The organism is Magnetospirillum sp. 15-1 (assembly GCF_900184795.1).
Taxonomy (GTDB): Bacteria; Pseudomonadota; Alphaproteobacteria; order Rhodospirillales; family Magnetospirillaceae; genus Phaeospirillum.
This window is the reverse complement of record NZ_FXXN01000022.1, coordinates 77501-133031: the sequence shown is the minus strand read 5'-3', so window position 1 is coordinate 133031 and position 55531 is coordinate 77501. Positions and strand designations below refer to the sequence as shown.

The 55531-nt window shown below is 66.1% G+C and carries 53 protein-coding genes and 1 tRNA gene (2 of these 54 cut by a window edge); 30 read left to right on the top strand and 24 right to left on the bottom strand.

Annotation, left to right across the window (positions count from 1 at the left end):
* The 6 genes from CP958_RS08690 to CP958_RS08665 all read right to left on the bottom strand — a co-directional run.
* On the bottom strand, positions 1-972 hold the 5' portion of the coding sequence (locus tag CP958_RS08690) for a branched-chain amino acid ABC transporter permease (protein WP_096701569.1). Its footprint begins 99 nt before the window's first position; 972 of the gene's 1071 nt are visible here — the first part of the coding sequence; the start codon lies at positions 970-972; the stop codon falls past the left edge of the window.
* A gap of 4 nt (positions 973-976) precedes the next feature.
* Positions 977-1870, bottom strand: coding sequence for a branched-chain amino acid ABC transporter permease (locus CP958_RS08685; RefSeq protein ID WP_096701568.1), 894 nt, complete (start codon positions 1868-1870; stop codon positions 977-979).
* A 13-nt stretch (positions 1871-1883) separates the two neighbouring features.
* Positions 1884-3815 (bottom strand): long-chain fatty acid--CoA ligase, encoded by a 1932-nt coding sequence (locus CP958_RS08680; RefSeq protein ID WP_096701567.1) that lies wholly within the window; start codon positions 3813-3815, stop codon positions 1884-1886.
* Positions 3815-4630, bottom strand: coding sequence for an ABC transporter ATP-binding protein (locus tag CP958_RS08675; RefSeq protein ID WP_096701566.1), 816 nt, complete (start codon positions 4628-4630; stop codon positions 3815-3817). The genes CP958_RS08680 and CP958_RS08675 overlap by 1 nt, the downstream gene beginning before the upstream one ends.
* Positions 4631-4762: 132 nt before the next feature.
* Positions 4763-5653, bottom strand: coding sequence for a 3-hydroxyisobutyrate dehydrogenase (gene mmsB, locus CP958_RS08670; protein WP_096701565.1), 891 nt, complete (start codon positions 5651-5653; stop codon positions 4763-4765).
* 28 nt (positions 5654-5681) lie between these two features.
* Positions 5682-6818: an acyl-CoA dehydrogenase family protein gene (locus CP958_RS08665; protein WP_096701564.1), complete on the bottom strand. Its 1137-nt coding sequence runs from the start codon at positions 6816-6818 to the stop codon at positions 5682-5684.
* A gap of 221 nt (positions 6819-7039) precedes the next feature.
* On the opposite strand from CP958_RS08665, the gene CP958_RS08660 reads away from it, so the two are divergent.
* The 4 genes from CP958_RS08660 to CP958_RS08645 all read left to right on the top strand — a co-directional run bounded on the left by CP958_RS08660 (position 7040) and on the right by CP958_RS08645 (position 11250).
* Entirely contained in the window at positions 7040-7699 is a 660-nt protein-coding gene (locus CP958_RS08660) for a GntR family transcriptional regulator (protein WP_096701563.1), read from the top strand.
* A gap of 215 nt (positions 7700-7914) precedes the next feature.
* Positions 7915-9441, top strand: coding sequence for a malonyl-CoA synthase (locus CP958_RS08655; RefSeq protein WP_096701562.1), 1527 nt, complete (start codon positions 7915-7917; stop codon positions 9439-9441).
* A complete protein-coding gene (locus tag CP958_RS08650) occupies positions 9441-10475 on the top strand; it encodes an enoyl-CoA hydratase/isomerase family protein (protein ID WP_096701561.1) in 1035 nt (344 codons plus the stop codon). The genes CP958_RS08655 and CP958_RS08650 overlap by 1 nt, the downstream gene beginning before the upstream one ends.
* 13 nt (positions 10476-10488) lie before the next feature.
* Positions 10489-11250 (top strand): SDR family NAD(P)-dependent oxidoreductase, encoded by a 762-nt coding sequence (locus CP958_RS08645; RefSeq protein WP_096701560.1) that lies wholly within the window; start codon positions 10489-10491, stop codon positions 11248-11250.
* 7 nt (positions 11251-11257) lie between these two features.
* Here the strand turns inward: CP958_RS08645 and CP958_RS08640 are convergent, their stop codons facing one another.
* Positions 11258-11953 (bottom strand): HAMP domain-containing sensor histidine kinase, encoded by a 696-nt coding sequence (locus CP958_RS08640; protein WP_096701559.1) that lies wholly within the window; start codon positions 11951-11953, stop codon positions 11258-11260.
* A gap of 588 nt (positions 11954-12541) precedes the next feature.
* Here CP958_RS08640 and CP958_RS08635 point away from each other — a divergent pair.
* The 3 genes from CP958_RS08635 to CP958_RS08625 all read left to right on the top strand — a co-directional run bounded on the left by CP958_RS08635 (position 12542) and on the right by CP958_RS08625 (position 13757).
* Entirely contained in the window at positions 12542-13069 is a 528-nt protein-coding gene (locus CP958_RS08635; RefSeq protein ID WP_096701558.1) for a helix-turn-helix transcriptional regulator, read from the top strand.
* Positions 13070-13276: 207 nt separating this feature from the next.
* A complete protein-coding gene (locus CP958_RS08630) occupies positions 13277-13492 on the top strand; it encodes a hypothetical protein (protein WP_096701557.1) in 216 nt (71 codons plus the stop codon).
* 67 nt (positions 13493-13559) lie between these two features.
* Entirely contained in the window at positions 13560-13757 is a 198-nt protein-coding gene (locus CP958_RS08625) for a CCE_0567 family metalloprotein (RefSeq protein WP_096701556.1), read from the top strand.
* A gap of 10 nt (positions 13758-13767) precedes the next feature.
* On the opposite strand, the gene murI is transcribed toward CP958_RS08625, so the two are convergent.
* Positions 13768-14589 (bottom strand): glutamate racemase, encoded by an 822-nt coding sequence (gene murI, locus CP958_RS08620; protein ID WP_096701555.1) that lies wholly within the window; start codon positions 14587-14589, stop codon positions 13768-13770.
* A 147-nt stretch (positions 14590-14736) separates the two neighbouring features.
* On the opposite strand from murI, the gene CP958_RS08615 reads away from it, so the two are divergent.
* From CP958_RS08615 to CP958_RS08595, 5 genes are all read left to right on the top strand, one after another.
* A complete protein-coding gene (locus CP958_RS08615) occupies positions 14737-15435 on the top strand; it encodes a cyclic nucleotide-binding domain-containing protein (RefSeq protein ID WP_096701554.1) in 699 nt (232 codons plus the stop codon).
* A gap of 4 nt (positions 15436-15439) precedes the next feature.
* A complete protein-coding gene (locus CP958_RS08610) occupies positions 15440-16138 on the top strand; it encodes a helix-turn-helix domain-containing protein (protein ID WP_096701553.1) in 699 nt (232 codons plus the stop codon).
* Positions 16139-16277: 139 nt separating this feature from the next.
* Positions 16278-16859 (top strand): DUF2249 domain-containing protein, encoded by a 582-nt coding sequence (locus CP958_RS08605; protein ID WP_242442805.1) that lies wholly within the window; start codon positions 16278-16280, stop codon positions 16857-16859.
* Complete coding sequence (locus CP958_RS08600; protein WP_096701551.1) at positions 16859-18151, top strand: hypothetical protein; 1293 nt, start codon at positions 16859-16861, stop codon at positions 18149-18151. Before CP958_RS08605 ends, CP958_RS08600 begins: the two co-directional genes overlap by 1 nt.
* A 7-nt stretch (positions 18152-18158) precedes the next feature.
* Entirely contained in the window at positions 18159-18650 is a 492-nt protein-coding gene (locus CP958_RS08595) for a hemerythrin domain-containing protein (protein ID WP_096701550.1), read from the top strand.
* 179 nt (positions 18651-18829) lie between these two features.
* On the opposite strand, the gene CP958_RS08590 is transcribed toward CP958_RS08595, so the two are convergent.
* Positions 18830-19171 carry a hypothetical protein gene (locus CP958_RS08590; RefSeq protein WP_096701549.1) on the bottom strand — a complete coding sequence of 114 codons (342 nt, stop codon included), beginning with the start codon at positions 19169-19171 and terminating at the stop codon, positions 18830-18832.
* A gap of 130 nt (positions 19172-19301) precedes the next feature.
* On the opposite strand from CP958_RS08590, the gene purU reads away from it, so the two are divergent.
* Positions 19302-20162, top strand: coding sequence for a formyltetrahydrofolate deformylase (gene purU / locus CP958_RS08585; protein ID WP_096701548.1), 861 nt, complete (start codon positions 19302-19304; stop codon positions 20160-20162).
* A gap of 129 nt (positions 20163-20291) precedes the next feature.
* On the opposite strand, the gene CP958_RS08580 is transcribed toward purU, so the two are convergent.
* Entirely contained in the window at positions 20292-20921 is a 630-nt protein-coding gene (locus CP958_RS08580) for a FecR family protein (protein ID WP_170958904.1), read from the bottom strand.
* Positions 20922-20999: 78 nt separating this feature from the next.
* Between CP958_RS08580 and CP958_RS08575 the strand changes: the two genes are divergently transcribed.
* Entirely contained in the window at positions 21000-21368 is a 369-nt protein-coding gene (locus CP958_RS08575; RefSeq protein ID WP_096701718.1) for a DUF423 domain-containing protein, read from the top strand.
* A gap of 89 nt (positions 21369-21457) precedes the next feature.
* Positions 21458-21823 carry a response regulator gene (locus tag CP958_RS08570; RefSeq protein WP_096701546.1) on the top strand — a complete coding sequence of 122 codons (366 nt, stop codon included), beginning with the start codon at positions 21458-21460 and terminating at the stop codon, positions 21821-21823.
* 215 nt (positions 21824-22038) lie between these two features.
* Here CP958_RS08570 and rpmG read toward each other — a convergent pair whose 3' ends face one another.
* Together rpmG and CP958_RS08560 are read right to left on the bottom strand one after the other, a co-directional pair.
* Positions 22039-22206, bottom strand: coding sequence for a 50S ribosomal protein L33 (gene rpmG, locus CP958_RS08565; protein ID WP_002725389.1), 168 nt, complete (start codon positions 22204-22206; stop codon positions 22039-22041).
* 74 nt (positions 22207-22280) lie between these two features.
* Entirely contained in the window at positions 22281-23309 is a 1029-nt protein-coding gene (locus CP958_RS08560) for a GGDEF domain-containing protein (protein WP_242442804.1), read from the bottom strand.
* A 208-nt stretch (positions 23310-23517) separates the two neighbouring features.
* Here CP958_RS08560 and cysP point away from each other — a divergent pair, with 208 nt between their 5' ends.
* The 3 genes from cysP to cysW all read left to right on the top strand — a co-directional run bounded on the left by cysP (position 23518) and on the right by cysW (position 26352).
* Positions 23518-24534 (top strand): thiosulfate ABC transporter substrate-binding protein CysP, encoded by a 1017-nt coding sequence (gene cysP, locus CP958_RS08555; RefSeq protein ID WP_096701544.1) that lies wholly within the window; start codon positions 23518-23520, stop codon positions 24532-24534.
* An 87-nt stretch (positions 24535-24621) separates the two neighbouring features.
* Entirely contained in the window at positions 24622-25449 is an 828-nt protein-coding gene (gene cysT, locus CP958_RS08550) for a sulfate ABC transporter permease subunit CysT (protein ID WP_096701543.1), read from the top strand.
* A 42-nt stretch (positions 25450-25491) separates the two neighbouring features.
* A complete protein-coding gene (gene cysW, locus CP958_RS08545; RefSeq protein ID WP_096701542.1) occupies positions 25492-26352 on the top strand; it encodes a sulfate ABC transporter permease subunit CysW in 861 nt (286 codons plus the stop codon).
* Here cysW and CP958_RS08540 read toward each other — a convergent pair whose 3' ends face one another.
* Complete coding sequence (locus CP958_RS08540) at positions 26353-28065, bottom strand: ATP-binding protein (protein ID WP_141400474.1); 1713 nt, start codon at positions 28063-28065, stop codon at positions 26353-26355.
* A 76-nt stretch (positions 28066-28141) separates the two neighbouring features.
* Positions 28142-30208, bottom strand: a complete 2067-nt coding sequence (locus CP958_RS08535) for an ATP-binding protein (RefSeq protein WP_096701540.1) — start codon at positions 30206-30208, stop codon at positions 28142-28144.
* Between the two features lie 187 nt (positions 30209-30395).
* Here CP958_RS08535 and CP958_RS08530 point away from each other — a divergent pair, with 187 nt between their 5' ends.
* A complete protein-coding gene (locus tag CP958_RS08530) occupies positions 30396-32072 on the top strand; it encodes a sensor domain-containing diguanylate cyclase (RefSeq protein WP_096701539.1) in 1677 nt (558 codons plus the stop codon).
* Positions 32065-33567 carry an EAL domain-containing protein gene (locus CP958_RS08525; RefSeq protein ID WP_170958903.1) on the top strand — a complete coding sequence of 501 codons (1503 nt, stop codon included), beginning with the start codon at positions 32065-32067 and terminating at the stop codon, positions 33565-33567. Before CP958_RS08530 ends, CP958_RS08525 begins: the two co-directional genes overlap by 8 nt.
* Positions 33568-33573: 6 nt before the next feature.
* On the opposite strand, the gene CP958_RS08520 is transcribed toward CP958_RS08525, so the two are convergent.
* Together CP958_RS08520 and ndk are read right to left on the bottom strand one after the other, a co-directional pair.
* Positions 33574-34038, bottom strand: a complete 465-nt coding sequence (locus CP958_RS08520; RefSeq protein WP_242442803.1) for a helix-turn-helix transcriptional regulator — start codon at positions 34036-34038, stop codon at positions 33574-33576.
* A gap of 212 nt (positions 34039-34250) precedes the next feature.
* On the bottom strand, positions 34251-34673 hold the full coding sequence (gene ndk / locus CP958_RS08515) for a nucleoside-diphosphate kinase (protein ID WP_096701536.1): 423 nt from the start codon (positions 34671-34673) through the stop codon (positions 34251-34253).
* A 194-nt stretch (positions 34674-34867) separates the two neighbouring features.
* Between ndk and CP958_RS08510 the strand changes: the two genes are divergently transcribed.
* Together CP958_RS08510 and CP958_RS08505 are read left to right on the top strand one after the other, a co-directional pair.
* On the top strand, positions 34868-36754 hold the full coding sequence (locus tag CP958_RS08510; protein WP_096701535.1) for an ABC-F family ATP-binding cassette domain-containing protein: 1887 nt from the start codon (positions 34868-34870) through the stop codon (positions 36752-36754).
* A gap of 79 nt (positions 36755-36833) precedes the next feature.
* On the top strand, positions 36834-38594 hold the full coding sequence (locus tag CP958_RS08505) for an ATP-binding protein (RefSeq protein ID WP_096701534.1): 1761 nt from the start codon (positions 36834-36836) through the stop codon (positions 38592-38594).
* Between the two features lie 16 nt (positions 38595-38610).
* Here CP958_RS08505 and CP958_RS08500 read toward each other — a convergent pair whose 3' ends face one another.
* Positions 38611-39579, bottom strand: coding sequence for a ChaN family lipoprotein (locus CP958_RS08500; protein ID WP_096701533.1), 969 nt, complete (start codon positions 39577-39579; stop codon positions 38611-38613).
* A 75-nt stretch (positions 39580-39654) separates the two neighbouring features.
* On the opposite strand from CP958_RS08500, the gene CP958_RS08495 reads away from it, so the two are divergent.
* The 3 genes from CP958_RS08495 to CP958_RS08485 are packed head-to-tail and all read left to right on the top strand — an operon-like array spanning position 39655 to position 43034.
* Complete coding sequence (locus CP958_RS08495) at positions 39655-40593, top strand: TAXI family TRAP transporter solute-binding subunit (RefSeq protein WP_096701717.1); 939 nt, start codon at positions 39655-39657, stop codon at positions 40591-40593.
* Between the two features lie 24 nt (positions 40594-40617).
* Entirely contained in the window at positions 40618-42681 is a 2064-nt protein-coding gene (locus CP958_RS08490; RefSeq protein WP_197706382.1) for a TRAP transporter permease, read from the top strand.
* Positions 42678-43034 (top strand): DUF1850 domain-containing protein, encoded by a 357-nt coding sequence (locus tag CP958_RS08485; protein ID WP_096701532.1) that lies wholly within the window; start codon positions 42678-42680, stop codon positions 43032-43034. The genes CP958_RS08490 and CP958_RS08485 overlap by 4 nt, the downstream gene beginning before the upstream one ends.
* Before the next feature lie 22 nt (positions 43035-43056).
* Here CP958_RS08485 and CP958_RS08480 read toward each other — a convergent pair whose 3' ends face one another.
* From CP958_RS08480 to CP958_RS08470, 3 genes are all read right to left on the bottom strand, one after another.
* The gene (locus tag CP958_RS08480) at positions 43057-44340 is read right to left on the bottom strand and encodes a TRAP transporter large permease subunit (RefSeq protein ID WP_096701531.1); all 1284 of its coding nucleotides are present in this window, start codon (positions 44338-44340) and stop codon (positions 43057-43059) included.
* Complete coding sequence (locus CP958_RS08475) at positions 44337-45038, bottom strand: TRAP transporter small permease (RefSeq protein ID WP_170958902.1); 702 nt, start codon at positions 45036-45038, stop codon at positions 44337-44339. The genes CP958_RS08480 and CP958_RS08475 overlap by 4 nt, the downstream gene beginning before the upstream one ends.
* Positions 45039-45116: 78 nt before the next feature.
* Positions 45117-46130: a TRAP transporter substrate-binding protein gene (locus CP958_RS08470; RefSeq protein ID WP_096701530.1), complete on the bottom strand. Its 1014-nt coding sequence runs from the start codon at positions 46128-46130 to the stop codon at positions 45117-45119.
* 101 nt (positions 46131-46231) lie between these two features.
* On the opposite strand from CP958_RS08470, the gene CP958_RS08465 reads away from it, so the two are divergent.
* From CP958_RS08465 to CP958_RS08445, 5 genes are all read left to right on the top strand, one after another.
* Entirely contained in the window at positions 46232-48187 is a 1956-nt protein-coding gene (locus tag CP958_RS08465; RefSeq protein ID WP_096701529.1) for a PAS domain S-box protein, read from the top strand.
* Positions 48184-48786 carry a response regulator gene (locus tag CP958_RS08460; protein WP_096701528.1) on the top strand — a complete coding sequence of 201 codons (603 nt, stop codon included), beginning with the start codon at positions 48184-48186 and terminating at the stop codon, positions 48784-48786. The genes CP958_RS08465 and CP958_RS08460 overlap by 4 nt, the downstream gene beginning before the upstream one ends.
* A gap of 103 nt (positions 48787-48889) precedes the next feature.
* On the top strand, positions 48890-49540 hold the full coding sequence (locus CP958_RS08455) for a response regulator (protein WP_096701527.1): 651 nt from the start codon (positions 48890-48892) through the stop codon (positions 49538-49540).
* Positions 49541-50055: 515 nt separating this feature from the next.
* Entirely contained in the window at positions 50056-50538 is a 483-nt protein-coding gene (locus CP958_RS08450; RefSeq protein ID WP_170958901.1) for a DUF192 domain-containing protein, read from the top strand.
* A 43-nt stretch (positions 50539-50581) separates the two neighbouring features.
* A tRNA-Pro gene (locus tag CP958_RS08445) sits at positions 50582-50658 on the top strand.
* A gap of 3 nt (positions 50659-50661) precedes the next feature.
* Here the strand turns inward: CP958_RS08445 and CP958_RS08440 are convergent.
* From CP958_RS08440 to CP958_RS08425, 4 genes are all read right to left on the bottom strand, one after another.
* Positions 50662-52467: an alpha/beta fold hydrolase gene (locus CP958_RS08440; RefSeq protein ID WP_197706381.1), complete on the bottom strand. Its 1806-nt coding sequence runs from the start codon at positions 52465-52467 to the stop codon at positions 50662-50664.
* Positions 52468-52652: 185 nt separating this feature from the next.
* Entirely contained in the window at positions 52653-52859 is a 207-nt protein-coding gene (locus CP958_RS08435) for a hypothetical protein (protein ID WP_096701526.1), read from the bottom strand.
* Positions 52860-52980: 121 nt separating this feature from the next.
* Positions 52981-54138: a hypothetical protein gene (locus tag CP958_RS08430; RefSeq protein WP_096701525.1), complete on the bottom strand. Its 1158-nt coding sequence runs from the start codon at positions 54136-54138 to the stop codon at positions 52981-52983.
* A 158-nt stretch (positions 54139-54296) separates the two neighbouring features.
* Positions 54297-55531, bottom strand: the 3' portion of a protein-coding gene (locus tag CP958_RS08425) for a peptidoglycan DD-metalloendopeptidase family protein (RefSeq protein ID WP_096701524.1). Its footprint extends 154 nt past the window's final position; only the last 1235 of its 1389 coding nucleotides appear in the window; the start codon falls outside the window, past its right edge — the gene reads right to left on this strand; its stop codon occupies positions 54297-54299.

The window sequence follows — 55531 nt, the reverse complement described above, 5'->3', positions numbered from 1 at the left end:
GCCGATGGAGGCCTCCTTGATGTAGGCCAGTGCGCTGGTCAGTGCCGGAATGTCGCCGGCCACGTGCTTGACGGTGCTGACGGCGGCCTCGGTGGCTTCGGGCAACAGCACCATGAAGGCGGTGCCCATCAGGGTGCCCATCACCGAGCCCATGCCGCCGATGATGATCATGCCCAGGAACTGGATGGACAGTAAGATGGTGAAGCCCTCGGCCGAGACGTAGCCGAGATAGTGGCCGTACAGCGCCCCCCCGACGCCGGCATAGAACGACGAGATGCCGAACGACAGGATGCGGTACTTGGTGAGGTTGATGCCCATCACCTCGGCCGACAGGTAGTGGTCGCGCACCGCCACGAAGGCGCGGCCGTCCCTGGTGCGCAGCAGGTTGGTGCCCAACAGGTACATCACCACCACGAAGAACAGCACCACGTAGAAGAAGCCCTTGTCGCCGCCGACCTCATAGCCGAACAGGCTGATGGGGTTGGCCATGGCGCCCGACGAGCCGCCGGTGAACCAGTTGGCCCGCGCGAAGAAGTCTTCCAGGATGAACTGCGAGGCGAAGGTGGCGATGGCGAGATAAAGTCCCTTCAGCCGCCCCGCCGGAATGCCGAACAGCAGGCCCAGCAGCGTGGTCATCACGCCGGCCAGCGGAATGGCCAGCAGCACCGGCACCCCGAAGGTGTTGTTCAGCCACGCCGAGGCGAAGGCGCCGAAGCCGAAGAAGGCGGCGTGGCCCAACGAAATCTGACCGGTGCAGCCCACCAGGATGTTGAGGCCCAAGGCGGCGATGCCGTAGAACCCGATCTGGATCATCAGGGCCATCAGGTAGTTGCTGAACACCAGCGGCGCGGCGGCGGCGGCGAGGATGCCGGCGATGCACCAGGCCCGCGACGCAGGCGTCAGGAAGATGGTGGTGTCGGCGGCGTAGGTGGTCTTGAACTGGCCGCAGGGAATGAGGCTGGACGAGATCATGACCTTACACCCTCTCGATGGTCTTGGTGCCGAACAGGCCGTAGGGCTTGATCATCAAGATGATGACCAGGACGTAGAACGGCGCCACGGTGTACAGGTTGCCCACGTGCAGGAACTGGCTGTCGGCGTATTCCGCCAGATTCTCCAGCACGCCGATGATCAGGCCGCCCAGCACCGCGCCGACGATGGAATCGAGGCCGCCGACGATCACCGCCGGGAAGACCTTGATGCCGAAGAACGACAGGGCCGAGGATACGCCGTTGACCATGCCCACCACCACGCCGGCCAGGGCCGAGACCATGGCCGAGATGGCCCAGGCGGTGGCGAACACCGCCTTGACCGAGATGCCCAGGCTTTGCGCCACCTGCTGGTTGAAGGCGGTGGCCCGCATGGCGAGGCCCATGCGCGAGTACTTAAAGAACCAAGCGAAGGCGCCCATGATGACGATGGAGACCACCAGACTCATCAGATAGGCGGGCTGCACCGACAGGCCGAGGATGTCCACCGACTTGACCGGGAAGATTTCGGGGAAGGGCTGGGCCCACACGCCGAAGATGGACTTCATCACCGCCTGGAAGAAGATGGAGAGCCCGATGGTCACCATGATCACGCTGATCACCGGCTCGCCGATCAGCGGGCGCAGCACGATCATCTGCAGCGCGATGCCGAAGACCATCATGAAGGCGAAGGTCATGGGAAAGGCGATCCAGAAGGGCAGCGCCATGCTGGTGACCAGCCACCAGCAGGTCCAGGCGCCGATCAGCAGGAACTCGCCCTGGGCGAAATTGACCACCTGGGTCGACTTGTAGATCAGCACGAAGCACATGGCGACCACGCCATACAGCGTGCCGACGATCAGCCCGTTGACCAGGAGTTGGAGAAGCAGCGAGGAACCCATTTTCCGTGTTCTCCTATTCCGCGGCCATCTGTTGGGTGGGGGGCGGCAGCAATGTCACCACCTTCAGCTCGGTCTTGACCCTGGTGGTGGTGCCGTCCTGGAAGGTGATCACCGCGTCCACCGGAACCATGGCGCGATCGGCGTACATGGAATCGATGATGTCGCCGTACTTCTCGTTGATGACGCCTCTGCGCACCTTGCGGGTGCGGGTCAGCTCGCCGTCGTCGGCGTCCAGTTCCTTGTAGAGCAGCAGGAATTTGCGGATGCGCTGGGGCTCGGGCAGGGTGGAATTGACCTTCTCCACCTCGGCCTGCAGCAGGTCGTAGACCTGCGGCTGGGCCGACAGATTGGTGTAGTTGGTGAACGAGATGCCCTTGGACTCCGCCCATTTCGAGACGATGGAGAAGCGGATGCAGATCAGCGCCGAGAGATAGGGCTTGGTATCGCCCAGGATCACCGCCTCGGCGATGAACGGCGAAAACTTCAGCTTGTTCTCGATGAATTGCGGCGAGAAGCGCACGCCATTGGACGTGGTGGCCAAATCCTTGATGCGGTCGATGACCACCAGATGGCCGTTTTCCTTCTTGATGTAGCCGGCGTCGCCGGTCTTCAGCCAGTTGCCGTCCACCAGATCGGCGCCCGAGGCTTCCGGATTGCGGAAATAGCCGGTGAACATGCCGTCGGTGGTCGCCACGATCTCGCCCACCCCGTTGGCGTCGGGATTGTCGATGCGCAATTGGGCGTCGTCGAAGGGGATGCCCACCGAATCGAAGTCGATGTCGCCGGCGCGGTGCACGGTATAGGCGCCGGCCAGTTCGGTCTGGCCGTAGATCTGGCGCAGCGGCACGCCCATGGCCAGGAAGAAGCGGAAGGTGTCCGGCCCCAGCGCCGCGCCGCCGGTGGCGGCCGACTTCAGGAACGAGAAGCCGATGCGGTCCTTGAGCGCGTCGAACAAAATCCAGTCGGCCAGCCTGGAGCGCTTGCCCTGGTCCAGCGCCTTCATGCCCAGCTTCATGCCCAGGTTGAACATCGCCTGCTTGAAGGGGGTGGAATCCATCATGCGGGCCCGCACGTCGGCGGCGATGCCTTCCCACATGCGCGGCGCCAGCAGCACGAAGTTGGGGCCGATTTCCCGCATGTCGGCCATCATCGTCTCGGGTTCCTCGACGAAGTTGACGATGTTGCGGCAGATCAGCGGCTGGGCCACGGCATAGATCTGCTCCATGATCCAAGGCAGCGGCAGCACCGAGACGTAATCATCGCCCGCCGACTTGGGGTCGGCCCGCAAGTAGGCGGTGGAGTGGCGCAGGAACGGCCCAGCCTGCAGCATGGCCAGCTTGGGGTGGGACGTGGTGCCCGACGTGGTGCACAGAATGGCGACATCATCGCCCTTGCCCTTGGACACTTCCTCGTCGAAGCGTCCGGGATTGGCGGCGGCGATCTTCTGGGCCTCGACCCTCAGCTCCTCGGCCGAGATCAGGCGCGGGTCCTTGTGCTTGCGCATGCCGCGCGGGTCGAAATAGACGATATGGCGGATGGTGGGGACTTCGGCGGAAATCTCCAGCAGCTTGTCCACCTGCTCCTCGTCCTCGGCCAGCACGACCGCCGCCCCGGTATAGGACAGCAGGTAGGCCACCTCGGCGTTCATGGAATCGTGGTAGATGCCGAGGCTCATGGCGCCGACCGCATGGGCCGCCACCTCGCCCCACAGGCTCTCCGGGCGGTTCTTGCCCAGGATCGCCACCACGTCGCCGCGCTGCACGCCCAGCGCCAGCATGCCCAGCGCCAGATTTTTTACCCGGTTCAGGTAATCGGCCCAGGTGAAGGCGTTCCAGATGCCGAACTCCTTTTCCCGCATGGCGATGTCGCCCGGCCAGCGCTGGGCGTTGTGCACCAGGGCCTTGGGAAAGGTGTCGTGGATGGAGGTGTCCAAATATTCGCTCATCAGGCCACCTGCTCCCCGGTCGGAGCGGGCTCATCGTCATCGACGCCCAGATAGGCGACCTTGACCCGCTCGTTGTTCATCACCTCGTCGGGCAGGCCCTCGGCGATCTTGCGGCCGAATTCCAGCACCATCACCCGGTGGCTGATGTCCATGACCACGCCCATGTCGTGCTCGATCATGATCACCGTCATGCCCCACTCCTCGTTGAGGTCGACGATGTAGCGGGCCATGTCCTCCTTTTCCTCGAGGTTCATGCCGGCCATGGGCTCGTCCAGCAGGATGACCTTGGGCTCCACCGCCATGGCGCGGGCCAGTTCCACCCTTTTCCGCAAGCCGTAGGGCAAGGTGCCGGCCACTGCCTTCCTGATGTGGGCGATCTCCAGGAAGTCGATGATGTCTTCCACCTTGCGGCGATGGGCCAGTTCTTCCCTGCGTGCCCCGCTGCCCCAGTACAGCGCGCCGGTGACGGCGTTGTTGGAGAGCAGGTGGTGGCGGCCGACCATGATGTTGTCGAGCACGCTCATATGGCCGAACAGCGCCAGATTCTGGAAGGTGCGGCCCAGGCCCAGCGTGGCGCGCACGTTGGGCGACAGGGGGGTGACGTCGCGGCCGTCCATGAGCACCCGGCCCGAGGTCGGCCGGTAGCGCCCCGAGACGCAGTTGAGCATGGAGGTCTTGCCGGCGCCGTTGGGGCCGATGATGGAGAACAGCTCTCCCTTGTTGACCTGGAAGCTGACCTCGGTCAGCGCACGCACGCCGCCAAAGGCCAGCGACACGTCGCGCACTTCCAGAACCGGTGTATCCGATACGGACATCGTCTATCGCTCCCGAACCGGGGCGGCGCCTTCATGGCGCCTGCCCCGAACCACCCTGAGGACCCATCTTTGCGTGAGCCTTATTCACTTTGAAAACGAGCATACGTTTTTTTAATTGCCGTGCAAGCGTGTTCAGTTTTTGCCGCGCAGCATGTGGATGATTCCCGAGAAATCCAGCCCGCCCTGCCCCATTCCCGCCATCATGGCGTAGAGCTGCGCCGCCTCGGCCCCCAGCGGAATGGAGGCGCCGGCCACCTGGGCCGCCTCGACCGCCAGTTTCAAATCCTTCAGCATCATGGCCGCCGCGAAGCCCGCCTTGTACTCGCGGTTGGCGGGCGAGGTGGGCACCGGGCCGGGCACCGGGCAATAGGTGGTCATGGACCAGTTCTGCCCCGACGACTTGGACGAGATGTCGAACAGCTTCTGGGCGTCCAGGCCCAGCTTCTCGGCCAGGGCGAAGGCCTCACAGGTGCCGATCATCGAGATGCCCAGCAGCATGTTGTTGCAGATCTTGGCCGCCTGGCCGTTGCCGGGGCCGCCGGCATGCACGATGGTCTTGCCCATGACGGCCAGGAAGGGCTCGGCGCGGGCGAAGGCGGGCTCGGTGCCGCCCACCATGAAGGTCAGCGTGCCGGCCTCGGCACCGCCCACGCCGCCCGACACCGGAGCATCGATCAGGGCGTGACCGGCCTGGGCCGCCTCGTCGGACAGCAGCCGCGCGGTGGCTACGTCGATGGTCGAGGACTCGATGAACAGGGTGCCCTTGGCGGCGGCGGCGAACAGGCCGTCCTCGCCCAGCATCACCGACTTCACGTGCTGGCCGGCGGGCAGCATGCTGACCACCACCTCGGCGTCCCTGGCGGCATCGGCGGACTTGGCGCAGGGAGTGGCGCCGGCCTCGGCCGCCGCCTTCAGCGCGGCCTCGGACAGATCGAAGGCGGCGACCTTGTGCCCGGCCTTGATCAGGTTGCGCATCATCGGCGCGCCCATGTTGCCCAGACCGATGAACCCGATGCTCGCCATGTGAAGCCTCCCTATGTCGATATGTGTGTCAGCTCGTCAGCGCCCGGCCGATGATCACCCGCATGATCTCGTTGCTGCCTTCCAGGATCTGGTGGACCCTGAGGTCGCGGAAATAGCGCTCGATGGGATATTCCTTGATGTAGCCGTAGCCGCCGTGCAGTTGCAGCGCCGCGTCGGTCACGGCGAAGCCGACGTCGGTGGCCACGCGCTTGGCCATGGCGCAATGGACGGTGGCCTGGGGCAGTTTGTTGTCCAGCGAGTGGGCGGCGCGGTGGATCATCAGCCGCGCCGCCTCCAGCTCGGTGGCCATGTCGGCCAGCTTGAACTGGGTGGCCTGGAAGGCGCTGATGGCCTGGCCGAACTGCTGGCGCTGGCCGGTGTATTCGATGGCGTGCTCGAGGCAGGCCCTGGCCCCGCCCAGGGAGCAGGCGCCGATATTGATGCGGCCGCCGTCCAGGCCCTTCATGGCGATCTTGAAGCCGTCGCCCTCGGCGCCGATGCGGTTGGCGACCGGCACGCGGCAATCCTCGAAGATCACCGAGGCGGTGGGCTGGGTCTTCCAGCCCAGCTTCTTTTCCTGCTTGCCGAAGGACAGGCCGGGGGTGCCGGCCTCCACCACCAGACACGAAATGCCCTTGGGGCCGGGACCGTTGGTGCGCACCATCACCACATAGACGTCGGAGCGCCCGCCACCCGAGATGAAGGCCTTGGTGCCGTTCAGCACATAATGCTCGCCATTGCGCTCCGCCCTGGTGCGCAGGGACGCTGCGTCCGAGCCGGCATTGGGCTCGGTCAGGCAGTAGCTGGCGAAACGCTTCATGGTGCACAGATCGGGCAGGAAGCGCTTGCGCTGCGCCTCGTCGCCGAAGCTGTCGATCATCCATGCCGCCATGTTGTGGATGGAGATATAGGCGGCGGTGGACGGACAGGCGGCGGCCAGTTCCTCGAAGATCAGGGCGGCGTCCAGGCGGGACAGCGCCGAACCGCCCACGTCCTCGCCCACATAGATGCCGGCGAAGCCCAGTTCGGCGGCCTTGCGCAGGCATTCCTCGGGAAAGACCCCGTCTTCGTCCCAGTGGGCGGCAAAGGGCGCCATCTCGCCCTCGGCGAAATCGCGGGCGGCCTGACGAAAAGCCTCCTGGTCCGGTGTCAACCCGAAATCCATGCGCTTCGTATCCCTGAGCCGGGATCTATCGCCCCGGTTGTTGCCGACAAGGGTACCGGTCAACGGCCCCGATGGGTATGGAATTATCACATGGGATGCGCCGGGTCCATCTCTTGTATACGTGATACGCAGTTTTTGTGTCCGAGATGTGGATTGACCTTAGACAGCCGGTCGGGGAGATGTATACTCCATCCCGCCACGATGAGGGTTCTGGAGGCCCGATGAGCGAGCAGAAGAAGCCGGCGACCCGGGCCGACGAGATCCGGCAGGTGATCGAGAAGGAGATCTTCACCGGAGTGCTGCGCCCCGGCACCCGCCTGGACGAGGAGAGTCTGGCCGCCCGCTTCGGCCTGTCGCGCACCCCGGTGCGCGAAGCCATCCTGCAACTGGTCTATTCCGGCCTGGTGGTGAAGAAGCCGCGCCAGGGGGCCGTGGTGGCGCCCTTGGACCTGCACCGCATGGTGCAGATGTTCGAGGTGATGAGCGACGTGGAGGGCTTGTGCGCCCGCTATGCCGCACGGCGCATGTCGCCCGAGGAAAAATCCAGGCTTTCCGCCATGGTGGCCGAGGCCGGCATCCTGTGCGAGGCCCGCGACCTGGACGGTTATTACGCGCTCAACCGCGCCTTCCACGACGCGGTCTACGACGGCAGCCACAACGAGGTTTTAAAGGAGATGGCGCGCTCGCTCTATGCCCGCCTCGCGCCCTATCGCCGCTATCAGCTGAACCATCCCGGCCGCATCGACGGCTCGCTGGCCGAACATGCCGAGGTGGTGGCCGCCATTGTCGCCGCCGACCCCGAGCGCGCCCAGGCGGTGATGCGCAAGCACGTCACCATCCAGGCCGACATCTTTTCGGAATTCGTGTCCATCATGAGCTAGTCTTGTATCCGTGAAAGACGTTTATTGGATACAAAACTGTGGCGCCCCCGTACGGGCTGTGCTATCGAGCCGGGGTAGGATTCAATCAGGATCGTCATGGCCGGGCTTGGCCCGGCCATCCACGTGGTGCCGGGATTGCCCCGCCAGAGGTGCGGACCGGCGTGGATGCCCGGAACGGGTCCGGGCATGACGGCCTAGACGGGGAGAGCGCCCAAATGACCGACAATCTGTTCGAGCTGTTTCGTTCGCGCTTTCCCGCCGACCGCTCACGCACCTTCATCGAGGTGCCCGGCGGCATCACGCTGAGTTATGCCGACCTGGAGGCCGCCAGCGCCCGCTATGCCCATGCCCTGGTGGACGCCGGGGTCAAGCCGGGCGAACGGGTGGCGGTCCAGGTGGACAAGTCGGCCGAGGCGGTGGTGCTCTACCTCGCCTGCGTGCGGGCCGGGGCCATCCTGCTGCCGCTCAACACCGCCTATCAGGCCGGCGAGCTGGAGTATTTCCTGTCCGACGCGGCGCCGTCGGCCGTGGTGTGCCAGCCGCACCGTCTGGCCGAGCTGGAGGGGCTTGCCGTCACGGCGGGGATCAAGACCTGCGTCATGACGCTGGGCGCCAACGGCGACGGCACCTTGCCCGAGCGGGCCGAGGGGCGGAAGGACACCTTCGCCACCGTGCCGAGGGGCGGCGACGACATCGCCGCCATCCTTTATTCCTCGGGCACCACCGGACGGCCCAAGGGTGCCATGATGAGCCACGTCAATCTCGGCTCCAACGCCCAGACCCTGCACAAGCTGTGGGGCTTCAGGCCCGACGACGTGCTGCTGCACTGCCTGCCCATTTTCCATACCCACGGGCTGTTCGTGGCCATCAACTGCGTGCTGCTGAACGGCGGCCCGATGATCTTCTGCCCCAAGTTCGATGCGGAGCAGGCCATCGGCCTTCTGAAGCGCGCCACGGTGTTCATGGGGGTGCCCACCTTCTACACCCGTTTCCTGACCAGCCCCAATCTGACGCCCGAGGCCTGCTCCCATATGCGGCTGTTCATCTCGGGCTCGGCGCCGCTGCTGGAAGAGACCTTCAACGCCTTCAAGGACAAGACCGGCTTCACCATCCTGGAACGCTACGGCATGACCGAGGGCGGCATGTTCACCTCCAACCCGCTGGACGGCGATCGCCGGGCCGGAACGGTGGGCTTTCCGCTGCCCGACGTGGAACTGCGCATCACCGGCGAGGAGGGCCAGGTACTGCCCCAGGGAGAGGTTGGCATCATCGAGGTCAAGGGGCCCAACATCTTCAAGGGCTACTGGAACATGCCCGAGAAGACCAAGGCCGAGTTCACCGAGGACGGCTTCTTCAAGTCGGGCGACGTGGGCGTCGTCGACGGGCGGGGCTATGTCTCCATTGTCGGCCGGGCCAAGGATTTGATCATTTCGGGCGGCTACAACGTCTATCCCAAGGAGGTGGAGGACTTCATCGACCGCTTGGCCGGCGTGGTGGAATCCGCGGTGGTCGGCATGCCCCATCCCGATTTCGGCGAGGCCGGACTGGCCGTCGTCGTGGCCGAGAAGGGCGCCGCCCTGACGCCGGAGGCGGTGATCGACGCGCTGAAGGGGCGCCTCGCCAATTACAAGGTGCCCAAGCAGGCGGTGGTGGTGAGCGAACTGCCGCGCAACGCCATGGGCAAGGTGCAGAAGAACGTGTTGCGCGACAGCTACGCCGCCATGTGGAAGGCCAATCTGTGATGAGCTCCGAGATCCATTTCGACCGCACCGGCCATCTGGGCCGCATCACCCTTGACCGGCCCAAGGCGCTGAACGCCCTGACCCTCGATCAGGTCCACGCCATGCATCCCAAGCTGGATGCCTGGGCGGCCGATGCCGACGTGGCCTGCATCACCATCGAGGGAGCGGGGGAAAAAGCCTTCTGCGCCGGCGGCGACATCAAGCGGCTGTACGAGGCCTGCAAGGCCGGTGAACTGGAGTTCGTCGGAGCCTTCTACCGCGACGAATACCGCCTCAACCGCCGCATCAAGACCAGCCCCAAGCCCTACGTGGCGCTGATCGACGGCATCGTCATGGGCGGCGGGGTCGGCGTCTCGGTGCATGGGCTTTACCGCGTCGCCACCGAGCGTACCCTGTTCGCCATGCCGGAAACCGGCATCGGCTTCTTTCCCGATGTGGGCGGCTCGTACTTCCTGCCCCGTCTGCCGGGTGCCATCGGCATGTATCTCGGCCTGACCGGCGCCCGGCTGAAGGCGGCCGACGCCCTGCATGTGGGCGTCGCCACCCATTACGTGGAAAGCGGCCAATTGCCCGCCCTGATCGAGGCGCTGTCCGAAGCGCGTGACGCCGCCGAGGTCAAGTCGACCCTGGACGGCTTCGCCAGTGATCCCGGCATGGCCGCCATCGATGCCAGGCGCCAACTGATCGACCGCTGTTTCGGCAAGGCCAGTCTGGCCGAGGTGTTGGCCGCCCTGGAAGGCGAGAGCGACCCCTTCGCCGCCGAGACTCTGGCGACCTTGCGGGCCAAGTCGCCCCATCTGGTGGCGGTCAGCTTCGAGATGATCCGGCGCGGCGCGGCGCTGTCGTTCGATGAGTGCATGCGCATGGAATTCCGTCTGGCCCTGGCCCTGGCGCCCGCCCATGACTTCGTCGAGGGTGTCCGCGCCCTGCTGATCGACCGCGACAACACGCCTGCCTGGAACCCGGCGGGAAGCGCGGCCCAGGTGCTGGCGCATTTCGATGCGGTACCGGCCTGCGGCGACATCACCTTCTGACAGGGGAAAGACAATGAACGTCAACGGATTGGCCGCCATCGTCACCGGCGGCGGCTCGGGCCTGGGGCAGGCCACCGCGCGCGCTCTTGCCAAGGCCGGCGCCAAGGTCACGGTGTTCGACATCAACGGGGCCAATGCCGAGGCCACCGCCAGGGAGATCGGCGGCGCCTTCGCCCAATGCGACGTCACCGATGAGGCCTCGACCCTGGCCGCCCTGGCCAAGGCCCGCGACGCCCACGGCCCGGCCCGCATCGCCGTCAGCTGCGCCGGGGTGGTGACGCCGGGCAAGGTGGTGGGGCGCAAGGGCCCTATGCCGCTGGAGACCTTCGCCCGCGTCATCCAGGTCAATCTGGTGGGCACCTTCAACGTCATGCGTCTGGCCGCCGCCGACATGGCCGGGCTGGAGCCCCTGGAGGGCGGTGAGCGCGGCGTCATCGTCAACACCGCCTCCATCGCCGCCTGGGACGGGCAGGTGGGGCAGTGCGCCTACGCCTCATCCAAGGGCGGCGTCGCCGCCCTGTCGCTGCCCGCCGCCCGCGAACTGGCGCCGCTGGGTATCCGGGTCATGGCGGTGGCACCGGGCTACATGGAGACTCCCATGCTGGCCGGCATGCCCGACGAGGTGATGGACGGGCTGGTGGCCTCCACCCTGTTCCCCCATCGTCTGGGACGCCCGGAGGAATTCGCCAAGATGGTGCTGGCCATCTGCGACAATCCCATGCTCAACGGCAGTGCCATCCGTCTGGACGGTGCGGTCAGGATGCCGCCGCAATAGTGGGGAATCAGCCGGTGATGGGCAGGGTCACGATGAAGCGGCTGCCCTCGCCGACCTGTGATTCGACATCGATGCGGCCGCCGTGCGCCTCTGCCACCCGCGAGCAGATATAAAGGCCCAGGCCGGTGGACGGCTCGCCCGAGGTGCCGGAGGTGCCGCCGCCGAAGGGCTGGAACAACTGGCCGATCCGGCCGGGAGCGATGCCGCAGCCCTGATCCGCGACGATCAGGCGGGCCTGGCCTCTTCCGACCTCGGTGGCGACCCGGATGCTGCGGCCTTCGGTCGAGAATTTCACGGCATTGCCGATCAGGTTGTTCAGCAGTTGGGTGATCTTGAGCGGGTCGACGGAGGCGACGACCTGATCGCGGGGCGGTTCCGTCTCGATGGCGATGCCCTTGGCCTCGGCTCCCAGGCGGGCCATGGCGACGGCGGCTTCGGCCAGATCGCCGAGATCGACGGGCTGACGGTCGAGGCGGAGTCTGCCGTTCTCGATGGTCGAGAACCACAGCATGTCCTCGGTGAGGGCCATCATGAAGTGGCTGGCCTTGGCGATCTGCTCGATATAGCCGGCATCGGTCGCGCTGAGCGTCCTGCGGGTCAGCAGCAATTCGGTATAGGCATTGATCACCGACAGGGGGCCGCGCAGGTCGTGCGCCACGATTCCCACCATGGGAACGGCGTGCCGATCGAATGCCGAGGTCATGCCCGCTCTATCCCGGCATGAGGTTGTGTATGGTCGGAAGGCATCCCATTTGTCATAATGCGGATCGGTTGTGTGCGCCTTGTCATCGTCGGTCGACCTTCCGATTTTGATCGTGACCAGTTGGCTTTGGGGAGCCTATAGTCGAGGAGGGTAGGATGCTTGCCGAGGAGCATGCGGCGGAACTCATTGTCCGACGGCCTGAAATCGAGCGAGGGGACCGGTATCGCACGACGGCTCCGTTTCAGCGGCCTTGCCGGCCTCATCCGAATCGAGCGTCGTCGAGATATATCGCTATGGCGGTATCTCGGCACGGGGCTTGCGCCGGCTTCCTTCCATCAGCTTTCGATCTTCGGCATCCGGGTGGTGATCCTCAGTTCTTGCCATAGCCGACCGTGCCAGTGTCCGAGAGGGCGTGGGGTTCAATGAGTGGAAAAACCATAAGCTGCTTTTTGCCATTTGACAAGCCTCTGATCGCGGCTGGGTGCTTTCCTTATACAGCTTTGAATTTAATGGAAAAACTTGGGGGTGGGTGATGGGTTGTAGACGGCGCGAAGGCGGTTTTTGCCCTAAAATAGCGAGCCCTTCCCCATGGCCAGGGACCTGAAGCCGAAGACACCACTCGCCGAGCGTCTCGTCGCTGCACGCCTGTATCTTCAGCTTGGCAGGGACGACCTGGCCAAGGCGTTGGGGTGGAACCGGAGCACCCTGGCAAAATACGAGCAAGGGGCCAGCCAGCCTGATTTCGGCTTTCTCGATCGGTTGCAGGACGGATTCGGAATCTCTCTCGACTGGGTGATCACCGGGCGGGGAGTCATGTGCCCGGATCAGGATGCCGCGCAGCCGGCCGCGGAATCGTCTGCCGTGCCGCAGGGCATGGACGAGGGATTGCTGGCGGCGGTGATCGAGGGGGTGATCGAGGCTCACGGAGGGGAACTGTCCCGTCTGCCCTCGCCACAGCTCGGCCGGGCCATCGCCCTGATGTATGCCGATCTGGTCGCTACCTACGACAGCCACGCCGACCGCATGGTCGGGCTCAGGCTGGCCCTGCGGAACGTCTGCCGCGATTTGCTGCCGCCCAAGGCGCCGGGGCGGGGCGGGGGAAAGCGGCTGGTCTGAACGGGTCGCGGTGTCGCCACATCCGCACGACATTGACTTTAGTCATATATGACGTTAGCGTTATACGCATGATTGCGCATTGCCTTGAGCGTGCCACAATCGTGCCTAGACTGCTTGGCCGGGACCAAGCGTCACGGAACCTTCGCTTGTTCGCGAGGGGCTGTGGCCCTAGGAATCCCGCACCGAAACAAGGACGACCAGACCATCATGACCCCGACCCTCGACGAATATTGCCATTGCCCCCACTGTGGACGCCGGACCCGGCATTCCGTGGTGCGTGAGCGGGTCGTCGCCCCGGTTCTGTGGTGCCTGTCCTGCTTCCGCACGCGGGTCGAGGTGGTGGGCGGCCACGCCGACGCCATGCCGAGCCCCCGGCCGGCACGTCCCGCCGACGCGGGGCAGTCCCTCCGTCTGGCCGGTTGATGGGGCGGGTGGGGTAAGGCTACACTCGCCTTGCCGCCACGCCCCTCATACCGGAGTTTCCCGTATCATGAGCGACGTCGAAGCCCTCAAGGCCGAGGTCAGGAAGCTGAACGCCCAGGCGACCCAGGCCAAGATGGACCTGCACGACCTGTCCGAGGAACTGCCCATCGGCTGGGAGAAAATCCCCGATGTGGCGGCCTCCTGCCACGACCTCTACGCCCGTCTGGCCCAGGCCCGCGCCGCCCTGAAGGCGGCGACCGGCTGAGCGTCCGAAGTCAGCCGAGGTCGATGGCCTCGACCTCGGCTGCCTCGATAATCCAGGGCACGAAGACCCGCGACACCCGGGCGAAACGCTCCGGGGCGTCGGTGGCGAGATAGCGCACCCGCGCTTCGCCGCCCTCGCTCCGCAGATTGCGCAGCGACAGCAGGTCCTCCAGCACCATGGCGGTGGTGGAGGCGGAATCCACCACCGCCACGTCGCGGCCCAGCAGGCGGCGGAACAGCGGCGCCAGGGCGGGGAAGTGGGTGCAGCCCAACAACAGGCAGTCAGCGGCCTCGGGGCCGGTGAACAGCGGGTCCAGGTAATGCCGGGCGATCTGTTCGGCGATGGGGCCGTCCACCAGACCTTCCTCGACCATAGGGACGAACAGCGGGCAGGGAAGCTGGGTCACCTGGGCATTGGGCCGCGAATGCAGGATGGCACGCGGATAGGACCCGGCCTGCACGGCGCTTTCCGTGGCGATGACCACGATGCGGCCCCGAGCCGAGGCCGCCGCGGCGGCCGCCGCGCCCGGCTCCACCACGCCGATCACCGGCAGGCCGGGAAAGGCGGCGCGCAGCGCCTCCAGCGCGTGGGCCGACGACGTGTTGTCGGCCACCAGCAGCGCCTTGATGCCGTAGGAGGCCAGGCGTCTGGTGGCCTCCAGGGCATAGGCCGCCACGGTCTGGGCGCTCTTGGTGCCGTAGGGCAGGCGCGCCGTATCACCCAGATAGATCAGCGACTCGCCCGGCAGGCGTTCCCGCACCGCCTTCAGCACGGTCAGCCCCCCGACGCCCGAGTCGAAGATGCCGATGGGAAGATGGGGGCTGTCGGTCATGATGATCCGGATGGGAGAATTAGGTCTGCTGCATACTTAGACCTCTGCCGGACCTCCGGCAAGGGGACGTATTTAGGGGCTGGAACCGCCCGGCACTTCGTCGTACGGTGCCCTCCGATTGACCGGAGTCACACGAAGGAAGCCGTAATGACGCAGGCGCTCGACCGCGAGGTGCTGCTGCAACTGCAATTCGCGCCGCTGTTTACCGGCCTGGCCGAGAAGGACGTCCGCGAGCTTCTCGACGGCGCCGAACTGCTGGTCCTCACCCACGAGGAACTGCTCTACCGCGAGGACGGGCCGGTGGACCGCTTCTACGTGGTGCTGGACGGCCACGTGGAACTGTCGGTGGACGTGGACGGCAAGAAGAGCGTGGTCGAGGTGGCGCGCCGCGCCGCCGTGCTGGCCGATGCCGCCATGTTCGGCCCCCGGCGCTACATCATGAGCGCCCGCGTGCTGACCAGCGCCACCCTGCTGGCCATTCCCGCCGATTCGTTCCGCGCCCGCCTGGAAGAGCGCCTGGACATCATGCTGCACATGCTGACCACCATGAGCTTCCGGCTGCGCATGCTGGTCCGCCAGATCGCCGAACTGAAGCTGAAGACCACCGCCCAGCGCCTGGGGTCCTTCCTGCTGACCATGGTGGAGGCGGAGGAGGGCAAGGCCGAGTTGCGCTTTCCCTACGACAAGAAGCTGGTGGCCGACCAGTTGGGCATGAAGCCGGAAAGCCTGTCCCGCGCGCTCGGCAAGCTGGGACGCATCGGCGTCGAATCCCTGCCCGACAATCTGGTGGTCGTCGCCGACGTGGCCCGGTTGCGCGAATTCTGCGCCGAAGAAGAGATGGGATAGGCTGATGGCACTCACCCCCGCCGAACTGGATCTTGTCGCCAAGGCCCCCCTGCTGGCCGGTCTGTCCCCCGCCGATCTGGCCCTGCTGATGGACGGCGCCCATTCCGCCGCCTATCCCGAGACCGAACTGCTGTTCAGCCAGGGGGACAAGGCCGACCGCTTCTTCATCCTGCTGGAAGGCCGGGTCAACGTCTTCGCCCTGACCGAAACCGGCGACCAGTCGATCATCGAGGTGTTCGACCCCATCGTGTCGTTCGCCGAGGCCGCCATCTTCTCGTCGGGTATCTTTCCGCTCAACGCCGAGGTGATGGCCGGGTCCCGGCTGATTCACGTGCCCGCCTCGCTGTTCCTGAAGCGTCTGGCCGACAACCGCTCGCTGGGCCTGCTGCTGCTGGGCGGCCTGTCCCAGTGGCAGTTCCGTCTGGTGCACGAGATCAGCGAGTTGAAGAGCAAGTCGCCGGGTCAGCGTCTCGCCACCTTCCTGCTGGCCCTGGCGGCCAAGGCGGGGGCCGACACCGCCGGCCGCGTGCGCCTGCCGCTGACCAAGGCGGTGCTGGCCAGCCGCATCGGCATCGCGCCGGAAAGCCTGTCGCGCGCCTTGAACCGCCTCAAGGCCTTCGGGGTCGAGACCCATGGCCGCGAGGTGGAGATCACCGATATCGAGGCCCTGCGCCGCATGGTGCGCGAGGGCGGCGGCGAATAGCCGCCCCTCGGTGGGCCGAAGAGTGGCCGGCGGGTCCCAATGCATCCAATCCGCACATAAATTGGCAGCTTAACAAACGTCAAGGCGGCACCTTTGGCGTAGAGGCAGCCTTGCGTCACCCTTGCGGAAGGTGTTGAACATGGCCGGTGAAGTGGCGAGTGCGGGTATCAACGAGGCTGGCGGGCCGCCGGAATGGCTGTCCCTGGCGCTCGACGCCCCGCCGCTGGATGTCCGATCATTGCTGGCTCAGGGTGTCGATCCCTTCGCCACCGTCATGGAAGCCGCCTCGGCCATCGAATTCGGCGGTTCCCTGGTGATCGACGCCCCCTTCAATCCGTCGCCGCTGCGGCGCATCCTGGCCGGACGGGGCTTCTCGTCCTACGGCCGCAAGCTCAATGAGGGCCACTGGCGGGTGTTCTTTCACCTGGACGGCGGCGCCGACTGGGAAAGCGGCGCCGATGTGGAGGTGGGGCCCGAGGGCGCCATGAGCTGGCGCGAGGAGGACGGGCTGCACATCGACGTGCGCAAGCTGGCTCCGCCCAATCCCATGCTGGCCATCCTGCGGCTGGTCGAACGGGCCGGTCCCGGCGAGACCGTGGTTGTGCATCACGAACGCGAACCCCACTTTCTAGCTCCAGAGCTGGCCGAGCGCGGCTGGCGCATCGCGCGGGTGTCCAGCGAGGTGGTCAATGTCAGGCTGTGGCTGGAGCGGGTGATCTGATGTTTCCCGGCAGCTTCATGATGGGGGCGAAGGATCGCCTCCTGCCCCCGTCCATCCCCTACCGCTTCTTCGCGGCGGCGGCGTTCTTCCACCTGCTGGCCTGGGTGCTGCTGCTGGTGGGCAATAACGGGGTTCTCGGCTTCGTCGGCGGCCAGGGCATGACCCTGGCGGCCTTGCACCTGATCACGCTCGGTACCCTGGCCATGACCGCCATGGGGGCGGCCATCCAGCTGCTGCCGGTGGCTACCCGCCGTCCGCTGGGGCCGGTCTGGGCCATCAAGCTGATGTTCGTGCTTTACGCTCCCGGCGTGGCGCTGTTTGCCGCCGGTCTGGCCCACTCCTTCACCTGGGCCCAGCATGGCGGCGCCACCCTGTGCGTCGCCGGTCTGGCCCTGTTCGGCGGCCTGGTGGGCGCCAACCTGCGCAAGGTCGACGACCTGCCCGGCGTCACCCGTCATGCCTGGCTGGCGGTGGCGTCGCTGATCGGCCTCGCCGTCCTCGGCCTGGCCCTGGTTGTCGACTTCACCAAGGGCTTTCTGCCCGATCATACGTCGATCGCCGCCGCCCACGCGGTGTTGGCCGGCTACGGCTTCATGGGCATGCTGTCGGCGGGCTTCTCCTATGTGCTGATCCCCATGTTCGTGCTGGGCTCGGCCGTGCCCGACGCGGTGGGCAAGCGGACGGCGCAGCTGTCCGGCCTGGGGCTGGTACTCGGCGCCGGCGGCGTGCTGATCGGCATCGGCACCCTTTCCGCCCTGGGCGCCCTGCTGGGGCTGGCCGCCACGGTCGTCTATCTGCGTGGCATGCTGACCAGCCTGAAGACCCGCATGAAGAAGCGCCTCGAGCCCTTCTTCCGCCTGGTGTGGGTGGCCTGGGCGCTGTTGCCGGTCAGTCTGGTGGCCGCGCTGCTTCCGGCCCTGGGAGCCCCGCTCGATCCGTGGGCGGAACTGTGGGCCTTCCTGCTGGTGTTCGGCTGGCTCTTGTCCTTCGTCATGGCGATCCTGCAGCGGATCATGCCATTCCTGGCCTCCATGCATTCCTCCGCCCTGGGCGGCAAGCCGGCGCTGCTGTCGCATCTGTCGCCCAAGCTGCCGGTGGATATTCATCTGGGCTGCCACACGGCCGCCCTGGTCCTGGTTTCCATCGCCCTGGTCGGCGGCTGGGTCTGGCCCCTGCGGCTGGGCCTGATCGCCGGTCTGGCCGGTGCCGTCGCGTTCGGCGTCTACACCGTGGAGGTGCTGCGCCGGTATCGTTCCCACATGGCCGCCGCCGCGGCCAATCAACAAGGATGAGCGTTTCATGAATACCCAGACCGGCGCCCTGCTGCATCAGGCTCACATGACCACCATCGAGGCGTTGCAGTCGCTGGAAGAACTGCTCGGCTCCAACAAGAGGGCTCCGGCCAAGGACGACCTGCTGGCCCGCAAGCTCAAGCAGCTGGCCCGCATCCTCAAGTCCGAGGTGGAAAGCCATTTCGGCTTCGAGGAGAACCATCTGTTCAAGGTGTTCGTCGAGCAGGGCGAGACCGGCATCGTCACCATGCTGACCCACGAGCACCGCTCGATCCTGCCGCTGGCGCTGCAGGTTGCCGATCTGGCCTTGGCCGCCGCCGAGGCCGGCTTCACCGACGCCTCGTGGACCGAGTTCAAGGATGCCGGCGCCGAGCTGGTCGAGCGCGAGATCTTCCACATCCAGAAGGAAGAAATGGGCCTGCTGGCCGCCATTTCCTCGCTGGTCGATCCCGAGACCGACGAGGAACTGGCCGATATCTACCGCCGCGAAGTGGTCTGATCGCCAAAACTCGCGGCGAGTTTTGGATAGGCCCAAGGGGCGGCGCGGCTTATGCCGCGGGAGGCCAGGGCGCACAGCGCCCGCCCGCCGCTTGAGGGCGGCGTTGATCGGGATCGATCAACGCAAATATACAAAAGGCCCCCCGGTCGGCGACCGGGGGGCCTTTTTTCACGGGAGCCTTATTCCGCCTCGATACCGGCGGCGGGCAGCACGGTGACGCCGGTGCCGTCCTCGTCCTCGATCAGGACGATGTCACCCTCGATGCGGTCGCCTTCTTCAACCAGATTGTTGAAGTAGTGCCACAGGAACGAGACGGCGATGGTCTGGTCGATCTCGTCGTCCTCTTCCATCTCTTCCTCGTCCATGGCCGAGATGTCGCGCAGGATCTCCAGCGAGTCCTCGAACATCTCGTTCATGTCCGGCTTGTCCTCGAGGACGTTCTTGATGATGTAGTCGTGCTCGGAATCTTCCAGCTCGTACTTCCACTGGGCGCTGCCCGACTTGTAGTAAACGGTGATCATCAAGCCTGCTCCGTAAGGGAACGATTTGCCCGCGACCTTCGGCCATTTGCGGCGAAAAGGCAAGGGCGGGATTGCCCATCGGGGCCGGGTCGGATAAACCCTTTGATCTGTTTGAATGAGGAGTCCGATCATGGCCGAGAAAGCCGCCTGGGTGCTGACCATCACCTGCCCCGACACGGTGGGAATCGTGGCGGCGGTTTCGGGTTTTCTCAGCACGCACGACTGCTTCATCACCGAGGCCGCCCAGTACGGCGACCCGCTGTCGTCGCGCTTCTTCATGCGCATCGTGTTCGGCGCCGGCGCCATGACGCCGCCCCGCGCCGAGCTGGAGAAGCTGTTCACCGTGGTGGCCGCCCAGTTCCAGATGATCTGGAAGCTGCATGACGGCTCGCGCAAGGCGCGGGTGGTGATCCTGGTCTCCAAGTTCGGCCACTGCCTCAATGACCTGCTGCACCGCTACCATACCGGCTCGCTGCCCATCGAGATTCCGGCGGTGATCTCCAACCACCAGGAGATGCGCTCCATCGTCGAATGGCACGGCATCCCCTATCACTACCTGGCGGTGGACAAGCACGACAAGGGCACCCAGGAAAACCGGGTGATGGAGGTGATCGAGCGGGCCGACGCCGATCTGGTGGTGCTGGCCCGCTACATGCAGATCCTGTCCACCGATATGTGCGTGCGCCTGCAGGGCAAGGCCATCAACATCCACCACTCGTTCCTGCCCAGCTTCAAGGGCGCCAAGCCCTATCATCAGGCCCATTCCCGCGGTGTGAAGATCATCGGCGCCACCGCCCACTACGTCACTCCCGACCTGGACGAAGGCCCGATCATCGAGCAGGGCGTCGAGCGCGTCGACCACACCCACACGCCCGATGATCTGGTGGCCATCGGCCGTGACATCGAGAACGTGGTGCTGGCCCGCGCCGTGCGCTGGCACACCGAGCACCGGGTCCTGCTCAACGGTTCGAAGACGGTGGTGTTCCGCTAGAGTCTGTCCGACTTTAACTGGAGCATTCCATCGCCTCGTCATGGCCGGGCTTGACCCGGCCATCCATGGACCCCCGGATCAAGTCCGGGGGTGACGGCGCTTCAACCTGAACCTGACAAACTCTAGGGCTCAGTTTTCGAAGCCGACCGTGGCGAAGGCGCGCTGAATACGCTGTTCCCCCCAAAACGTCGGGGGAAGCGGCGTGGCGCCCGGCTCGGTCACCGAAGTGCCTTCCCCGGGGGTGCCCAGTTCGACGCTGCCGGTCGGGGAACTCACCACCACGCGGCCCTCGATCAGCAGCACGCTGAGCGGCGCGTCCAGCGGCCCGCCCCAGAACTGGGTGCCGCGCACTCCCACCGAGGCCAGGGGCGTCCTCACCGTCAGGGGATGGTCGGGCAGCTTGCCCACCGCGCCGGTGCGCAGCAGGAACGAGCCACGGCCCAGGGTCAGTTCCGCCTTGCCCGCCGCCTGGCGGGCATCCCAGTCGAAGGCGGCCACCGTCATCTCGGCGCCGTCGCTTAAGGTCAGTTCCATGCCGTCGGCGAACAGGACCAGCAGACGCGAGCCGGGGCCGGTGCGCAGGGTCTCTCCCGCCCGTACCGGATCGCCCGCCGCGAGGACGCGGCTGGCGTCGTCCTGGCGGGCCTCGGCGCCGCCCTGCAGGCGGACGACCTTGCCGGCCGGTTCCGCCGCGCGGACTCCGGGGGCCGGCAGGATCAGGCCCAGGAGCAGGGCGAACAGCATATTCCGAACAGGCATTCCCAAGTCCCCCCGTGACAGGCACACTCCCGTCATTATCTCGTGAGGTGGGCGTGGCCGGTCAAGGAGGACGAGGGCATGGGTGTCTGGTTGGTGCTGGCCGGGCTCAACGGAGCCATGGCCATCGGATTCGCCGCCTGGGGCTCCCACGGCGTGGAGGGCGAAGCGGCCCGCTGGGTCGGGCTGGGCAGCCAGTTCCAACTGCTGCACGCCGTCGCCCTGCTGGCCCTGGCCCGCTTTTGTGCCAAACGCCGCCGGCTGTTCCGCCCGGCCGCCGGACTGATGGTGGTCGGCGTGGCGCTGTTCTCCGGCTCGCTCTATCTGAAGGCGCTGGGAATTTCCTTGCCGATTCCGATGGTTACGCCCCTCGGTGGAATAAGCCTGATGGCGTCGTGGCTATTGCTGGCGCTGGCCGGATGGTTAGCCTGTGATCATGCTCGGGTTTGACTTGGGATCGGGAATTGCCCATGATGCCTGCTCGTGGGGGGCCTGGAATATCAGGGCCATTCGGGGCTGAGCGGGGAAACGGGAACGTCATGGCCAAGTCTGTGCTGATCGTCGAAGACAATGACTTGAACATGAAGCTGTTCAACGATTTGCTGCAGGCCAACGGCTACGAGACCATCCAGACCAAGGATGGCCGCGAGGCCATGGACATCGCCCGCAAGCACCATCCCGACCTGATCCTGATGGATATCCAGCTCCCCGAGATTTCCGGCCTGGAAATCACCAAGATGCTGAAGAACGACGCCGAGCTGAAGTCCATCCCGGTGATCGCCGTTACCGCCTTCGCCATGAAGGGTGACGAGGAAAAGATTCGCGAGGGTGGCTGCGAGGGCTATATCGCCAAGCCCATCTCGGTGGCCAACTTCCTGCAGACCGTGGCGCGCTTCCTGGAATAGGGCGCCGTCTATTTTCAGAACACCATAGAGCCCGTCATCCCGACGACCAGCGGGAGGAAGAGGCTTGCCCTGGCCCAGCCTATTGCCGGCTTGGGCTCCGCCATGCCCGGCGGAGTTTCGTTTGCGGAAATTCCGTCGCGGGTAAACGAAAAGGGCGCCCCCTTGGGGCGCCCTTTGATCTTTCCGTCGCAGCCGGCCCTTGGGCCGGCGACCGACTACTTGATCTTCGCTTCCTTGAACTGGACGTGCTTGCGCACGACCGGATCGTACTTGCGGAATTCAAGCTTCTCGGTCGTCTTACGGGGATTCTTCTTCGCCACGTAGAAGAAGCCCGTCCCCGCGGTGCTCAACAGCTTGATGAGAATGGTGGCAGGCTTGGCCATGGCAAAAATCCCGAACAGCGTTGGTGATGAAAACTCGAGGCGCGCACCATACTGATCCCAACGGCGGAGTCAAGTCAGAATAGCTTGGTCCTGGCGAGAGAGGGGCATTCGAACGGCAATTCCCCCTCGGCCACCAGTTGCTCGAACGAGCGGACCTGATCGCGGCCGTGGCCCTTGGCGTAATACAGCGCCCGGTCTGCATTGCCGATCACCACCGAGGGCAGATCGTCGCAATCGATGCGCACATAGCCGACGCTGACGGTGATGTGACCCACCTCGGGGAAGGCGAAGGCGGCCACGGTGGCGCGGAAGCGCTCGAACACTGCCTGGGCAGCCGAGAAGGTGGTGGGGGCCAGCAGCACGACGAATTCCTCGCCGCCGAAGCGGAACAGCTTGTCCTCGCTGCGGAACGCCTTACGCATCAGGGCCGAAAGCAGCAGCAGCACTTCGTCGCCGAACACGTGGCCGAAGGTGTCGTTGATGGTCTTGAAGCGGTCGATGTCGATGATGCCCAGCCAGTGGTGCTGGCCGTCCAGATGGGCTTCGCGCCGGTTGCCGTTGAACGATACGTCGATGTGGCGGCTTTCGGCGACGATGGAGCTGAAATTCTCGTCGAAGGTCTTGCGGTTCTTCAGGCCCGTCAGGGTATCGCGCGCCGCGTCCCACAAGATGGTCAGGTAATTGCGGTAGATGGCGACGAAGCCCTTGATCAGGGCGGCGGGCTCGGGCTGGCCGGGGGCCGTGCGGGTCACCAGGAAGGCGCAGACCTTGCCGCGGTCGTCCACCACCGGATGGGCGCGGCGGACGCTGCCGTCGGCAAGGCTTTCGCTGCGCTCGGTCCCCAGCGCCATGCAGTCCAGCAGCAAGGGGTCGGTACCGATCTCCTGCAATTCCTCGGACTGGCCGGCGCCCTCGGCGCTGCGGGTGGCGGCCCAGTCGATGAAGATGCCGTTGGCGGTGGGCATGGGGGTGCAGATGCCGCAGAACGGCAGGGCGGCCAGTTCCGCCAGGGTCGCGGTCAGGCAGTCTTCCAGATGCTTCTGGCTGCGCTGCTCGGTCAGGAGAACCACCGAGGATAGAATTGATTCCGGTGTGATTGACACGCGAAAGGCCTTCCCCAAAAGTATTCCTGCTAAGCTTATTCCCAAGGATATGGGGGGAGTCAATGAGCGTCTGGTGACGCCCTTCGGGCGGCACCGTTAGGTGAGAATGCCTATGTCGGGCATAACAACTCTAAAAATATGTATTTCTATTTTCAATAACACATGCTAATCGTGATTTAACCCAAGGACGACCGAACGGAGTTTTCCCATGGCTTTTCGTTTCCCCACTTTCGCCGCCCTGGCGGCCCTGGCCCTGATTCCGGCCGGCGCCCTGGCCGAGGACAAGGCGCCGGGCGAGTTGCTGAACGTGTCCTATGATATCGCCCGCGAGCTGTTCCAGCAGATCAACCCCGCCTTCCAGGCCACGCCGGCCGGCAAGGGCGCCGACGGCAAGGCCATCGAGATCAAGCAGAGCCATGCCGGTTCCTCCAAGCAGGCCCGCGCCATCCTCGAAGGCCTGCCCGCCGACGTGGTGACCTTCAATCAGGTCACCGACGTGCAGGTGCTGGCCGATCGTGGTTTCGTGCGCAAGGACTGGCAGACCGCCTATCCCCATGGCGCCTCGCCCTATTACTCGCTGCCGGCCTTCGTGGTCAGGAAGGGCAACCCCAAGAACATCAGGAACTGGGACGATCTGGTCCGCCCGGACGTGAAGGTGGTGTTCCCCAATCCCAAGACCTCGGGCAACGGCCGCTACACCTATCTGGCCGCCTATGCCTTCGCCCTGGAGGCGGCCAAGGGCGATCAGGTCCAGGCCAAGGAATTCATCCGCAAACTGGTGGCCAATGTGCCGGTGTTCGATACCGGCGGGCGCGGCGCCACCACCACCTTCGTCGAACGGGCCACCGGCGACGTGCTGGTTACCTTCGAGGCCGAGGTGGGCGGCGTGATCAAGGAATTCGGCGCCGACAAGGTCCAGTCGGTGATCCCCCCGGTCAGCATCCTGGCCGAGTTTCCGGTGGCGGTGGTGGACAAGGTGGCGGCCAAGAAGGGCTCGGCCAAGACCGCCAAGGCCTATCTCGACTTCCTGTATTCCGACGAGGCGCAGGAAATCCTGGCGAAGAACTATTACCGGGTGCGCTCGGAGACGGTGGCGGCCAGGCATGCCGCCGAGTTTCCCAAGGTGCGTCTGTACACCACCGAACTGTTCGGCGGCTGGGACAACATCCAGAAGATCCACTTCGCCGAGGGCGGCATCTTCGATCAGGTCTTCGGTAAGAAGTGATGCGCAACCGGTTGGACCCGGTTACAAGGTTGGTCATCCCGCGCCTTGGCGCGGGATGACCGGCCGATCGGCTCAACCGGAGTTCATATGATGCGCGCCCGTAGGCTGCTGCCCGGCTTTTCGCTGACCATGGGGATGACGCTGGCCTATCTCGGCCTCATCGTCCTGCTGCCGCTGGGCGCCATGCTGATCAAGGCGGCGGGCATGAGCCTGGAGGGCTTTTGGGCCGCCACCACCGGCCCGCGCGCCCTGGCCGCCTATCAGGTCACCCTGGTGTCGGCGGCCGAGGCGGTGATCTTCAACGGGCTGGCCGGGCTGCTGTTCGCCTGGGTGCTGTCCCGCTACCAGTTTTTCGGACGCAACCTGCTGGATGCGCTGATCGACCTGCCCTTCGCCATGCCCACCGCCGTGGCCGGTCTGGCGCTCGCCGCCGCCTTCGCGCCCAACGGCTGGGTGGGGCAGTATCTCGAGCCCTTGGGCTTCAAGGTGGTGCATGCCCAGCCGGGCATCGCCATCGCCATGGCCTTCACCAGCCTGCCCTTCGTTGTCCGCAGCGTGCAGCCGGTTATCGAGGAACTGGAGACCGAGACGGAGGAGGCGGCCCGCACCCTCGGTGCCTCGGAGACGCAGATCTTCCTCAAGGTGATCCTGCCCACCCTGGCGCCGTCGCTGCTGGCCGGCATGTCGCTGGCCTTCGCCCGCTGCCTGGGCGAGTTCGGGGCCATCATCTTCATCGCCGGCAACCGGCCGTTCGAGACCGAGATCGCCGCCCTGCTGATCTTCATCAAGCTGGAGGAGTACGAGTTCGGCTCCGCCACCGCCATCGCCACCGTGGTGCTGGGCTTCGCCTTCATCACCATGCTGCTGACCAACGGCATCCAAGCCTGGCAGCAGCGCTATCTGGCAAAGGGGTGAGACGATGATTCCCGCCATGGCCGTCCATCACGGATTCCCGCCATGGCCGTCCATCACGTCCCCCACCGCCAGCCGGGCGGCAAGCGCCGACTTGTCCTGATCGGGCTGGCCGTACTGCTGGCGGCGGGCTTCCTGATGGTGCCCATGGCGGTGATCTTCGCCCAGGCGCTGTCCAAGGGCTGGGCGGCGTGGTGGGCGGCGGTCAGCCATCCCGAGACCCTGCACGCCATCGGCCTGTCGCTGCTGGTGCTGGCCATCGTGGTGCCCATCAATGCCGTCTATGGGCTGGCGGTGGCCTGGACGGTAACCAAGTTCCGCTTCAGGGGAAGCAAGTGGCTGGTCGCCCTGGTGGAGGCGCCGTTCTCGGTGTCGCCCATCGTGGCCGGTGTGGCCGCCCTGATGGTCTATGGCGGAACGGGCCTGCTGGGACCCTGGCTGGAGGAGCACGACCTCAAGGTGATGTTCGCCCCGCCGGGCATCATCATCGCCACCTTGTTCGTCACCAGCCCGTTCATCGCCCGCGAGCTTCTGCCGCTGATGCAGTTGCAGGGCACCGACGACGAGGAGGCCGCCCTGACCCTGGGGGCGGGCGGGTTGTCCATCTTCCTGCGGGTCACCCTGCCCAACGTCAAATGGGCGCTCTATTACGGCATCATTCTGTGCGCCGCCCGCTCGCTGGGCGAGTTCGGCGCCGTCTCGGTGGTGTCGGGGCAGGTGCGGGGCGAGACCATGACCCTGCCGCTGCAGATCGACCTGCTCTATCACGATTACGAGCCGTCGGGGGCCTTCGCCGCCGCCTCGGTGCTGACCCTGCTGGCGCTGATCACCCTGGTGCTGAAGCTGCTGGTCGAGCGCTTCTACGACCGCGAGATCGAGGATACCCTGGCCGAGCGCAAGGGCTGATCACGCCTCGACCGGCGGGGCCGTCGCCATCGCATGCAGGGGCAGGGTGATGATGAAGGTGGAGCCTTGGCCCACCGCGCTTTCCAGCCGCACCGTGCCACCGTGCAGGTCGAGAATGTTGCGCACGATGAACAGCCCCAGGCCGGCACCATGGACCTTGGTGGCTTCCGACGTCCGAAAATACTTCTCGAAGATCCGCTCGCGGTCCTTTGGGGCGATGCCGGTGCCGGAATCGCTGATCACCACCTCGGCCGAGGATGGCCTGCCCCACAGAGCCACCGAGACGGGCTGGTCGGGAGGCGAGAATTTCAGCGCGTTGCCGATCAGGTTGTCGAACATGATGCGCAGCAGGTCCGGGTCGCCGACCATGGGCAAGGGGCCGGCCGAACTGAGGTGAATGGCCCGACCGCCGCTCAGGCGGGCCTGGCTTCGGCAGGTGGAGGCCAGCAGGTCGTGCAGGTCCATCTCCACCGGGCGGAAGGGCAGCCCCGACGTGGTCAGGCGGTCCTCGGACAGATAGGTGTCGATCAACCGGCTCATGCGCTGGACGGCACGCCGGATCTTGGCCATCTCCTCCTCGGCCTCGGGCTTGTGGTCGCCGATGATGTCCAGCAATTGCGAGGCGCCGTCGATGATGGCCAGGGGAACCCGGAATTCGTGGGAGATCATCCCCAGGAAGTTGCGTTGCTCCTGCAAAGCCTGGCGTTCGGTCTCGATGGCTGATTCGGCCACGTCGCGGGCCTCGTTGACCTCTGCGGCCTTGAGCGCCACCGCGCTTTCCAACTGGGCCGAGCGGTGGGCCAGGCGCGAATGTCGCCGCCGCAGGACGAGCCCCGCCGCCACCAGGGTCAGCAGGGCCAGGGTGGCGATGGCCCATTGCGCCATGCTGGTGGTTCGCCAGATGCCCAGCGGCCGGTCCAGCGACGCCACCGTCAGAACCCGCAGGCCATTGCGCTGCTCCAGTTCGGTGACGCCGACCAGATCGTCGCCGATGCGATGAAGGCCGGGAGTCAGCGGCAGCCGCCCGGCCAGCCGCCCGCCCGCCATGATCGAGCCGGCGTCGCGGGTCGCCGCGTCGGGGTGGGAGCAGGCGGCGATCACGATGCCCTCGCCGTTGACCAGCGCCGCATCGAGCAGGGGGGCGGTGCGGCCGGGACTGCAGATGCGGGCGAAATAGTTGGGCTCGAACGATGCCATCATGACGCCGTCGAAACGGCCCTGGCGGTCGGTGATGCGCCGGGTGATGGCGAAGGTGACGGTGCCGGTGTTGCGCCCCAGATAGGGGCCGAAATGATAGCTTTCCGCACCCTCGCGGTGGGCCTTGAAGTAGGGGCGGTCGGCCACGTTGATCCGGGGGATCGGCCATATGCCCATCATGAAGCGCTGGTTGCCGTCGGTGTCGAAGACCAGGAAGTCGCGCAATTGCGGAATATGGCGCTGGGTCCGGTATTCCCTGAGGAAGGCGACACCCCGCTCGGGGGACCAGCCGTGCCAGTCCTGCTCCGCCAGCGAGCCGACAACGATGTCGAGGACCACGTCGGCCGTCTCGATGGCCCGCGAGGCGCTTTCCGCCATCACCTTGCCCAGGTGTCCCACGTCCCTCTCGGTGCGTTCGATCAGATCGTCACGGACGCGTAGGGTATAGAGGATGGTCGCCGCCAGCAGCAGGACCAGCAAGGCCACTCCAAAGACGGCCAGGGCCGCCACGGGCACGGGAAGACTGCTTCGGGACCCAGATTTCATCAAAGGTCACGCCGTCAAGTTCGCAATCCATCACTTATGGCATATATTAGGGCGCAGTCACAGTCGATTGAACTGGCCGATCGGCCAGGGTGAACCGGAAACGCGAGCCTTGCCCCGGTTCCGACTCGACCCAGATATGCCCACCATGATGCTCGACGATCTTGCGGCACAGGGCCAGCCCGATTCCGGTGCCTTCGTATTCGTTGCGGGTGTGCAGACGCTGGAAGATGTCGAAGATGCGGTCGAAATATTCAGGCGCGATGCCGATGCCGTTGTCGGCCACCGTGCACGTCCAGCCCGAGCCGGAGCGTTCAGCCGTCACCGTGACCATGAGGGGGCGGTCGGGCTGGCGATACTTCACCGCGTTGCCGATCAGGTTCTGGAACAGGCGGACCAGTTCACTGGCTGATCCGGTGACCACCGGCAGGTCGGCGGGGATGGAAAGGGTCGTGCCGCTCTCCTCGATGGGCAGTCTGAGGTTCTCGGCCGCGGCGGCGACCGTTTCGGCCAGGGCGACCTGGGCGAGGGGGGTGCGGACCCGGCCGACCCGGGAGAATTCCAGCAGGTCGAGGACCATCAGGTCCATGCGTCTGGCTCCGTCACGGGCGAAGTCCAGGAACTGCCGGCCGTCCTCGTCCAGCAGGGCCGCGTAACGCCGCTCGATCAGGCCGATATAGCTGGTGATCATGCGCAACGGCTCGCGCAGGTCGTGCGAGGCCACGTAGGCGAACTGCTCCAGTTCCCGGTTGGATGAGTCCAGGTCGCGCAGCAAGGTGGTCTGGCGCTCGCGCTGCTCCACCCATTCGGTGATGTCGCGGCCCACCGCCTGGACCTCGACGATGCGGCCGGCCATATCGCGGATGGCGGCGCCTTCCCACGAGATCCAGCGCAGGCCGGTCACCGTCTCCATGCGGTTCTCCACCGAGGCCCGGAAGGCGGGCGGACGCAGGACGTCGGTGATGGCCTGGGCGGTGGCGGCGTGGTCGTCCTGGTGGACGAAGGCGCGCCAGGACTGGCCGACGATGGCCGCCGAGGCCTGTCCGTGGGCGCGGGCGAAGGCCTCGTTGACGAACACCAGATGCTCGTCGAGGGTCAGGCGGACCACCAGATCGTTCTGGGTCTCGATCAGGCCGCGATAGCGCTCCTCGCTGGCCTTCAGCGCGATCAGGCGGCGCCCGGCCAGACCGGTCAGCCCGAAAATGGCCAGGGCCAGCGCTCCCACCACCGCCGCCATGGTCAGCGCCTCGGTGCGCCAGGGGGCCAGCACGCCTTCGAGCGGCCGTCCGACGATCACCACCAGCGGCGGCATGGCGGGGTCGGTCAGGGTGCGGACCGCCGAAAGCTTCTCCTTGCCATCGGTCGCCGTGACGTGAACGAAGGTGTTGGCGGCGTTCCCCGCCTGACGGTGCATGGCGAAGGCGCCGCCCTTGGCGATGTTCTTGCCCACGTAAAGTTCGGGCTCGGGGTCGCGGCCGACGATGTCGCCCTCGGGCGTCACCAGCAGGGCGCCGGCCCCCGGTTCCCCGGTGTGTACCGATTGCAGCAGGGTCTGGAAGTAGCCCAGCTCCAGCGACACCGCCGCGACCCCGTCGAATTGGCCGTCGGGGCCGCTCAGCGGCATGGACACCATGATGACCAGACTGCCGTCCGCACCGAGGGGCAGGGGCTTGGCGACATAGATGTCGTGGCCGGGCGGCAGGTTGCGGGCCTCGGCGAAGAAGGGGCGGTCGGCGGTGTTGCGGCCTTCCACCTGGGGAAGGGTGGCGATGGTGACGACGCCATCGGCATTGACGATGAAGGCCTGACGGATTTCGGGGACCACCTTGGCGCGGGTGGCCATGAACCGTCTGAAGGCGTTGGGATCGTTGCGCGGCGCTTCGGCGATGGCGCGCAGCATCAGACGCACCACCCGCAGACTGCCGTGGACCTGTTCCTCGGTGATGCGGGCGGTGTCGGCGATATTGGCGCTCGCCACCCGAATGGTCCGGAGATAGCCGGCATGAAGCTGGACGGCAGTCAGCCCCACCAGCAGGAGGACCAGTCCAAGGGAAAAGCCCCAGATACCCCGCGGCGACATGCCGGTCAGCAGCGATCGGTCAGGCGCTCTCGTCATTCATCCCCCAAGGAACGTCTTGGGGATATTGTACCCCAGGAGCCGGAGCGCGCCTATGTAAACTGCTAGTAACCGGAGCGTGTTTTCCGTTTCCACCCTCTCGCAAAATGCGTAGATTCAATAATACTCTACGTATCCATCTTCAACTCGGGGATGGCCCCGCTTATTAAGGTGTGAGCAGTCGATCATGGAGACGGAGACTCCGTTCGCCATCGCTCGGGATATCAATCGGGGTGGTGAGCGTCCCGATGCCGCCCAACTGACGGCTTTTACCTCGGAGCCCGGACTGGCGCGCTATTTCGTCGCGCTTGGTGCCGCGGTGGTGGCGGTGTGGCTTGGGCTCTGCTGGCTGGCGGCGGGGGAATATACCGCCTGGCGGGCCGCGGAATCCCTGGCCCACGCCGAGCACGACCTGCGGCAGGGCGTCGACGACATGACGCTGGGCATCCAGCGGACCCTGTCGGTCTTCCACGGCATTCCGGCGGCCTTGGGCCGTGATCGCGCGGTGGTCGAGGCCCTGAAGCTGTTCGGCGATCGTCCCGATCTGAGCCGGGTCTCCCTCGAGCGGCGACAGGCCGTGCTGGCCTCCGATCCGCGTCTGGCCGAACTCGACCGTTCGCTGGCCGGATCGGTGGCGGATCTGGCCGTCACCAGCGTCATCTGGCTGATCAATCCGGCCGGCGACGCCATTGCCGCCAGTAACAGCGGCAAGCCGGACAGCTTCGTGGGGACCAATTACAGCGACCGGACCTATTTCACCGAAGCCATGGCCGGGCGGTTCGGTCATCAGTTCGCCCTGGGCCGCGTTTCCAACATCCCCGGCCTGTTCTTCTCGGCTCCGGTACGCGACGGCGACCGTGTCCTGGGGGTCGTGGCCATCAAGATCGACCTTCCTTACCTGTCGTCCTGGGTCAATCAGGCCAACGCCTTTCTCAGCGACAATTACGGCGTGGTGATCCTGGCCCAGGACAAGGGGCTGGAGATGCGGACCCTGCCGGGAGCGGCGGTGGTCGGGCTCTCCTTCGCCGAGCGGGTCGGCCGTTACAAGCGTTCCGAATTCACTGAATTGCCTCTGGTGCCCTGGGGCTCGGCCGAGCATCCCTCCCTGCATCGCTGGGGCAGCGACGGGGTGCCCTATGTGCGCATGTCCACCGTCCTGCCCGAGGACGATCTGGCGCTGACCATCCTGGAGCCGGTGCCGCGCATCGCCACCATGGACGCCGACCGGATGGGGCTGTTCGGCCTTGCCGGGGCGGTGGGGGTGCTGATCATTATCCTGGCCGGAGCCCTGGTCCATCATTGGCTGGACCGCGAGCGGAGCCGGCGCAACCGTGTCACCCGCGAGCGGATCGAGTATCTGGCCACCCATGACGTTCTCACCGGCCTGTTCAGCCGCAGCGTCGTCGATCAGTTCATCGCCCACGGTATCGCGGGGGCCACGCGGTCGGCGCGGGGGCTGGCGGTGCTGTTCATCGACCTCGACCAGTTCAAGGAGGTCAACGACGACCTGGGCCACGACGTGGGCGATCTGGTCCTGAAGGAGGCGGCCCGCCGGCTGCGTCAGGCGGTTCGCGGCGCCGACGTGGTTATCCGCCAGGGCGGCGACGAGTTCATCGTGCTGCTGTTCGACCTGCCCCAGCCCGGCGACGCCGCCAATGTGGCGGGAAAGATTCTGAGCGTGTTGAATCAGCCCTACACCATCACCGATCCGCCGCAGAATCTGTCGGCCAGTATCGGCATCGCCACCTTCCCCGAGCATGGCGAGACCCCGTCGTTGCTGCTGCGCCACGCCGACATGGCCATGTATCGCGCCAAGGCCGCCGGACGGGGAACCTACCGGTTCTACGGGGCTGGGGATGAGTGACGATCAGGCCGGCGGCCCGGCCCTTCATCCACTGCTGCTGCGGCAGTTGCGCAAGGCCGGGCTGACCCAGTCCCTGCCCGAGGAGGTGGAGCGGTTGGTCCGGTTGGTGGACGGCGCCTATCGCGAACAGGATCTGGAGCGGCGGCGCAATACCCGGGCCACCAACCTGATGGCCGAGGAAATGACGGCGCTGGCCGAGCGGATTCGCGTACAGGCCGGGCAGGACCCCCTGACCGGGGCGGCCAACCGGACTCTGTTCCTGCGGCGCCTGGGCGAGGCGGTCGAGGGGCTGGGGGAAGGCGGCCACCTGGCGGTGCTGCTGCTTGACCTCGACGGCTTCAAGCTGGTCAATGATTCCCTGGGGCACGGTTTCGGCGACCGCATGCTGTGCGAGGTCTGCGAGCGTCTGCGGAACGTGGCCCCGGCCGATGCCACCCTGGCGCGGCACGGCGGTGACGAGTTCACCCTGCTGCTGCCATCGGTCGGGCGTTCGTCCGAGGCCGCCGACGTGGCCACCCGGGCCATCGCCGCGCTGGAGCAGCCCTTCACCATCGATGGCAACGAGGTGCTGATCTCCGCCTCGGCGGGCATTGCGCTGTATCCCGGTGATGCTCCCGACATGGGCGCCCTGCTGGTGGCCGCCGATACCGCCATGTATCAGGCCAAGGACCGGGGGCGCGGCCAGTACGTCTTCTTCTCGGCCGCCATGAACGTGCGCCTCCACCAGCGGTTGCTGATGAAGAGCCGCCTGTCCAAGGCTCTGGAACGCGGCGATTTTCACCTGGTCTACCAGCCTAAGACCTGCATGCGGACCATGGGCATCTGCGGCGCCGAGGCCTTGCTGCGCTGGCACGATGCCCGCCTGGGCGATATTCCTCCCGGCCAGTTCATTCCCGTGCTCGAGGAGATGGGGCTGATCGGTGAGGTGGGATTGTGGGTGGTGGGGCAGGCCTGCCGTCAGATGCGGAACTGGCGTGACCAGGGACTGGCCCCCGGCCGCATGGCGGTCAACGTCTCGGCCCGCCAGTTGCGCCGCCCCGGTCTGGCGGGGGAGGTGGCGGACATCGTCCGCCGGGCCGGCATCAGCTCCGCCGATCTGGAGTTCGAGATCACCGAAAGCACCATCATCCAGGATACCGATCTGGCGATCCCGCTGCTCAACGAGCTTCGGGCCATGGGCATCCATATCGCCCTGGATGATTTCGGCACCGGATTCTCGTCGCTGGGCTATTTGCGCCGCTTTCCCTTCGATACCATCAAGATCGACAAGGCCTTCGTCGACGAGATCATGGTCCGCCCGGACGACGTGGCCATCATCCGGGCGATCATCGCCATGGGGCACGCCCTGGATCGGCGGATCGTCGCCGAGGGGGTGGAAACCGCCGCCCAGTTCAAACTGCTGAAGGAACTGGCCGTGGACGAGATCCAGGGGTATTTCGTGGGGCGGCCCATGACCGCCGATTCCCTGACACTCCTGTTGCCCCGGTCTTCCTGAGGCGGATCACTCCTCCCGCCGCTTCCCGGTATGGGCCGCCAGGGCGCGGGCCAGTTCGTAGACCCGCTTGCGCACGTTGGGATCGCCGATCTTGTAGTACGTGCGGACCAGATCGAGGGTTTCGCGCTTGCTCATGGGGTCGATCCGCTGGGGCGGCGGCTCCTCGGTGGCGGACGCCATGTGCCGGGGGCTGGCCGCCATGACGTCGGGCGACATCTCGTCGTAGAAATATTCCACCGGCACTTCCAGGGCGCGGGCCAGATCGAACAGGCGCGAGGCTCCGATGCGGTTGGCGCCGCGCTCGTATTTCTGGATCTGCTGAAAGGTCAGCCCCAGGGCCTCGCCCAGGGATTCCTGGCTGAGGCCCAGCAGGGTGCGGCGCAGCCGCAGCCGACCGCCAACATGCACATCGATGGGGTTGGGGCGTCCACCCGGCGTCCGTCCCCGGCTGGCTTGACGTGTGGCTTGCATGGCATATATCCGCTGAGGTTGTGCAGGCCCTATTTGGTACCGTGCATACAAGCCATGCAAGTAGCAAAATGCCATCACAGACGCCATAGGGGCGATGTAACTGAAGTTTATCTCGTAATTGTATACAATTCAGTCATTGAACGGCAAAAATAAACCCCCGGGAGTTTCCTCCCGGGGGTTTGCGAACCGGATACGCGGTGTCGGCCGATGGGTCAGCCGACGATCTCGCAGCCCGAGAAGAAGTAGGCGATCTCGATGGCGGCGTTCTCGGCCGAGTCGGACCCGTGCACCGAGTTGGCTTCCACCGATTCGGCGAAATCGGCGCGGATGGTGCCGGGGGCGGCGTTGGCCGGGTTGGTGGCGCCCATGATCTCGCGGTTGCGGGCGACGGCGCCTTCACCTTCCAGGACCTGGACAACCACCGGGCCGGAAATCATGAAGTCGACCAGCTCGCCGAAGAACGAGCGCTCGGCGTGCACCGAGTAGAACTGACCGGCCTGAGCCTTGGTCAGCTGGACGCGCTTCTGCGCCACGATGCGCAGACCGGCTTCCTCGAAACGGGCATTGATCTTGCCGGTCAGGTTGCGGCGGGTGGCGTCGGGCTTGATGATCGACAGGGTACGTTCGGTAGCCATTGGTGAATTCCTTTCGGCGGTTGCTCGCGCCGCGCCGGGAACGGATCGGGCGGCCGCGTACGACCCCGGGCGGCCGAGCGCATCCGGGGACGGCGGGTTATAACCTCAAAGATCGGGGAGAGCAACGGTCTCGCGATGCGCCTTCCGCCCGACGAGGTTTGCCGCCCGCGCGCCGCCGTGTTATTGACGCGCCCATGCTGCACATCAACGACCTTACCTTCCGCTACGGCGGCCGGACCATCTTCGAGCAGGCGACCGTCCACATCGCCGCCGGCCAGCGCGTCGGCCTGGTGGGGCGCAACGGCACCGGCAAGACCACGCTGTTCAAGCTGATCCTGGGCGAGCTTCACGCCGACGGGGGCGAGATCAACATGCGCCCGCGCGCCCGGCTCGGCCGCCTGGCTCAGGAGGCGCCCGAGGGCGATATCAGCCTGATCGACTGCGTGCTGGCCGCCGATACCGAGCGTACCGCCCTGTTCGAGGAGGCCGAGTCCTGCCACGACGGCCATCGCATCGCCGAGATTCACGAGCGCCTGATGGCCATCGACGCCCATTCGGCGCCGTCCAGGGCGGCCGCCATCCTGTCTGGCCTGGGCTTCGACGCCGAGGCGCAGTTGCAGCCGGTCTCCGATTTCTCGGGCGGCTGGCGCATGCGCGTCGCCCTGGCGGCCTCGCTGTTCGCCAGCCCCGATCTGCTGCTGCTGGACGAGCCCACCAATCACCTGGACCTGGAAGCGACCCTGTGGCTGCAAAGCCATCTGGCCGCCTATCCCGGCACCCTGGTGGTGATCAGCCACGACCGCGAACTGCTCAACGAGGTGGCCAACCGCATCATCCACCTGGAGAACGGCAAGCTGAACGCCTATGGCGGCAATTACGACCGCTTCGAGGCGACGCGGCGCGCCCGCATGGAACTGCAGGCCAAGGCCTTCACCAAGCAGCAGGAGCAGCGCAAGAAGATCCAGTCCTTCATCGACCGCTTCAAGGCCAAGGCCACCAAGGCGGCCCAGGCTCAAAGCCGGGTCAAGATGCTGGAACGCATGGAGATGGTGGTGCCGGTGGTCGAGGACAGGGCCATGTCCTTCGACTTCCCCGATCCCGAGCCCCTGAGCCCGCCGATCATTGCCATCGACCACGGCGTGGCCGGTTACGGCGACAAGGTGGTGCTGCGTGGCCTCGACATCCGTATCGACATGGACAGCCGCATCGCGTTGCTGGGCGCCAACGGCAACGGCAAATCCACTCTGGCCAAGATTCTGTCCGGCCGCATGGACCTGCTGAGCGGCCAGTTCCGCAAGCCGCCCAAGTTGAAGATCGGCTATTTCGCCCAGCACCAGACCGAGGAGCTGCGGCTGGACGAAACCCCCTACGAGCATATGGCCATGCTGATGAAAGGCATGACCGAGGCCAAGGTGCGCGCCCAATTGGGCCGCTTCGGCTTCGAGCAGGATCGCGCCAACGTCAAGGTCTCCAGCCTGTCGGGCGGCGAGAAGTCGCGGCTGCTGTTCGCCCTGATGAGCCGCGAGGCTCCCCACCTGATGATCCTGGACGAGCCCACCAACCATCTGGACATCGATGCCCGCGAGGCCCTGGTGGCGGCGCTCAACGCCTATGACGGCGCCGTGATCCTGATCAGCCACGACCCTCATCTGATCGAGCTGACCGCCGACAATCTGTGGCTGGTGGGCGACGGCGGAGTCCAGCCTTTCGATGGCGATCTGGCCGCCTATCGCAAGCTGCTGCTCGACCGCGCCCGCGAGGACCGTCGGGGCGCCAAGCCGGAGCGGACCGGCGATGCCGCCCAGCGCAAGGCCGACCGCAAGGCGGCGGCCGGCGCCCGCGCCCAACTGGCGCCGCTGCGCAAGGCGGCCCAGGCGGCGGAAAAAGCCCTGGAAACGCTGCATGTGGAGCAGAAAGCCCTGGCCCAGAAGCTGGCCGATCCCAAGCTCTACCAGGGCGCGCCCGCCAAGGTCACCGAGCTGCGCCGCCAGGAGGCCGATGTCGCCCGCCGGGTGGAGGAGGCGGAATTGGCCTGGCTGGCCGCCCAGGAGGAGTTGGAGGCAGCCCAGGCCGAGGCTTAGGCGTTACATCATGGCGCTTTCGGCCACAGGCCTTTCGGTATAAGCTGCCGACGCAATTTTCCGTTAAGGAACCGCCTCGGTGAGCCCCGAGTCCGCCGCAACCAGGGATGTCTCCGGTTCTCGCCGCACTCCGGGGGAGTTGCGGCGCCGCTTGCGCCTGCTGATGCTGGTCATCGCCGTCGTGCTGCTGGGCGGCGGCGGCGGCGTGCTGATGGAATTGCGCAAGGCCGCCTTTGAAAGGGCGGAGGCCGCGACGGCCGGGGCGGCCCACCTTCTCGACGACACCATGACCCGTACCCTGACCACCACCGACGCCATGGTCTCGCGCATGGTGCAGGTGACCCAGGACCATCTGACCGGGCGGATCGGCCGGGGTGAACTGGTGCGGGAGCTGACCAGTCTCGAGGGCGGGCTGGCTCAGCGCGGCACCATGCTGGTGATGGATGCCAAGGGCGACGTCATCGCCGCCTCGCGGCCGCCCCTGGGCGGCTCCGCCGTCAATTATGCCCATCGCGACTATTTCGCCGCCCACCGCGATGGGGCCGAGCGCATCATCGGCCCCATGGTCATGGGGGCTTACTCCCAGGTCCCCGTCTTCACCGTCAGCCGAAGGATCAATGCCCTGAACGGCGGTTTCGCCGGCGTGGTGGCGGTGGGAGTCAAGACCCACTTCTTCACCGATTTCTACAACACCCTGGGCCTGGGGCCGGGAGCCTATATCGGCTCCAATACCGGCGGGCGGGTCCTGCTGCGCCAGCCCAACCCGGAAAACTACGTGGGACGCGCCACCCCCGACAATCCCATCTTCACGGCGGCGGCGGCCCAGCCGGTGGGGACCCTGCGTCTCAACTCCCCCATCGACGGCGTCGAGCGGGTGGTCTCCTATCGCAAGCTGACGCCGTTCAACGTCATGGTCAGCGCCGGCATGGCGGTGGAGGATATCCTCGCCCCCTGGCGCCATACCGCCCTGATCCTGGCCGCCGGTCTGGCGGTGGTGATGGCGGGGTTAGGCGGCATGGCCGCCACCACCTTCCGCGCCATCACCCGCGAGGAACGCTCCATGGCCTCGCTGGAGGAGACGGTGCGGGCCCGCACCGCCGAGGCGGAACTGCGTGCCGCCGAGGCCCGCCTCGCCAATGAGAGCAAGACCCGCTTCCTGGCCGCCGCCTCCCACGATCTGCGCCAGCCGCTGCAGGCGGCGGGAATGTTCGCCGAGGTGCTGGCCGGGCAGTTGGAGGACGATCCGCGCAAGCTCAAGGTGGTCGACCGCCTGCGCCAGAGCATCGAGGCCACCAATTCCCTGCTGGCCACCCTGCTGGACGTCTCGGCCCTGGAAGCCGGCAAGATCAAGCCCAATGTCAGCACCTTCCGCCTGATGCCGCTGCTGGCCGGGCTGGTGGACCAGATCGAGCCCGAGGCCAGCGCCAAGGGCCTGGCCATCGGGGCGGTCCCCACCTCGCTGGTGGTGAGCAGCGATCCGGTGTTGCTGGAACGCCTGCTGCGCAACCTGCTGGTCAACGCCGTCCGCTATACCCAGGAGGGGCGGGTGCTGGTCGGCTGCCGCCGGCGCGGCGACCAGGTGGCGATCCAGGTGCTCGATACCGGTATCGGCATCCCCGCCGACAAGGTGGGGACGGTGTTCGACGACTTCGTCCGCCTCGACACCCCGGCCGAGCGGGGCGGCAGTCGGGGCCTGGGCTTGGGGCTGGGGGTGGTGCGCCGTATGGCCGCCCTGCTGGGCCACGCCTTGGACCTGCGCTCGGTTCCGGAGAAGGGCTCGTGCTTCGAAGTGGTTGTCGATCGAGGGGTGAATCCGCAGGCCGCCGCGCCGAGGGACTGATTTTTCCCCCTCCGCCCTACTTCCCCGTTTCCTCCTTTTTCCGCATGTGCTTTTCCATCATGGCGCACTGGTCCTCGCGGCTGGCGCGGCCGGTGAACCAGACCACATCGAAGGGCAGCGCTTTGGCGCCGAATGCTTCGCCATAGGCGGCGGGGTCGGTCTTGCCCTTTTCCACCTCGACGAAGCCGATGGTCAGCATGGCGATGCCGGGGACCATGGCCCCCAGGCGGACGGGAACGCCCCGGTCGGCGCGGACATGACCGGCTCCGGCGATCAGCACCGCCGGCCCGGCCTCGGGCCGCGAGACCTGATCGGCCAGCACTTCGGCCATGATGGCGTCGCGGGCCCGCTGGACGCGGACCATGGGCGGCACCGCCTTGTCGGGCAACAGATTGCAATGACCCTCGCGGATGTCGGCGGACAGGGCTTTCTCCTCGGCCGGGGGCAGGGGCTGGTCCAGGCCGAAGCGGCCGTCCACCTCCGGCCCCTGTTCGCCCCTGGCGATGCGCCGGGTCAGGTCCTGGGGCAGGTTGGCGGCCTTGATTTCGCCCCTGGCCGCCAGGGTCGCCTCGACGATGGGGCGATAGAGCGCCCAGTCGGGCCAGCCGCGCTTTTCCCAATCCAGGGCCGCGCCGAGGGTGGCGGTGTCGCCGATGTTCCGGTCGAGTACCGACTGACGGTCGGTATCCACCATCTCCAAGGCCACCAGCGGCCGGCGGCCGGCGGCGGCCAGTTCCCGCACCACCCAGGCCTGCAGGGCGTGGTGGTCGGCGTTGTCGTGGGTCTCGCCCAGCAGGACGATGCCGGCGCCCAGGGCCGCGTCCACCACGCCCTGTGGGTTCAGCCATTTGCCGGAAGCCGGTGCCCAGACCTTGCCGGCCAGGGGGTGGCCGCCGGCCAGGATGGGCGACGGCGGCGGCTCGGCCAGGGCCGGCGCCGCCCAGAACAGGACGACGGCGGCGAATCGAACGAGCGTTCGGGTCATCTGGTCAAGGCGGGGGGGTTGCGTTATGGTCATACCAAACCCTTCTAATAGAACAGCCAATACTTGGGAGGCATCATGAAGAGGGTCATCGTGGGGGCCGTGCTGGCCTCGTTCCTGACGTTGCCGGCCTTGGCCGCCGACCAGTTCCTCAACATTCTCACCGGTGGCACCAGCGGCGTCTACTACCCGCTGGGTAATGCCCTTTCATCCATCTTCGGCAAGGCCCTGCCCGGAGCGCGGGTCACCGTCCAGGCCACCAAGGCCTCGGTGGAGAACCTCAATCTGCTGCAGGCGGGGCGCGGCGAACTGGCCTTCACCCTGGGCGATTCTCTGACCCAGGCCTGGGAGGGCGTGGAAGAGGCCGGCTACAAGGCGCCGCTCAGGAAGCTGCGCACCATGGCCGCCATCTATCCCAACTACATCCAGATCGTCGCCACGGCGGACTCGGGCATCAAGACCCTGGCCGACCTCAAGGGCAAGCGGGTATCGGTGGGAGCGCCCAAGTCGGGGACCGAGCTTAACGCGCGGGCCATCTTCAAGGCGGCGGGCCTCAGCTATTCCGACATGAAGGTGCAGTACCTGCCGTTCGGGGAATCGGTGGAGCTGATGAAGAACAAGCAACTGGACGCCACCTTGCAATCGGCCGGGCTGGGCGTCTCGTCGCTGCGCGACCTCGCCACCGGCGACGACATCGTCATCGTGGCCATTTCGCCCGAGGTAATCGCCAAGACCGGTGATTCGGCCTACATCGCCTCGGTGGTGCCGGCCAACACCTATCGCGGCCAGACCACCGATGTGCCCACCGCGGCGGTGCGCAATTTCCTGGTCACCCACGAAGGCGTTCCGGCCGAGGTGGTCTACAGCATGACCAAGGCCATGTTCACCAACATGCCCGACCTGCTGGCCGCTCACTCGGCGGCACGCGAGATTCAACCGGAGAACGCGGCCAAGTCGCCGATCCCGCTGCATCCGGGGGCCGAGAAGTATTATCGCGAGGCGGGGCTGTTGAAGTAAGTGCCGGAGGGGGGGGGGAGGGCCATGAGTCAGCATGAAGAGAGCGGTGTCGATCCCGCCGGGATCGACACCAAGGGCGAGGTCTTCGGCCATGGCGTCGAATCTCGGGGCCTGTTCTGGATCGCCATCGCCTTTTCCGCCTTCCAGATCGTCACGGCCGCCTATTCGCCGCTGTCCAGCCTGCCGGTGCGCTCCATCCACGTGGGCTTCCTGCTGCTGATGGTCTTCGCCCTTTACGCCGCCATGGGACGGGGCAATCCGGTCAGGGTGGTGACGGCCTGGGCGCTGGGCGGGTTGTCCTTCGCCCTGTCGCTCTATCATCTGATCTACGAGGGCGATCTGGTGCAGCGCTCCGGCGATCCCTCGACCACCGACCTGGTGGTGGGGACCATCATGGTGGCGCTGGTGTTCGAGGCGGCCCGGCGCCTGATGGGCTGGGCTCTGCCGCTGCTCTGTCTGGTCTTCGTCGCCTATGCGGCGTTCGGCGAGGTGCTGCCCTCGCCGCTCGGCCATCGCGGCTATGGCTTCGACCAGATCGTCAATCAGTACTTCCTGGGGACCGAAGGTATCTTCGGCATCCCCTGCTACGTCTCGGCCACCTACATCTTCCTGTTCATCCTGTTCGGCAGCTTCCTCGAACAGGCGGGGATGATCCGCCTGTTCACCGACGTGGCGCTGGGCACCGTCGGCCACACCAAGGGCGGTCCCGCCAAGGTGGCGGTGGTGACCTCGGGCCTGATGGGCACCATCAACGGCTCGGGCATCGCCAACGTGGTGACCACCGGGCAATTGACCATTCCGCTGATGAAGCGTTTCGGCTATCGCGCCGAGTTCGCCGGCGCCGTCGAGGCCACCGCCAGCATGGGCGGCCAGATCATGCCCCCCGTGATGGGTGCCGTGGCCTTCATCATGGCCGAGACGCTGAACATCTCGTACGCCGAGGTGTGCAAGGCGGCGGCCATTCCGGCCCTGCTCTACTATGCCTCGGCGATCTGGATGGTGCATCTCGAGGCGGGCATCGCCGGGCTGCACGGCATGCCCAAGGACCAGTGTCCCAGCGCGCTGAAGGCGTTGAAACGCCAGTGGTTCCTGATGGTGCCGCTGGCCGCCCTGGTCTATCTGCTGCTGGCTGGCTTCACCCCCATGTTCTCGGGCACCGTGGGTCTGGCGCTGACCGCCATCGTCATCCTCGGCTCGTCCATCGCCGCCAATATCGGCGGCATGGCGGGCCGCATGGTGTTCTGGGCGGTGCTGGGCGTGGCGTCGTCGGCCTTCTTCAAGCTGGGCATCAACGTGGTGGTGGGCATCGTCGCCGCCCTGATCGCCATCAACTTCTTCGTCCGCGGTGGGCGCGAGACCATGCGCATGACCGTGCGCGGTCTGGTGGAGGGCGCACGCTCCGCCGTACCGGTCGGTGTCGCCTGCACCCTGGTCGGCACCATCATCGGCACCATGACGCTGACCGGCATCGCCGGGTCGTTCACCCAGGGGCTGGTGTCCATGTCGGGCGGTTCGCTGTTCCTGACCCTGGTGCTGACCATGATCGCCTCGCTGATTCTCGGCATGGGCATTCCCACCATTCCCACCTACATCATCACCTCGTCCCTGGTGGCGCCCATGCTGTTCAAGATGGGCGTGCCGCTGGTGGTCTCGCATATGTACGTGTTCTATTTCGGCATCCTGGCCGATCTGACCCCGCCGGTGGGGCTGGCGGCCTTCGCCGCCGCCTCCATCGCCCGCGCCCAGTTCTTCACCACCGGCTGGTGGGCGGTGCGGGTCGCCATGGCCGGCTTCGTGGTGCCGTTCATGGCGGTCTACGATCCCTCGCTGATGATGGTGAGCGGCTCGCTGTTCGATACCGCCTATGTGGTGATCAAGGCGATGCTGGCCATCGGCCTGTGGGGGGCGGCGACCATCGGCTTCCTGTGGGCGCCCATGCCCCTGTGGGAGCGTGGCGTCGCCGTTGCGGCGGCCTTCCTGCTGGTGGCGGCCGTTCCCTGGACCGATCAGGCGGGCTTCGCCCTGTCGGCGGTGTTCATCGCCTGGCACTGGATGCGGGCGCGGCGGGTGGCGTCCCTGGGCGCATGAGCGGGCTGTGCATGGTGGTGGCAGCCGGCCTGGCGGTGGTGACGCCGTCCGACTCCTTCGCCCTGGCCTGGACCCACTCGGTGGAAAAGGTGGAGTGGCGCGAGGAGTGGCGGATTGAATCCGGTCGCCTGATCCTGCACGAGGCTTCGGTCATGGGCAGCGGCGCCGGCATGGAACCGCCGCCCCAGGCCGTCCTTCGTAACGGGCGATGGGTGTGGCATCCGGGGATGGCGATGGAAGAGATCGTCCTGGCCCGCTCGGACTTCACCGCCGACTGGCGGCTGTGCGTCGGGGGCACCTGCCGGCCCCTGGAAAAGCAAGAGGGGCAGACCCGCCTGCGGGCCTGCCCCTGATAAAATCCCTGGGAACCGGGAGCTACATCACTCCCAGCACCTTGGGCAGCCAGATGGACAGCGGCGGCCAGTAGGTCACCGCCATCAGGAAGCCCAGCATGGCCAGCAGCCAGGGCCAGACCGCAACGGTCAGCTCGGTGATGCCCATCTTGGTTATTCCCGATGCCACATAGAGGTTGAGGCCCACCGGGGGATGGCACATGCCGACCTCCATGTTGACCACGATCAGGATGCCGAAGTGGATCGGGTCGATGCCCAGCTTCATGGCCACCGGGAACAGGATGGGAGCCATGATCAGCACGATGGAGCTGGGCTCCATGAAGTTGCCGGCCGCCAGCAGCAGCACGTTGACCACCAGCAGGAAGGCGATCACCCCCAGTTCCTTGCCGACGATCCAGTCGGCGATGGCGTGGGGGATGTTCTCGTTGGCCAGCACGAAGCTGAACAGCACCGCGTTGGTGATGATGTACAGCAGCATGGCCGACATGGAGGCCGAGGACAGCAGGATCTTGGGCACGCCCTTCAGCGGCATGTCCTTGTAGACGAATACGGCGATGATGAAGGCGTAGACCGCGCTCATGGCCGCCGCCTCGGTGGGCGTGAAGATGCCGGTATAGATGCCGCCGATGACGATGACGATCAGCGCCAGACCCCAGATGGCTTCGCGCAGCGCCTGGAAGCGCTGGGCCCAGGTGGCGGGGGCCAGGCGGGGGAAGTCGTTCTTCCAGGCGATGTACCAGGTCACCGCACCCAACAGGGTGGCCAGCACCAGGCCGGGAATGACGCCGGCCATGAACAGGGCGCCCACCGAGGTGTTGGTGGCCACCGCATACATGACCATCACCAGCGACGGCGGGATCAGGATGCCCAGCGCGCCCGAGGTGGTGATGATGCCGGCGCCGAACCGGTTGGGAAAGCCTTGCTTGACCATGGCCGGCAGGATGATGGAGCCGATGGCCACCACGGTGGCGGGGCTGGAGCCCGACACGGCGGCGAACAGGGCGCAGGCCATGACGCCGGCCAGCCCGAGGCCGCCGTGCCAGTGGCCGACCATGGAGGTGGCGAAGTTGATCATGCGCCGCGCCACGCCGCCATGGGTGAGGAAGTTGCCGGCCAGGATGAAGAACGGGATCGCCATGATCTCGAACTTCTCGATGCCGGTGAACAGCTTCAGCGCCACGGATTCGATGGGAACCTGGGTGAAGGTGAACAGGAAGGTGAGGACGGTGAGGCCCAGCGAGATGGAGATGGGCATGCCGGTCAGCATCAGCACGATCAGCAGCCCGAAGATGACGGCGGCGTTCATGAGCGCTTCTCCCCTTCGCCGTCACCCTTGTCGGCATCGACGCCCTTGGGGTGGAGGTTGTCCTTCATCTCGAACCAGTTGATGTCCTGGGCGGCCCGCTGCGGGTCGGTGGTGTCCTCTTCCAGGCCTTCCACGTGACCGTGGTCGTGATGGGGCAGTTCACCGGTCTTGATGAAGCCGACGCAGACCTGCAGGAAGCGGAAACACATCAGGGCCGAGCCCAGCGGGATGGCCGAATAGACGATCCAGGTGGGGGCCTCCATGTCCGGGGTGATGGGGCCTTCGTACAAATCGCCGGTGGGCAGGCCGAAGGCGTGGAGGAAGGCGTAATGGGCGCCGTTCTCCATGACGAAATGTCCGCCCATGGTGGCGACGATGCCGGTGAACAGCGCGCCGGCCAGCAGGCCGAACACGATGAGCTTGGCCCGCCACTGGGGATTGAGGCGGTTGATCACCACGTCGACGCCCACGTGGATGCCGGTCCGCACGCCATAGGCGGCGCCGAACTTGGCCATCCACACGAACATGATGATGCACAGTTCCTGGGCCCAGGAGAAATCCAGATGCCCAACCAGGGGATACAGCAGCTCGGTACCCGCCGCGTAGCGTTGCAGAACGGCGACGAAGATGATCAGCGTCGCCGCGCCCATGAGAAAGGCGATCAGCCATTCCTCCAGGTGATCAAGGGCTCTCAGCATGGGGCCTCCCACGAAAGCCGGATGGATGGAAACGGACGAGGCGGGGCGCCCGGGTCGGGCGCCCCTCTCAGGCCGAAATCAGTTCTTGAAGCCGAACTTGGCGGCTTCCTTGTAGAACGATTCGATCAGGTCCTTGCCGACCCGGCCTTCCATGTCCTTGTGCACGGGCAGCAGGGCCTTGCGCCAAGCGTCCATCTCGGGAGCGGTCGGCTCGTGGAACTCGGTCTTGCCCGACGCCTTCATGGCCTTCACCGCGTCGTCGTTCTCGGTCTGGGCTATGGCGTTGGCGAAGACGGTGGCCTCGTTCATGGCGCCTTCCAGGGTGGCGCGCAGGTCGGCGGGCAGGCCTTCCCAGAACTTCTTGTTCACGATCACCGCATAGCCGAGATAGCCATGGTTGGTCATGGTGGCGTGCTTCTGCACCTCGTGCATCTTCTGGGTGTACATGTTGCTGGGCGGATTCTCGGTGCCGTCGACCACGCCGGTCTGCAGCGCCTGATAGACTTCCGAGAAGGCCATGACCTGGGGCAGGGCGCCCAGCGCCCGCATCTCGGCGTCCAGCACCTTGGAGGACTGGATGCGCATCTTGACGCCCTTGAGATCGGCGGGGGTCTTGAGCGGCTTGTTGGCGCTCATGATCTTGAAGCCGTTGTCCCAATAGGCCAGGCCGATGATGCCCTTGCCTTCCAGCTTCTTCAGCAGGCTGGCGCCCACCGGGCCGCCGGTGACGGCGCGCAGCACGTCCTTGCTGGGGAAGATGTAGGGCAGGTCGAAGACCTCGAATTCCTTGACGCCCAGCGGGCCGAACTTGGCCAGCGACGGGGCAAGCATCTGGACGGCGCCCAACTGCAGGGCCTCCATCTCTTCCTTGTCCTTGTAGAGCTGGCTGTTGGGATAGACCTCGACCTTGACGCGACCCTTGGTGCGTTCCTCGGCCAGCTTCTTGAAGTACTCGGCCCCCTTGCCCTTGGGGGTGTCCGGGGCGACCACGTGACTGAACTTGATGACGATCGGCTGAGCCTGCTGGGCCATGGCCGTGCCGGCGAGCATGCAGGCGGCCACGGCCCCCGCGAAGAAGGTTCCCAACTTCATAGTTTTCCTCCCAAGGTACCCTTAGATAGGGCTATTCCACACTACTATAGGAATCCGGCAAAACCTCGGCCATTGTGGTGATCCACAAGCGGAAAGGACCCATGAACACGCCCAAGGCCCTGCGAGACCGCCATGCCATTCAGGCCATGCCTGTGGTGGCCATGGGGCTGGTGGTCATGCTGCTGGGCGTGCTGCTGTGGCTTTTGCACCGCAACGAGGTGGAGGAGGAGAAGCGGGTCCTGATCCAGGACATCCTGTGGGTCGAGCAGAACCTCTATTTCCATCTGTCCTCCGGCGTCGAGCGGCTGGGGCAGCTGGCCGATCTGGCGGGGCGCGACGGCGCCGCATCGGGCGAGTTCGTCCTGCAGGGCCGGGCATTGAGCTCGGCCGATCCCGAGATCGAGCGGATCATTGTCCGCGACGTGGACGGAACGGTCGTCCAGTCCTTGCCGCCGGTGGAGACCGGGGCGGCGCTGGCCGCCGATCCCCAGTGGTCGACCACCCTGGCGCTGGCCCGCAGTTCCGGGCGTCCGGTCTATGGTCCGCCCTTCACGGTCGAGGGCAAGGGCGCGCGCTTCGAGGCGCAGGTTCCGTTCTTCCGGGACGGGCATTTCGCCGGAACGGTGGCCGGGGTGTTCTCCCTGGACGCCATGCTGGCCCATCATGTGCCCTGGTGGTTCGCCCAGGCCTACCGGCTGGAGATTCTGGACGGCAACGGCACCCTGCTGGCCGCCAAGTCGCAACTGTCGCCCTCGGAGCCGGGCGCCAGCTACAATTTACGCTTCGAGCCGCCCGGTCATGGCCTGGAGCTGGTGGCCATCTCGTATCACAGCGACCCGCAATTGCTGCGCAACGTGCTGGCGGCGGCGATCTTCATCCTGTCGATCCTGTCGGTGTCCAGCCTGTGGGCGCTCCGGCGCCACGTGCGGCGGCGGCTGGCGGCCGAGCAGGCGCTCCGCACCGAGCACTCCTTCAGGAAGGCCATGGAGGATTCGCTGACCGTCGGCATGCGGGCCCGCGACCTGGAGGGGCGGATCACCTACGTCAATCCCGCCTTCTGCCACATGGTGGGCTGGACCGCCGAGGAACTGGTGGGCACCGTGCCGCCCATGCTCTATTGGGTGCCGGAAGACCTGGAGCACACCTACGAACTGCACCGCGCGGTGCTGCGCGGCGAAGCCCCGGTGGAGGGTTTCGAACTGGTGTTCCGGCGCAAGAACGGCGAGCGCTTCAACGCGCTGGTCTACGAGGCGCCGCTGATCGATTCCGACGGGCGCCACACCGGCTGGATGGCCTCGGTGCTCGACGTCACCGAGCGCAAGCGGGCCGAGGAACTGTCGCGCCAGCATCAGGAGAAGCTGCAGCACACCGCGCGCCTGATCACCATGGGTGAGATGGCCTCGACGCTCGCCCACGAACTGAACCAGCCCCTGTCGGCCATCGCCTCCTACACCACCGGCTGCCTCAACCGCCTGTCGGCGGGCGACACCCGGCCCGAGGAACTGGTGCCGCCGCTCACCAAGCTGGGGGCGCAGGCCCAGCGGGCCGGCCAGATCATCCGGCGCATCCACGACTTCGTGCGCAAGAGCGAGCCCATGGTGCTGCCCTGCTTCCTGGACGAGATCATCGAGGGCGCGGTGGGCTTTCTCGAGCCCGACGCCCGCAAGCGGGGCATCCGCATCGACCTGGACATGGACGGCGTCCGCCCCAGGGTCGAGGCCGACCACATCCTGATCGAGCAGGTGATCCTCAATCTGGTGCGCAACGCCATGGAGGCCATGGGCCAGACCTCGCGGTCGCAGCGGGCCTTGTCCATTTCGCTGCGCAGCCTGGACGGGCAGGCCCGCATCCGCATCGCCGACCGCGGCACCGGCATCGCGCCCGAGGTGGCGGCCAGTCTGTTCAGCCCGTTCTTCACCACCAAGGAGGAGGGCATGGGAATGGGCTTGAACATCTGCCGCTCCATCGTCGAAGCTCACCGCGGCCATCTGTGGTTCGAACCGAACCCGGAGGGCGGCAGCATCTTTCTCTTCACCTTGCCGGAGATGGCCGGATGAACACTGGCGTGGTCTATATCGTCGACGATGACGAGGCGATTCGCGACGCATTGGGCTGGCTGTTCCAGTCGCGCGGCGTCACCGCCCAATGCTTCGCCTCGGCCGAGGCCTTCCTGGCCGGCTGGGCCGCCGGCAGCAGCGGCTGTCTGGTGCTGGATATCCGCATGGAGGGAATGACCGGGCTGGAGCTGTTCGACCGCCTGTGCGAGTTGGGCGCCAAGCTGCCGGTGATCTTCCTGACCGGTCACGGCGACGTGCCCATGGCGGTATCGGCCCTGAAGAAGGGCGCCCGCGACTTCGTCGAGAAGCCGTTCAACGACAACGAACTGGTGGACAAGGTGATCGAGGCCCTGGCCTGGGAGGCCGAGCGGGTGGCCAGCGACGCCGACGCCGCCTCGCTGGCCCAGCGCCTGGAAAACCTGACCCTGCGCGAGCGGCAGGTGATGGAAAAGGTGCTGGCCGGCAAGCTCAACAAGATCATCGCCGACGATTTAGGGATAACCATGCGCACCGTCGAAGTTCACCGGGCTCATCTTTTCGAGAAGATGGGGGTGAAGACGGCGGTGGAACTGGCCCAGCTTCTTTCCCAACGCCGCTGAGGTCACTGCGGGTTTACAAGATGCCTGCCGTGGTTCATCTTCTCTGCGGGCGAAATGACGGCCCAATCATTGGTTCAACTGCTTCCATGAGGAAAGGTCGGTCATGACGACGGCCCCCCAGATTCACGTGGTGGATGATGATCCCGCTGTACGCGATTCCCTTCGCATGCTGCTCGAGGCTGCCGGACATGCCGTGCATGCCTATCCCGACGCCGAGAGCTTCGTCGCCGAGGGAATGAAGGGCAGCGGCCCCGGCTGCGTGGTCGCCGATGTCCGCATGCCGGGCATGAGCGGGCTGGACCTGCTGCGTATCCTGCAGGATCGCGACATCAACCTGCCGCTGATCGTCATCACCGGCCATGCCGACGTCAGCATGGCGGTTCAGGCCCTCAAGGAGGGCGCCACCGATTTCATCGAGAAGCCCTTTGACGACGCGATCTTCCTGACGGCGGTCAGCAAGGCCCTGGCCCGCAGCGAGCGCGACTGGGTCGAGCGCGGCCGTCTGGACGGTATCGAGACGCGCGCCAGCTCCCTTACGCCGCGCGAATATCAGGTGATGGTCCTGGTCGCCCAGGGCTTGTCCAACAAGGCTGCCGCCGTCGAACTGGGCATCAGCGTCCGCACCGTCGAGATCCATCGCGCCCGCGTCATGGAGAAGATGGCCGCCGACAGCCTGTCCGCCCTGGTCCGGATGGTGCTGGAACTGGAGGAAGCGGGACGCCTGGTCCATGGCGACGAGGCGGAGGCCTCCTGAGCGGCTTGCTTGGGGCGAATATTTGAAGATGCCAAATGAAAGGGGCGCCGGTGAAAACCGGCGCCCCTTCGTTTGACCAGAAAGCGGAAACGTTACACTGTGCGGTTACGCTTCCCTGCCAAGGAGGGTGGGGATGGGCGGGAAGGCCCCCCAGGGCAGTATCTCCGGTTCTGGCCTTCGGAGGCTTTCACCTCTGTCCAGCTCACGGTTATGACTCTATCAAAGTACTCGTAAGTTGAAAACAGGAAAATCACCCCCTCAATTTACGGCAATCGTCATGCTAACTATAACTATATTTAAGTACGTATTTGGATAAAATTTTACCCAAATCCATCGGGTCGTTGAATTGCCTGCCTTTGCAGTCGTCATGGCCCGTGGCTCGCGCCGCATCCTTGCCGGGGTGAAGGCTGTTCGGGCAACCTGCCATCGGTTGTGGACGCTAGGCATTTCGTCCTGGCTTGCCTCCGTGGGCGCGGCGAGGCACCATGGGTCATCAAATGGCAAGGGAGACGGCCATGCTTCGGGCCTTCGCGGCGGTGATTTTCGTCCTGCTGGGTGTTTCGGCGGCGGCGAAGGCCGAGCCGGTGACCTTCGCCACCTCGCGGCTCGAGGTGGTGGCCGAGGGCGGCAAGCACCATGCCTTCACCGTCGAGATGGCGGTGACGCCCGACCAATTGTCGCAAGGCCTGATGTTCCGCCGCGAGCTGCCGGCCGGTTCCGGGATGCTGTTCGATTTCGGCTCGCCGCGTCAGGTGGCCATGTGGATGAAGAACACCCTGATCCCCCTGGACATGCTGTTCATGGAGCGGAGCGGGCGGGTGGTCTATGTGGAGCAATACGCGGTGCCGGGCAGCCTGCAGCCGCGCGGTCCGGCCGAGCCGGTGCTGGGTGTGCTGGAACTTCCCGCCGGGACGGCCCGACGGCTGGACCTGAAGCCCGGCGACCGGGTCGTCCATCCCATGTTCGAACGGGGGGCCATGTTCGAACGGGGACACTGAGCCGCCTTGCGCTCAGGCGTCAAACCCCTTACAACGCGGCCATCGGGGCGTAGCTCAGCCTGGTAGAGCGCCAGCTTTGGGAGCTGGATGTCGGAGGTTCGAATCCTCTCGCCCCGACCAATCTCATCGCATCAGCACGTACAGACCGGGGGCATCCATCAGCGGTGCGCCTTCTTCGCCGCCCATGGGTGGCGGAGCCACCCGGGCGCCGGAGCGTTCCGCCAGCCAAGCCTGCCAGGCCTGCCACCACGACCCCTCGCGGCGCGGAGTGACCTGTTCCCAGGTGTCGGCGTCGACGTAGCGGTCGAGATCCTTGTGGGTCGACATCTGATAGGACCGCCCCGCATGGCCCGGCTCGGAGATGATACCGGCGTTGTGGCCGCCCTTGGCCAGGATGAAGGTGACGTCGGTGTCGGTCAGCAGGCCGATCTTGTAGACCGACTGCCAGGGCGCCACGTGGTCCTTGGTGGTGCCGACGGCGCAGATGGGGGCGCGGATATCGGTGAGCGCCACCGGCCTGCCGTCCACGGTATAGCGTCCCTTGGACAGTTCGTTGCGCAGGAACAGGCGGTGAAGGTACTCGGTGTGCATGCGATAGGGCATGCGGGTGGCGTCGGCGTTCCACGCCATCAGATCGTTGCCGTGGCTGGTCTCGCCCAGCAGATACTGGCGGACCATCTGGGACCAGATCAGGTCGTTGGAGCGCAGTAATTGGAACGCGCCGGCCATCTGCTTGGTATCCAGATAGCCCTGGTTCCACATCATGTCTTCCAGATAGGTGACCTGGCTTTCGTCGATGAACAGCAAGATCTCGCCGGCATCCTCGAAATCGGTCTGGGCCGCCAGCAAGGTGATGCTGGCCAGACGATGGTCGCCGTCCTTGGCCATGCCGGCGGCGGCGATGGACAGCAGGGTCCCGCCGAGGCAATAGCCGGCGGCATGGATGCCGACATCGGGAACGATGGCCGAAATGGCGTCCAGGGCGGCCATCACCCCCAGGCGGCGGTAATCGGACATGCCCAGGTCGCGGTCCTCGGCATCGGGGTTCTTCCAGGAAATCATGAAGACGGTGTGGCCCTGCTCCACCAGCCAGCGGACCATGGAGTTACAGGCCGACAGGTCGAGGATGTAGTACTTCATGATCCAGGCCGGCACGAACAGGATCGGCTCGGGATGGACGGTCTCGGTGGTGGGCGAGTACTGGATCAACTCGATCAGGCGGTTGCGCAGCACCACCTTGCCGGGGGTGCAGGCCACGTCGCGCCCGACCACGAACGCGTCCTGCGACGGCTTGGCCTCGCGGCCGCCCATCTGGCGGTGCAGGAGGTTGAGGAAATTCTCCATGCCCCGCGCCAGATTCTGGCCGCCCTGTTCCACGGTGGCCTTCAGCACATCGGGATTGGTCATCAGGAAATTGCTGGGCGACATCATGTCCAGCAACTGGCGGGCGGCGAATTCCACCACCGCCTCGTGATGGCGCGACACGCCCCGGACGCCGGTGGTGGCGTAGTGCCACCATTGCTCGGCATACAGGAAGGACTGGTGCAGGACGTCGAACGGGAAGTTCTGCCATTCGGGGCTGGTGAAGCGGGGATCATGGGCCAGGGGCTCGATGAAGGGATCGGCGTCGCGCAACCCCAAGGCGGACGACTGGGCATAGCGGATCAGCGGCAGGCTCTTGGCGGCGGCGTTCTGAATCAACTCGCCCACCTTGCCCGGCGAGTTGGTCAGATGAACCAGCCAGTCCAGATAAGCCAGAATCATCGAGGCCGGCGACACGCCGTTGGTCAGGCGGCCCTGCATGGCGTGAACCAGCCGGTCAGCGCTTTCGGTGAAGATGGGAAACGGAGCCGCCGACGGCGCGTCGAGGCGAATACGGGTCTGCGGCACCACGGGTGTCACGGCCGGTTTGGCATGGGACTCATTCATGGCCCGCTCCCTTCGGAAGCCGGCGGAAGGTCGCTTGGGCCTCCCTGCCCGAAGTTGGCATCATAGCGCCGGACTCCGCTCCCGAGACATGCGGATTGCGCAGTGCAGCAACGGTGAGACGAGGGCCAAATCAAAGTGCCGCCAACGGCGTTGGCGGCACTTGCGGGACGGGGGATGCGGGGGCCTCAGAGCCGCTCGACGTCCACATCGTGATGACGGTGGCCGTAATGATCGCACAGGCCGGCGTCGTCCAGGCAGATGGGGTGTGCCGGGCGCGGCGCCTCGGCGGCGTCATGGCGGACGTCCTGGGTCTTGGGATGAGCGATCACCTCGAGGATGTCCTTGACGAGGTGGCTGCCGACCACCAGGACGGCGAGGTTCGGATTTTCCATGTCGGGCTCTCCTCTCCTGGCTGAGAAATCTCCGATTCTATCGCAATGAGGCGTGGTGGGAGTGTGCCGTCCCTGCATGGGAGGCCTCAGGGAAGCACAGCAGCATCGCCGCCGCTATGTCCTACAGGAAGACCTTGTCCGTCGGCCAGCCGTGCGGCTGGACCATGTCGGGGCGGCTGGCGCCGAAGGGGGCGCCGGAAAACAGACTGAAGCCCAGGGATGCCGCCCGCTTGATGTCCTGGCCCGAGGAGGTGTTCCACAGGCACAGTCCCAATCCGGCTCCCTTGACCTCGTGGGCCACCACCGCCAGCAGGGCGTACAGCGCCGAATGGGTGAAGGACGCCTGCTTGGCCTGGGCCTCGTTGACGCACAGATGGCTGACCCCGCAATCCTTGAGGAATCTGGCCATCTCCGGCTCGGGGAAGATGCGGATGCCCACCGTGGCTCCCCCCGCCAGGATGGCGTGGATGGCGTCGCGCAGCCGTCCCCGGCTGGCGGAATTGACCGCGCCGCTCAGTTCCACCATCAGGCCGCCGGGGCAGAAGGCGGTCAGGTGGCGGATATCGGCGGTGACCTCGCGGTAATCGCTCATGGTGTGGTCGTTGAGGGATTGGGGCATGACCACCAGACCGGACTTGATAGGAGCCGCCGCCACCGCATGCCGCAGGACGGCGTTGCGCTCGCGGGCCAGCGGGTCCTGATCGCCCGCCAACTGGACGGCGTCGTCCAGCAGCTCGTGCCCCTGGAAATGGCGCAGGGTCATGGTCCGGTTGCCGATAACCGCCTGACGGGCGGCATCCCAGACCGGCTGGAACACCACCTGCAGATTGACGGCGGCGTGGCGCTCGTGGGTATCGAGCACGTTGTCCATGGCCGGCAGCGCCGCCGCCGCCGGGCGGTGCTTCAGGCGGTCCAGCGGCAGCACCTGGACCGAGACGTTGATGTGCCCGGCCGATTGGCCGAACAGGCGCTCCTTGATCTCGCGCGAGATGGCGGTGGCCTTGATCATGCCCTCGGTATCGGTCAGGCCGGGAAACACCAGCATGTACTTGCCCTGCTCCAGCGGCACGCAGGCGTCCTCGGGGGACAGGCGGCGCTGGATGATGTGCTCGGCGATGGACAGCGCCTTGGGCAGGGCCGCGCCCAGGGACGAGGCGCCCTCGGCGTCGGGCAGCACGCTGACCAGATGGATGCGGCCGAAGCTGCCCTGGCCGCCGCGCTCGAGCATGGTGCGGACGATGGCTTCGAAGGCTTCGCGATCGGTAAAGTGTTCCGTCATGGTTGTCGGCCCTCTCGCGATCCTTCCCGCGACGATATGTGAAATCGGCGGGTAACGATATACGGTCCGCCACGGATGCATAGGGGCTGCCCGAGGGCTGGGGCGAGGGCTTGCGCAAGGCGTGCACCCGACCGCCCGATCCCGGCCGGGCGGGGTGATCAGTTGGCCTTGGCCTGGATCGGCTTGCCGGGATTGAGCGCGATGTGGGAGCCCGAGGGAATCTGGGCCATCAGCAGGTCGGTGCTGCGCTTGTGGCCCTGGTAGCGCTCCATGTCGCGCCCGGCCAGCTTGATGCCGGTGGGCACCTTGATGGACAGCGGGTTGACCTGGCTGTTGCCCTGCAGGACCTCGTAATGCAGATGCGGGCCGGTGGCGCGGCCGGTGGAGCCGACGAAGCCGATGATCTGGCCCTGCATGATGCGCCGGCCGGTATGGATGCCCTGGGCGATGCGCTGCATGTGGGCGTAGGCGGTGGCGAAGCCGTTGCCGTGGCGGATGCGCACGTAATTGCCATAGGCGCCGTTGGGGCCGGCCATCTCCACCGCGCCATCGCCGGCCGCCATGATGGGGGTGCCGGGCGGCACGCCGAAATCCACGCCCTTGTGCATCTTGGAATAGCCGAGGATGGGATGATGGCGCAAACCGAACCCGGAGGTGATCTTGGCGCCGTCCACCGGGGTCTTGAGCAGGGCCTTCTTGGCGCTCTCGCCCTTGCCGTTGAAGAAGTCCGAGGCGCCCGAGCCGTCCTCGAAGCGGTAGAGGGTGACCTCGGCTCCCGACAGGTCGAGGCCGGCATAGAGCACCTCGCCGCTCTTCACCAGCTTGCCCTTGGTGTCGTACCAGCCCTCGAACAGCACCTCGAAGCTGTCGCCCGCCTGGATGTCGCGCTGGAAGTCGACGTCATAGCTCAGCACGCGGATCATATTGATGATGACCTGGGCGGGGACACCGGCGGCGGTGGCGCTTTCGAACAGGCTCGACTTGATCTTGCCCGAATAGTGAGCCACCTGCCGGCTGACCTGACGCTTCTCCTCGCGGCCGGCGAAGCCGCCCTGGGGGGTGCGGCGCACCTGGATCTCGCGGATCGGATCGGCGGCCAGCCCCACCTGGGAGAACTGCCCCTGGCCGAAGCCCCAGGGGGACGGGTCGAACGTGACGGTGATCTTCTGCCCGGCCTTCAGGTCACGGGGATCGAACACCTTTATCAGGGCGTCGACCACCTGGGTGGCCTCGGCCGACGGAATGCCGGCCCGGCCCAGCAGGCTCATCAGCGTCTCGCCCGCGCCCACCTGCAATATATGGTCGACCGGACGGCGGGAGCGGTCCTCCAATTCGCCGTCGGTCAAGTCGGGCAGGGGCTGGGCGCTGCCTTCGTTCTCCAGATCCACATAGG

What these genes read in the sequence shown, in the direction of transcription:
- CP958_RS08570 (WP_096701546.1), top strand. Translation starts at nt 21,458, where the DNA reads ATGGCCAAGTCTGTGCTGATCGTCGAAGACAATGACTTGAACATGAAG.
- CP958_RS08460 (WP_096701528.1), top strand. Translation starts at nt 48,184, where the DNA reads ATGAACACTGGCGTGGTCTATATCGTCGACGATGACGAGGCGATTCGC.
- CP958_RS08630 (WP_096701557.1), top strand. Translation starts at nt 13,277, where the DNA reads ATGACCCCGACCCTCGACGAATATTGCCATTGCCCCCACTGTGGACGC.
- CP958_RS08525 (WP_170958903.1), top strand. Translation starts at nt 32,065, where the DNA reads ATGAGTGACGATCAGGCCGGCGGCCCGGCCCTTCATCCACTGCTGCTG.
- CP958_RS08650 (WP_096701561.1), top strand. Translation starts at nt 9,441, where the DNA reads ATGAGCTCCGAGATCCATTTCGACCGCACCGGCCATCTGGGCCGCATC.
- rpmG (WP_002725389.1), bottom strand. Translation starts at nt 22,206, where the DNA reads ATGGCCAAGCCTGCCACCATTCTCATCAAGCTGTTGAGCACCGCGGGG.
- CP958_RS08440 (WP_197706381.1), bottom strand. Translation starts at nt 52,467, where the DNA reads ATGAATGAGTCCCATGCCAAACCGGCCGTGACACCCGTGGTGCCGCAG.
- CP958_RS08635 (WP_096701558.1), top strand. Translation starts at nt 12,542, where the DNA reads ATGGCCAGGGACCTGAAGCCGAAGACACCACTCGCCGAGCGTCTCGTC.
- CP958_RS08455 (WP_096701527.1), top strand. Translation starts at nt 48,890, where the DNA reads ATGACGACGGCCCCCCAGATTCACGTGGTGGATGATGATCCCGCTGTA.
- CP958_RS08450 (WP_170958901.1), top strand. Translation starts at nt 50,056, where the DNA reads ATGCTTCGGGCCTTCGCGGCGGTGATTTTCGTCCTGCTGGGTGTTTCG.
- CP958_RS08600 (WP_096701551.1), top strand. Translation starts at nt 16,859, where the DNA reads ATGTTTCCCGGCAGCTTCATGATGGGGGCGAAGGATCGCCTCCTGCCC.
- CP958_RS08610 (WP_096701553.1), top strand. Translation starts at nt 15,440, where the DNA reads ATGGCACTCACCCCCGCCGAACTGGATCTTGTCGCCAAGGCCCCCCTG.
- CP958_RS08605 (WP_242442805.1), top strand. Translation starts at nt 16,278, where the DNA reads ATGGCCGGTGAAGTGGCGAGTGCGGGTATCAACGAGGCTGGCGGGCCG.
- CP958_RS08490 (WP_197706382.1), top strand. Translation starts at nt 40,618, where the DNA reads ATGAGTCAGCATGAAGAGAGCGGTGTCGATCCCGCCGGGATCGACACC.
- CP958_RS08475 (WP_170958902.1), bottom strand. Translation starts at nt 45,038, where the DNA reads ATGCTGAGAGCCCTTGATCACCTGGAGGAATGGCTGATCGCCTTTCTC.
- cysW (WP_096701542.1), top strand. Translation starts at nt 25,492, where the DNA reads ATGGCCGTCCATCACGTCCCCCACCGCCAGCCGGGCGGCAAGCGCCGA.
- CP958_RS08660 (WP_096701563.1), top strand. Translation starts at nt 7,040, where the DNA reads ATGAGCGAGCAGAAGAAGCCGGCGACCCGGGCCGACGAGATCCGGCAG.
- CP958_RS08645 (WP_096701560.1), top strand. Translation starts at nt 10,489, where the DNA reads ATGAACGTCAACGGATTGGCCGCCATCGTCACCGGCGGCGGCTCGGGC.
- CP958_RS08495 (WP_096701717.1), top strand. Translation starts at nt 39,655, where the DNA reads ATGAAGAGGGTCATCGTGGGGGCCGTGCTGGCCTCGTTCCTGACGTTG.
- CP958_RS08665 (WP_096701564.1), bottom strand. Translation starts at nt 6,818, where the DNA reads ATGGATTTCGGGTTGACACCGGACCAGGAGGCTTTTCGTCAGGCCGCC.
- CP958_RS08530 (WP_096701539.1), top strand. Translation starts at nt 30,396, where the DNA reads ATGGAGACGGAGACTCCGTTCGCCATCGCTCGGGATATCAATCGGGGT.
- CP958_RS08580 (WP_170958904.1), bottom strand. Translation starts at nt 20,921, where the DNA reads ATGCCTGTTCGGAATATGCTGTTCGCCCTGCTCCTGGGCCTGATCCTG.
- CP958_RS08470 (WP_096701530.1), bottom strand. Translation starts at nt 46,130, where the DNA reads ATGAAGTTGGGAACCTTCTTCGCGGGGGCCGTGGCCGCCTGCATGCTC.
- CP958_RS08595 (WP_096701550.1), top strand. Translation starts at nt 18,159, where the DNA reads ATGAATACCCAGACCGGCGCCCTGCTGCATCAGGCTCACATGACCACC.
- cysT (WP_096701543.1), top strand. Translation starts at nt 24,622, where the DNA reads ATGATGCGCGCCCGTAGGCTGCTGCCCGGCTTTTCGCTGACCATGGGG.
- CP958_RS08435 (WP_096701526.1), bottom strand. Translation starts at nt 52,859, where the DNA reads ATGGAAAATCCGAACCTCGCCGTCCTGGTGGTCGGCAGCCACCTCGTC.
- CP958_RS08500 (WP_096701533.1), bottom strand. Translation starts at nt 39,579, where the DNA reads ATGACCCGAACGCTCGTTCGATTCGCCGCCGTCGTCCTGTTCTGGGCG.
- CP958_RS08510 (WP_096701535.1), top strand. Translation starts at nt 34,868, where the DNA reads ATGCTGCACATCAACGACCTTACCTTCCGCTACGGCGGCCGGACCATC.
- cysP (WP_096701544.1), top strand. Translation starts at nt 23,518, where the DNA reads ATGGCTTTTCGTTTCCCCACTTTCGCCGCCCTGGCGGCCCTGGCCCTG.
- CP958_RS08615 (WP_096701554.1), top strand. Translation starts at nt 14,737, where the DNA reads ATGACGCAGGCGCTCGACCGCGAGGTGCTGCTGCAACTGCAATTCGCG.
- CP958_RS08480 (WP_096701531.1), bottom strand. Translation starts at nt 44,340, where the DNA reads ATGAACGCCGCCGTCATCTTCGGGCTGCTGATCGTGCTGATGCTGACC.
- CP958_RS08640 (WP_096701559.1), bottom strand. Translation starts at nt 11,953, where the DNA reads ATGACCTCGGCATTCGATCGGCACGCCGTTCCCATGGTGGGAATCGTG.
- CP958_RS08535 (WP_096701540.1), bottom strand. Translation starts at nt 30,208, where the DNA reads ATGACGAGAGCGCCTGACCGATCGCTGCTGACCGGCATGTCGCCGCGG.
- CP958_RS08485 (WP_096701532.1), top strand. Translation starts at nt 42,678, where the DNA reads ATGAGCGGGCTGTGCATGGTGGTGGCAGCCGGCCTGGCGGTGGTGACG.
- purU (WP_096701548.1), top strand. Translation starts at nt 19,302, where the DNA reads ATGGCCGAGAAAGCCGCCTGGGTGCTGACCATCACCTGCCCCGACACG.
- CP958_RS08625 (WP_096701556.1), top strand. Translation starts at nt 13,560, where the DNA reads ATGAGCGACGTCGAAGCCCTCAAGGCCGAGGTCAGGAAGCTGAACGCC.
- CP958_RS08685 (WP_096701568.1), bottom strand. Translation starts at nt 1,870, where the DNA reads ATGGGTTCCTCGCTGCTTCTCCAACTCCTGGTCAACGGGCTGATCGTC.
- CP958_RS08575 (WP_096701718.1), top strand. Translation starts at nt 21,000, where the DNA reads ATGGGTGTCTGGTTGGTGCTGGCCGGGCTCAACGGAGCCATGGCCATC.
- CP958_RS08680 (WP_096701567.1), bottom strand. Translation starts at nt 3,815, where the DNA reads ATGAGCGAATATTTGGACACCTCCATCCACGACACCTTTCCCAAGGCC.
- CP958_RS08430 (WP_096701525.1), bottom strand. Translation starts at nt 54,138, where the DNA reads ATGACGGAACACTTTACCGATCGCGAAGCCTTCGAAGCCATCGTCCGC.
- ndk (WP_096701536.1), bottom strand. Translation starts at nt 34,673, where the DNA reads ATGGCTACCGAACGTACCCTGTCGATCATCAAGCCCGACGCCACCCGC.
- mmsB (WP_096701565.1), bottom strand. Translation starts at nt 5,653, where the DNA reads ATGGCGAGCATCGGGTTCATCGGTCTGGGCAACATGGGCGCGCCGATG.
- CP958_RS08590 (WP_096701549.1), bottom strand. Translation starts at nt 19,171, where the DNA reads ATGATCACCGTTTACTACAAGTCGGGCAGCGCCCAGTGGAAGTACGAG.
- murI (WP_096701555.1), bottom strand. Translation starts at nt 14,589, where the DNA reads ATGACCGACAGCCCCCATCTTCCCATCGGCATCTTCGACTCGGGCGTC.
- CP958_RS08465 (WP_096701529.1), top strand. Translation starts at nt 46,232, where the DNA reads ATGAACACGCCCAAGGCCCTGCGAGACCGCCATGCCATTCAGGCCATG.
- CP958_RS08655 (WP_096701562.1), top strand. Translation starts at nt 7,915, where the DNA reads ATGACCGACAATCTGTTCGAGCTGTTTCGTTCGCGCTTTCCCGCCGAC.
- CP958_RS08675 (WP_096701566.1), bottom strand. Translation starts at nt 4,630, where the DNA reads ATGTCCGTATCGGATACACCGGTTCTGGAAGTGCGCGACGTGTCGCTG.
- CP958_RS08520 (WP_242442803.1), bottom strand. Translation starts at nt 34,038, where the DNA reads ATGCAAGCCACACGTCAAGCCAGCCGGGGACGGACGCCGGGTGGACGC.